The 57671-nt window shown below is 62.9% G+C and carries 49 protein-coding genes, 1 other RNA gene and 5 pseudogenes (1 of these 55 only partly in view); 40 read left to right on the top strand and 15 right to left on the bottom strand.

All coding sequences use genetic code 11. The features are described 5' to 3' along the window. Positions 1–10: 10 nt before the first annotated feature. On the top strand, positions 11–415 hold the full coding sequence (locus AB5975_09060) for a flagellar basal body-associated protein FliL (GenBank protein ID XDR21949.1): 405 nt from the start codon (positions 11–13) through the stop codon (positions 413–415). A 93-nt stretch (positions 416–508) separates the two neighbouring features. Here the strand turns inward: AB5975_09060 and AB5975_09055 are convergent, their stop codons facing one another. The 4 genes and pseudogenes from AB5975_09055 to AB5975_09040 all read right to left on the bottom strand — a co-directional run bounded on the left by AB5975_09055 (position 509) and on the right by AB5975_09040 (position 5843). Further along, positions 509–1621, bottom strand: a complete 1113-nt coding sequence (locus AB5975_09055) for an ABC transporter permease (GenBank protein ID XDR21948.1) — start codon at positions 1619–1621, stop codon at positions 509–511. A 1-nt stretch (position 1622) separates the two neighbouring features. Beyond that, a pseudogene (gene rbbA, locus AB5975_09050) lies at positions 1623–4342 on the bottom strand (ribosome-associated ATPase/putative transporter RbbA). Then, positions 4339–5298, bottom strand: coding sequence for an HlyD family secretion protein (locus AB5975_09045; protein ID XDR21947.1), 960 nt, complete (start codon positions 5296–5298; stop codon positions 4339–4341). Before AB5975_09045 ends, rbbA begins: the two are co-directional and overlap by 4 nt. A gap of 95 nt (positions 5299–5393) precedes the next feature. Then, the gene (locus AB5975_09040; GenBank protein ID XDR21946.1) at positions 5394–5843 is read right to left on the bottom strand and encodes an EVE domain-containing protein; all 450 of its coding nucleotides are present in this window, start codon (positions 5841–5843) and stop codon (positions 5394–5396) included. A 179-nt stretch (positions 5844–6022) separates the two neighbouring features. Here AB5975_09040 and AB5975_09035 point away from each other — a divergent pair, with 179 nt between their 5' ends. Further along, positions 6023–6175, top strand: coding sequence for a hypothetical protein (locus AB5975_09035; protein XDR21945.1), 153 nt, complete (start codon positions 6023–6025; stop codon positions 6173–6175). Between the two features lie 18 nt (positions 6176–6193). On the opposite strand, the gene AB5975_09030 is transcribed toward AB5975_09035, so the two are convergent. The 4 genes from AB5975_09030 to AB5975_09015 form a co-directional block, all read right to left on the bottom strand. Continuing rightward, complete coding sequence (locus AB5975_09030; GenBank protein ID XDR21944.1) at positions 6194–6802, bottom strand: 5-formyltetrahydrofolate cyclo-ligase; 609 nt, start codon at positions 6800–6802, stop codon at positions 6194–6196. A gap of 85 nt (positions 6803–6887) precedes the next feature. Beyond that, positions 6888–7067, bottom strand: a non-coding RNA gene (ssrS, locus tag AB5975_09025) — 6S RNA. 17 nt (positions 7068–7084) lie between these two features. After that, a complete protein-coding gene (locus AB5975_09020) occupies positions 7085–7405 on the bottom strand; it encodes a cell division protein ZapA (GenBank protein XDR21943.1) in 321 nt (106 codons plus the stop codon). Next, positions 7402–7584: a TIGR02449 family protein gene (locus AB5975_09015; protein XDR22948.1), complete on the bottom strand. Its 183-nt coding sequence runs from the start codon at positions 7582–7584 to the stop codon at positions 7402–7404. The genes AB5975_09020 and AB5975_09015 overlap by 4 nt, the downstream gene beginning before the upstream one ends. A gap of 181 nt (positions 7585–7765) precedes the next feature. On the opposite strand from AB5975_09015, the gene AB5975_09010 reads away from it, so the two are divergent. The 10 genes and pseudogenes from AB5975_09010 (at position 7766) to gcvP (ending at position 20229) form a co-directional block, all read left to right on the top strand. Continuing rightward, positions 7766–8320 carry a YecA family protein gene (locus AB5975_09010; GenBank protein ID XDR21942.1) on the top strand — a complete coding sequence of 185 codons (555 nt, stop codon included), beginning with the start codon at positions 7766–7768 and terminating at the stop codon, positions 8318–8320. Positions 8321–8341: 21 nt separating this feature from the next. Then, complete coding sequence (pepP, locus tag AB5975_09005) at positions 8342–9676, top strand: Xaa-Pro aminopeptidase (GenBank protein XDR21941.1); 1335 nt, start codon at positions 8342–8344, stop codon at positions 9674–9676. Continuing rightward, positions 9673–10872 (top strand): 2-octaprenyl-6-methoxyphenyl hydroxylase, encoded by a 1200-nt coding sequence (ubiH, locus tag AB5975_09000; protein ID XDR21940.1) that lies wholly within the window; start codon positions 9673–9675, stop codon positions 10870–10872. Before pepP ends, ubiH begins: the two co-directional genes overlap by 4 nt. After that, positions 10869–11351 (top strand): DUF4442 domain-containing protein, encoded by a 483-nt coding sequence (locus AB5975_08995; protein ID XDR21939.1) that lies wholly within the window; start codon positions 10869–10871, stop codon positions 11349–11351. Before ubiH ends, AB5975_08995 begins: the two co-directional genes overlap by 4 nt. Before the next feature lie 9 nt (positions 11352–11360). Next, positions 11361–12578 carry a 2-octaprenyl-3-methyl-6-methoxy-1,4-benzoquinol hydroxylase gene (locus tag AB5975_08990; GenBank protein XDR22947.1) on the top strand — a complete coding sequence of 406 codons (1218 nt, stop codon included), beginning with the start codon at positions 11361–11363 and terminating at the stop codon, positions 12576–12578. A gap of 218 nt (positions 12579–12796) precedes the next feature. Next, positions 12797–13798 carry an extracellular solute-binding protein gene (locus AB5975_08985; protein XDR21938.1) on the top strand — a complete coding sequence of 334 codons (1002 nt, stop codon included), beginning with the start codon at positions 12797–12799 and terminating at the stop codon, positions 13796–13798. A gap of 162 nt (positions 13799–13960) precedes the next feature. Further along, positions 13961–15583 carry an ABC transporter permease gene (locus AB5975_08980; GenBank protein XDR21937.1) on the top strand — a complete coding sequence of 541 codons (1623 nt, stop codon included), beginning with the start codon at positions 13961–13963 and terminating at the stop codon, positions 15581–15583. A 123-nt stretch (positions 15584–15706) separates the two neighbouring features. Beyond that, on the top strand, positions 15707–16789 hold the full coding sequence (gene gcvT / locus AB5975_08975) for a glycine cleavage system aminomethyltransferase GcvT (protein ID XDR21936.1): 1083 nt from the start codon (positions 15707–15709) through the stop codon (positions 16787–16789). 51 nt (positions 16790–16840) lie between these two features. Further along, a complete protein-coding gene (gene gcvH, locus AB5975_08970) occupies positions 16841–17224 on the top strand; it encodes a glycine cleavage system protein GcvH (GenBank protein XDR21935.1) in 384 nt (127 codons plus the stop codon). A gap of 132 nt (positions 17225–17356) precedes the next feature. After that, positions 17357–20229, top strand: a pseudogene (gene gcvP, locus AB5975_08965) (aminomethyl-transferring glycine dehydrogenase). Positions 20230–20280: 51 nt separating this feature from the next. Here the strand turns inward: gcvP and AB5975_08960 are convergent. From AB5975_08960 to AB5975_08950, 3 genes are all read right to left on the bottom strand, one after another. Next, complete coding sequence (locus AB5975_08960; protein XDR21934.1) at positions 20281–20595, bottom strand: DUF2388 domain-containing protein; 315 nt, start codon at positions 20593–20595, stop codon at positions 20281–20283. Between the two features lie 88 nt (positions 20596–20683). Then, complete coding sequence (locus AB5975_08955) at positions 20684–22357, bottom strand: GspE/PulE family protein (protein ID XDR21933.1); 1674 nt, start codon at positions 22355–22357, stop codon at positions 20684–20686. Between the two features lie 110 nt (positions 22358–22467). Continuing rightward, positions 22468–22773, bottom strand: coding sequence for a hypothetical protein (locus tag AB5975_08950; protein ID XDR21932.1), 306 nt, complete (start codon positions 22771–22773; stop codon positions 22468–22470). Between the two features lie 126 nt (positions 22774–22899). Here AB5975_08950 and AB5975_08945 point away from each other — a divergent pair, with 126 nt between their 5' ends. Further along, a complete protein-coding gene (locus tag AB5975_08945) occupies positions 22900–23370 on the top strand; it encodes an Lrp/AsnC family transcriptional regulator (protein XDR21931.1) in 471 nt (156 codons plus the stop codon). A 173-nt stretch (positions 23371–23543) separates the two neighbouring features. Here AB5975_08945 and AB5975_08940 read toward each other — a convergent pair whose 3' ends face one another. Further along, a complete protein-coding gene (locus tag AB5975_08940; GenBank protein XDR21930.1) occupies positions 23544–24911 on the bottom strand; it encodes a CYTH domain-containing protein in 1368 nt (455 codons plus the stop codon). Positions 24912–25028: 117 nt separating this feature from the next. Here AB5975_08940 and argE point away from each other — a divergent pair, with 117 nt between their 5' ends. Together argE and argA are read left to right on the top strand one after the other, a co-directional pair. Continuing rightward, on the top strand, positions 25029–26171 hold the full coding sequence (gene argE / locus AB5975_08935; protein ID XDR21929.1) for an acetylornithine deacetylase: 1143 nt from the start codon (positions 25029–25031) through the stop codon (positions 26169–26171). Positions 26172–26294: 123 nt separating this feature from the next. Further along, on the top strand, positions 26295–27593 hold the full coding sequence (gene argA, locus AB5975_08930) for an amino-acid N-acetyltransferase (GenBank protein XDR21928.1): 1299 nt from the start codon (positions 26295–26297) through the stop codon (positions 27591–27593). 151 nt (positions 27594–27744) lie between these two features. On the opposite strand, the gene AB5975_08925 is transcribed toward argA, so the two are convergent. After that, positions 27745–29121: a glutamine synthetase family protein gene (locus tag AB5975_08925; GenBank protein XDR21927.1), complete on the bottom strand. Its 1377-nt coding sequence runs from the start codon at positions 29119–29121 to the stop codon at positions 27745–27747. A gap of 573 nt (positions 29122–29694) precedes the next feature. Here AB5975_08925 and AB5975_08920 point away from each other — a divergent pair. The 7 genes and pseudogenes from AB5975_08920 (at position 29695) to AB5975_08890 (ending at position 37995) form a co-directional block, all read left to right on the top strand. Then, positions 29695–31053: a glutamine synthetase family protein gene (locus AB5975_08920; GenBank protein XDR21926.1), complete on the top strand. Its 1359-nt coding sequence runs from the start codon at positions 29695–29697 to the stop codon at positions 31051–31053. Positions 31054–31101: 48 nt separating this feature from the next. Then, positions 31102–32463 carry an aspartate aminotransferase family protein gene (locus AB5975_08915; protein XDR21925.1) on the top strand — a complete coding sequence of 454 codons (1362 nt, stop codon included), beginning with the start codon at positions 31102–31104 and terminating at the stop codon, positions 32461–32463. Positions 32464–32633: 170 nt separating this feature from the next. Beyond that, entirely contained in the window at positions 32634–33731 is a 1098-nt protein-coding gene (locus tag AB5975_08910) for a polyamine ABC transporter substrate-binding protein (GenBank protein ID XDR21924.1), read from the top strand. A gap of 158 nt (positions 33732–33889) precedes the next feature. After that, positions 33890–34984: a polyamine ABC transporter substrate-binding protein gene (locus AB5975_08905; GenBank protein XDR21923.1), complete on the top strand. Its 1095-nt coding sequence runs from the start codon at positions 33890–33892 to the stop codon at positions 34982–34984. Positions 34985–35044: 60 nt separating this feature from the next. Next, a pseudogene (gene potA / locus AB5975_08900) lies at positions 35045–36188 on the top strand (polyamine ABC transporter ATP-binding protein). Then, the gene (locus AB5975_08895; protein XDR21922.1) at positions 36185–37105 is read left to right on the top strand and encodes an ABC transporter permease subunit; all 921 of its coding nucleotides are present in this window, start codon (positions 36185–36187) and stop codon (positions 37103–37105) included. The pseudogene potA and the gene AB5975_08895 overlap by 4 nt, the downstream one beginning before the upstream one ends. Further along, positions 37102–37995: an ABC transporter permease subunit gene (locus AB5975_08890; GenBank protein ID XDR21921.1), complete on the top strand. Its 894-nt coding sequence runs from the start codon at positions 37102–37104 to the stop codon at positions 37993–37995. The genes AB5975_08895 and AB5975_08890 overlap by 4 nt, the downstream gene beginning before the upstream one ends. A 107-nt stretch (positions 37996–38102) precedes the next feature. Here the strand turns inward: AB5975_08890 and AB5975_08885 are convergent, their stop codons facing one another. Next, positions 38103–38558, bottom strand: a complete 456-nt coding sequence (locus AB5975_08885; protein XDR21920.1) for a transposase — start codon at positions 38556–38558, stop codon at positions 38103–38105. 272 nt (positions 38559–38830) lie between these two features. On the opposite strand from AB5975_08885, the gene AB5975_08880 reads away from it, so the two are divergent. The 18 genes and pseudogenes from AB5975_08880 (at position 38831) to AB5975_08795 (ending at position 56613) form a co-directional block, all read left to right on the top strand. Then, on the top strand, positions 38831–39919 hold the full coding sequence (locus AB5975_08880) for an efflux RND transporter periplasmic adaptor subunit (protein ID XDR21919.1): 1089 nt from the start codon (positions 38831–38833) through the stop codon (positions 39917–39919). Further along, entirely contained in the window at positions 39916–40983 is a 1068-nt protein-coding gene (locus AB5975_08875) for an efflux RND transporter periplasmic adaptor subunit (GenBank protein XDR21918.1), read from the top strand. The genes AB5975_08880 and AB5975_08875 overlap by 4 nt, the downstream gene beginning before the upstream one ends. Then, positions 40980–44042 carry an efflux RND transporter permease subunit gene (locus AB5975_08870; protein XDR21917.1) on the top strand — a complete coding sequence of 1021 codons (3063 nt, stop codon included), beginning with the start codon at positions 40980–40982 and terminating at the stop codon, positions 44040–44042. The genes AB5975_08875 and AB5975_08870 overlap by 4 nt, the downstream gene beginning before the upstream one ends. A 194-nt stretch (positions 44043–44236) precedes the next feature. Further along, positions 44237–44419 (top strand): sulfur starvation response protein OscA, encoded by a 183-nt coding sequence (oscA, locus tag AB5975_08865; protein XDR21916.1) that lies wholly within the window; start codon positions 44237–44239, stop codon positions 44417–44419. A 48-nt stretch (positions 44420–44467) separates the two neighbouring features. Beyond that, on the top strand, positions 44468–45475 hold the full coding sequence (locus AB5975_08860) for a sulfate ABC transporter substrate-binding protein (GenBank protein XDR21915.1): 1008 nt from the start codon (positions 44468–44470) through the stop codon (positions 45473–45475). Between the two features lie 185 nt (positions 45476–45660). Beyond that, positions 45661–46479, top strand: a complete 819-nt coding sequence (gene cysT / locus AB5975_08855) for a sulfate ABC transporter permease subunit CysT (protein XDR21914.1) — start codon at positions 45661–45663, stop codon at positions 46477–46479. Between the two features lie 11 nt (positions 46480–46490). Beyond that, positions 46491–47363: a sulfate ABC transporter permease subunit CysW gene (cysW, locus tag AB5975_08850; GenBank protein XDR21913.1), complete on the top strand. Its 873-nt coding sequence runs from the start codon at positions 46491–46493 to the stop codon at positions 47361–47363. Positions 47364–47366: 3 nt separating this feature from the next. Then, entirely contained in the window at positions 47367–48356 is a 990-nt protein-coding gene (locus tag AB5975_08845; protein XDR21912.1) for a sulfate/molybdate ABC transporter ATP-binding protein, read from the top strand. 404 nt (positions 48357–48760) lie between these two features. Further along, entirely contained in the window at positions 48761–49561 is an 801-nt protein-coding gene (locus AB5975_08840; GenBank protein ID XDR21911.1) for an energy transducer TonB, read from the top strand. 30 nt (positions 49562–49591) lie between these two features. After that, complete coding sequence (locus tag AB5975_08835) at positions 49592–50311, top strand: MotA/TolQ/ExbB proton channel family protein (protein ID XDR21910.1); 720 nt, start codon at positions 49592–49594, stop codon at positions 50309–50311. 1 nt (position 50312) lies between these two features. Further along, positions 50313–50714, top strand: coding sequence for an ExbD/TolR family protein (locus AB5975_08830; GenBank protein XDR21909.1), 402 nt, complete (start codon positions 50313–50315; stop codon positions 50712–50714). Positions 50715–50908: 194 nt separating this feature from the next. Next, positions 50909–51490 (top strand): alpha/beta hydrolase, encoded by a 582-nt coding sequence (locus tag AB5975_08825; protein ID XDR21908.1) that lies wholly within the window; start codon positions 50909–50911, stop codon positions 51488–51490. Between the two features lie 64 nt (positions 51491–51554). Further along, positions 51555–52385, top strand: coding sequence for a sigma 54-interacting transcriptional regulator (locus AB5975_08820; protein XDR21907.1), 831 nt, complete (start codon positions 51555–51557; stop codon positions 52383–52385). 175 nt (positions 52386–52560) lie between these two features. Then, entirely contained in the window at positions 52561–53346 is a 786-nt protein-coding gene (locus AB5975_08815) for a MetQ/NlpA family ABC transporter substrate-binding protein (GenBank protein ID XDR21906.1), read from the top strand. Between the two features lie 323 nt (positions 53347–53669). Then, positions 53670–54335, top strand: a complete 666-nt coding sequence (locus AB5975_08810; protein XDR21905.1) for an amino acid ABC transporter permease — start codon at positions 53670–53672, stop codon at positions 54333–54335. Continuing rightward, a complete protein-coding gene (locus AB5975_08805) occupies positions 54316–54975 on the top strand; it encodes an amino acid ABC transporter permease (protein ID XDR21904.1) in 660 nt (219 codons plus the stop codon). Before AB5975_08810 ends, AB5975_08805 begins: the two co-directional genes overlap by 20 nt. Then, positions 54972–55744 (top strand): annotated as a pseudogene (locus AB5975_08800) (amino acid ABC transporter ATP-binding protein). The gene AB5975_08805 and the pseudogene AB5975_08800 overlap by 4 nt, the downstream one beginning before the upstream one ends. Then, positions 55741–56613, top strand: coding sequence for a transporter substrate-binding domain-containing protein (locus AB5975_08795; GenBank protein ID XDR21903.1), 873 nt, complete (start codon positions 55741–55743; stop codon positions 56611–56613). Before AB5975_08800 ends, AB5975_08795 begins: the two are co-directional and overlap by 4 nt. 35 nt (positions 56614–56648) lie before the next feature. Here the strand turns inward: AB5975_08795 and AB5975_08790 are convergent. Further along, positions 56649–57671 (bottom strand): annotated as a pseudogene (locus AB5975_08790) (penicillin acylase family protein) (it continues 1340 nt past the right edge of the window).

Here is a 57671-nt window from a genome sequence, read left to right as displayed (position 1 = left end):
GAGCGAATTCGTGAAAGCGTTGATCTTGATGGTGCTGGCGTTGCTGCTGCCGGCTGCGGCCATGGCCGAAGAAGCCAAGGAAGGGGCGCCCAAGGTCGCCTACATCAGCCTGAGCCCGCCCTTTGTCGGCAACTATGCCCTCGACGGCGGCCCGCGGCTGCGGGTGTACAAGGCCGACGTGGCCCTGCGCGTGACCGGCGACGAAGCAGCCAAGGCGGTGCAGCACCACGAGCCATTGATCCGTAATCAGCTGGTGGCACTGTTCACCCAGCAGACGGTTGACAGCATGAGCAACGTCGAGGCCAAGGAGCACCTTCGCCAAGAAGCGCTGAAACAAGTGCAGCAGGTGCTGGAAGCGGAAGAGGGCAAGCCGATTGTTGAAGACTTGCTGTTCAACAACCTGATCGTGCAGTGATCAACTGTGGGAGCGGGCGAGCCCGCGAACACCGGCGAAGCCGGTGCCATTCACCGCACTGCCTGCTTCGCGGGCTCGCCCGCTCCCACAGGGTCAGGACGCCAGGCTGCGACGGAACCGCGAAAGCGCCACGCTGAAAAATACCAGGCCGATCAGCGCCAGTGCCAGGATATCCGGCCACACCACCGCCCACCCGGCATCGCGGAACAGGATCGCGGCCCCCAGGCTGACGAAATGCGTCGACGGCGACCCCTGCATCACCCACTGCAGCCACTGCGGCATGCTGTCCAGCGGTGTGCTGCCGCCGGACAGCAACAGCATCGGGATGATCACCGGGATCGCCAGCAGGCCGAACTGCGGCGTCGAGCGTGCCAGGGTGGCGAGGAAGATACCCAGCGCCGTACTGGCGAACAGGTACAGCGCGGTCACGGCCAGGAACAACCCCATCGAGCCGGACAACGGCACGCCCAGCGCGCCTTTCACTACCACCACCAACGAAATCCAGGTGCATATCACCACCACCAGGGCGTTGCTGCCGATCTTGGCCAGCATGATCTCCAGCGCGGTCAGTGGCAGCACCAGCAGGTGGTCGAGGGTGCCGTGCTCACGCTCGCGCAGCAGCGCGGTGCCGGTGAGGATGATTGCCAGGATGGTGATGTTGTTGACGATCTGGATCACCGCCAGGAACCAACCGCCCTCCAGGTTGGGGTTGAACAGCGCCTTGGGGTTGATCAGCACCGGGCTTTGCACGTTGCCCCGCTGGCTGTAGTCGAGCAGCTCGCGCTCGAAGATGCGGCCGATGTAGCCGGCGCCCATGAACGCCTGGCTCATGGCCGTGGCATCGACGTTTATCTGCAGCTCCGGCGAGCGCCCGGCCAGCAGGTCACTCTGGAAATTCACCGGTACGTTGATCACGAAGGTGTACTGGCCGCTGTCCATGGCCTGGTCCAGGTGTTGCGCGGTCAGCGGAACGGCAGGTTGAAACTCCGGTGGTTGCAGGGCTTCACTGAGCTTGCGCGAGAGCAGGCTGTGGTCTTCGTCCACCACCGCGACGCTGGCGTTGTGCACACCGATCACCGAGCCGGCGGCCGGCATGTAGATCGCCACGCTGAAGGCATACAGCAGGAACAGCAGCAGTACGCTGTCATGACGCAGGCTGGTCAGTTCTTTCAGGCCTAGGCGCAGGGTGTGGTTCAGGCGCGACATGTCAGGCCTCCTGCTTCTTCAGCATGGCCAGGCTCAGGCCGGTGAATGCGGCAAAGAAGCCCAACAGGATCAGGCACTGCGGCCACAGCTCGCGCAGGCCCAGCGCCTTGGTGAAGGTGCCGACCGCGATGTCGAGGAAGTAGCCCGCCGGGAACAGCTGGCCCATCACCGCCGCCGCGCCGTCCAACGACGAGCGTGGCACGATCAGCCCGGAAAACTGGATGGTTGGCAGGCTGGTAATGATCATGGTGCCGAGAATGGCGGCGATCTGGGTGCGGGTGAATGCTGAAATCAGCAGGCCCAGGCTGGTGGTGGCCAGCAGGTAGGCCACGCCACCACAGGCCAGGGCCAGCACACTGCCCTTGAGCGGCACGGCGAACAGCCAGCGGTTCATCGCCACCAGCAGCGCCAGGTTGACCAGGCTTACCGCCAGGTAGGGCATCTGCTTGCCCAGCAGGAACTCCAGGCGGGTGAGGGGTGTGGCGTAGAAGTTGGTGATGGAGCCCAGCTCCTTCTCGCGAACGATGCCCAGTGCAGTGAGCATGGCCGGTATGAAGGCCAGGATCAGCGCCATCACGCCCGGGCCGATGGCATTCACGCTGACCACGTCCTGGTTGTAGCGAAAACGCGTTTCCAGGCGCACCAGGTCCTGGCGCGGCTGCGGCTGTGGGCTGGCCTTGGCCAGTTGCTCCAGGTTGGCCTGGTGCACGGCTTCCACGTAGTTGCGGCTGGTTTCGGCGCGGAACGGCATGCCGCCGTCGAGCCAGGCGGCCACCACCGGTTGGCGCCCGGCGTACAGGTCGCGGCCAAAACCGGCGGAATCTCCAGTGCCAGTTTGATTTCCGAGCGCTGCAGCCGCTGATGCAGTTCGCGGCTGTCGCGGATCGGCGCCTGTTCGGCGAAATAGCGTGAGCCTCGGAAGGCTTCGAGGTAGGCGCGGCTTTGCGGGCTTTGATCCTGGTCGTGCACGGCGAAGGCAAGGTTTTCTACATCCAGTGAAATGCCGTAGCCGAAAATCACCATCATGAACAGTGCACCCAGCAAGGCGAAGGCCAGGCGTACCTTGTCGCGCAGCAGTTCCTTGCCTTCTCGGCTGGCCACCGCCAGCAGGCGGCGCAGGCTGAAGCCTTGGCGCAGTGGTGGGGCAGGCGAAGCTGCTTGCTCCAGTACGGTGTTATCCGTGGTTTGCGGCGCGAGCTCCTGGGCTTGTTCCAGGCACCGCACGAAAGCGTCCTCCAGGGTTTCGCCCTGGTACTGGCGCTGCAAGGCCTCCGGCGTGTCGCAGGCCAGTACCCGCCCGGCGTGCATCAGCGAAATACGGTCGCAGCGCTGGGCTTCGTTCATGAAGTGGGTGGAGAGGAAAATGGTCACGCCTTGCTCGCGGGACAGCTCTACCAGCAGGCGCCAGAAGTCGTCGCGGGCGGCCGGGTCGACGCCGGAAGTCGGTTCGTCGAGGATCAGCACTTCAGGGCGATGCAACACCGCCACGGCCAGCGACAGGCGCTGGCGCAGGCCAAGGGGCAGTGCGCCAGACGGTTGGTCGGCGATGGCGGCGAGGTCGAAGCGATTTATCAGCTCATCGATGCGCTGGGCGCTCTGGGCTTTGGGCAAGTCGAACAGGCGGGCATGGAGGGCCAGGTTCTGCCGGGTGCTGAGCTCGCCATACAGCGAGAAGCTCTGTGACATGAAGCCGACCCGCTTGCGCGTGGCCAGGTCACTGGCATCCACCGGGCGCCCCAGCAGGCTGGCGCTGCCCTCGCTGGCAGGCATCAGGCCGGTAAGCACTTTCATGGTGGTGGTCTTGCCGCAGCCGTTGGAGCCGAGGAAGCCGAAGATCTCCCCACGGCCAATGGCGAAACTGACCTTGTTCACCGCTGTGAAGTCGCCAAAGCGCAGGGTCAGGTCGTGCGCCTCGATGGCGACCGGGCCATCCGTGGCCTGGCGCGGTGGAATGCTCAGGGGTTGATGCTGCGCCTTGCCCGCGCCCTGGTAGTGGGTGAAGGCGTCGTCCAGTTTGCCACTGGGGGTGACTGCGGCCAGTTCGTGGCTGGCGCCTGCGGCCAGCAGGCGGCCGCCATCGAGCATCAGGCAATGCTCGAACTGTTCGGCTTCTTCCATGTAGGCGGTGGCCACCAGCAGGGTCAGTTGCGGGCGCTGCGCGCGAACCTGTTCGACCAGTTCCCAGAAACGCCGCCGCGACAGCGGGTCGACGCCGGTGGTCGGCTCGTCGAGGATCAGCAGGTCTGGTTCGTGGATCAGCGCGCAGCACAAGCCCAGCTTCTGCTTCATGCCGCCCGACAGCTTGCCGGCCGGGCGCTCGGCAAAGCGCTGCAGGTCGGTGGCCTGCAGCAAGTTGGCCATGCGCTGCTCGCATTCGCGGCGGCCCAGGCCGAACAGCGTGGCGAAAAAGCGGATGTTCTCGTTGATCGACAGCTCTGGGTACAGGTTGTTGCCTAGTCCCTGCGGCATGAATGCCACTTTCGGGTACAGCGCTGCGCGATGGCGCCGTTGGCGGATCGAGCCGCCCAGCACCTGCAGTTCACCCTGCTGCAGGCGTTTGACGCCGGCGATCAACCCCAGCAGAGTGGACTTGCCGGCGCCATCTGGGCCAATCAGCGCGCAGCGGGTGCCCGCAGGCAGGCTGAAACCCAGGGTGTGCAGGGCCGTCAGGTCGCCGTAGCGGTGGCTGATGCCATCGGCCAGCAGTGCCGGGGCGTTCATTGCAGGTTGGCCGGCCAGTCCACCTCGGCCGTGCGCACATAGCCGGCGCCTGGCATGCCAGGTTTAGCCTGTGGCACGACACCTGGGTCGGTCAGGCGGAGTTTGACCCTGAACACCAGCTTTTGCCGCTCGTCGCGGGTCTCCACCTGTTTGGGCGTGAACTGGGCCTTGGCTGCGACAAAAGCCACTTTGGCCGGCAGGGCGCGTTCGGGCAGGGCGTCGAGCACGATGCGCGCCTGGTCGCCCACGGTCAGCTGGCCGCTGGTGGAGGCCGGCAGGTACAGGTTCATGTACTGGTCGCTGGGGTCGATCAGCATCAGCACTCGGCCGCCGGCACCCAGCACCTCACCGGGTTCGGCCAGGCGCAGCTGGATGATGCCGTCGATGGGCGCTCGCAGGCTGCTGTCGTCGATTTCACTGGTGAGCTGGGCCACCTGGGCTTCGGCGGCGCCGATGGCGGCCTTGATCGCTGCAAGCTGGGCGCGGGCGGCGACTACCGCTGCGTTGGCCGTGTCGAAGCGCGCCTGCTGTTGATCGAGCAACTGTTGGCTGGCGTACTTGCGCTGGAAGATCTCGCGCACGCGCTTGAGCTCCTGGCTGGCCAGCAGCAGTTCGCTCTGGCGCAGTTGCACGCTGGCCTGGGCGGCGGCGTAGTTCTCCCGGGCGCGCAGCACTTCGGCTTCGGCCTGGCTGCGTTGGGCTTCCATGGTGCGGGTGTCGATACGCGCCAGCAGTTGGCCGCGGGTGACCTTGTCACCTTCGTCGACCAGCACTTTGGCCAGGCGGCCTGGGATTTTGCTGGCGATTTGTACTTCGGTGGCTTCAAGGCGGCCGTTGCCCATGCTCAGGCCTTCGGGCAACTGGTCGTGGAGCGACTTCCAGTACCCCAGCCCGCCAGCTGCGGCGAGCAGGGCGATTAGCGCGGTGGCGAAAATTCTGGGGGCGTATCGGTTCATCGTTCTGCATCCTTGCGGTCATGCACAGCACATCATGGCCTGCGGCCACGGGTGGCGTGTTGATATCGGTCAAACCCTTGACCTTAGCTACACATTTAGCGCAAGGCGACAATCACCGCCCATTGTTCGGGCGTTACCGGCATTACCGACAGGCGGCTGCCTTTTTGCACCAGTGGCAACTCGGCCAGGCCGGCCTGCTGTTTCAGCCAGCCCAGTTCCAGCACCCGTGGCAGGGTTTGCACATGGGCTACATCCACCGCGCTCCACGGGTTTTTGTCGGCGGTGGCCTTGGCATCGTAATAGTGGCTTTGCGGGTCCAGCGCGGTCGGGTCCGGATAGGCCGCGCGGGTAATTCTGGCAATGCCGGCGATGCCCGGCTGCGGGCAACTGGAGTGATAGAAGAAAAACTCGTCACCCTCGCTCATGGCCCGCAGAAAATTACGCGCCTGATAGTTGCGCACGCCGTCCCAGCGCGCTTCGCCCAGGCGGCCGAGGGCTTCGATGGAAAGCTCGTCGGGCTCGGATTTCATCAGCCAGTAGGCCATGGATGCTGCTCCTGAAAAGGTTTGAAATAACCTGTTGCACGAAACCGACAGCCGGTTGGCGTCAAGGTTTGCGTGTGGACGCAGGTTGTCGGAAAATGCGCCCCGTTTAAAGCGCTATGCGCCGGCGGTGCCCAGAAAACCGCCGAGCACTGAACAGTTTGCCTGGGGGGCAATCTTCGATGAATCAACGTAAAAAGCCGGATCTGCTGTGGATCCTGGTGTTCATTTTTGGCCTGGGTGTGGTCACGACCGGTTATGCGCAAGGGTTCTGGGAGCGCAAGCTGGACAACGCCTATCAGATGCCGGTCGACGCCGGCCAGCCGCAACGTTGATGCCCCCGCTGGTGCCGCTCAACGCGGCGCCAGGTACCAGCCACGGTCCGAGACCGTGCCCTGCAGCGGTACATCCCAACTGGCCTGCGCCAGCCGCTCGACCTTCTGGCATTCATGCGCCAGCCCCAACAGCAACGGTTTTTTCCAGGTCTGCCGACGCGCCTGGTAGGCCAGGCTGCGATCATAAAAGCCACCGCCCATGCCCAGGCGCCCGCCCACTTCATCAAAACCGACCAGCGGCAGCAGGATCAGGTCCAGCGCCCAGATCGGCCGTTGGCGTTTGCGGTCAGTGACCGGCTCGGGAATACGGAAGCGGTTGGGCTTGAGCTTTTCACCCTGCTCGAAGCGCTGGAACACCATGCGCGTGCGCGGCCAGGCGTGCAACACCGGCAGGTAGGTGCGCTTGCCGCGACGCTGGGCTTCGCGCAGCAGTAGGCAGGGGTCGATTTCGCTGTCGTTGGGCAGGTACAAGGCAATGTGGCGTGCGCGGCGGAACAAGGGGTGTTGCGCCAGCTGGCGGTACAGGCCGAGGGTGGCCTGGCGTTGCTGGGCAGGGGTAAGGGCGCGGCGGGCATTGCGAAGCAGACGACGGAGCTGGGGACGGGTGAGCGGCGCAGTGTCGGTCATGGCACGAGCTATCCCAGGTGTGCTGGCCAACCTCTGGGCGGTCGGCCAAAACGAATTGCCCGCCGGGGGGCGGGCAAGAGAATTCAGGCTCCCCGATAAGACCGCTATCGGTGTAGCCCTTGAACCCGAAAGTTCAAGGTGGAGATTGCAGGGGGCGTTAAGGCTTTCCGTCGGGCGGACATGCACACCGGCCCCAGCGTGCAACCCCCGTGGTTGTGCGTATCGGCTCAGGGACATAACCGACTGGCGCATCCCCCAGGGAGTGGCGCCAGTATACCAATCTCAGCCGATTTTGGTATCCGTGTCGTCGGACAAAGCCTTGTCTACCCGATCCAGCAGGTCGCGCACCTGTTCGCGGTTGGTGCCGGTGACCGGCGCGTCGTTGCGATCTTCCTGGCGGTGCAGCATTTCGTGGGTAATGTTCAACGCCGCCATTACCGCGATGCGGTCGGCACCGATCACCTTGCCGCTGCTGCGGATCTCGCGCATCTTGCCGTCCAGGTAGCGCGCGGCGCTGACCAGGTTGTTGCGCTCTTCCGGCGGGCAGATGATCGAGTACTCCTTGTCGAGGATCTGCACGGTGACGCTATTGCTTGAACTCATGAGTCTTGCTCCAGAGCCTTGAGGCGTAAAATCATCGACTCGACTTTGCGCTTGGCGATCTCGTTTTTTTCGATGAGGTGGGCGCGCTCTTCGCGCCAGGATTTTTCCTGCGCTAATAGGAGTGCATTTTGCCGTTTTAGTTGCTCGACGCGTTCGATCAGCAACTCGAATCGGCTCATCAGTGCCTGCAGGTCGTTCTCTTGCGTGGGTTGCACTCGATTCGCTCCGTCGTTGAGTCACCTGGCGATGATGCCTCTCCCTGGGCGGCAACGGCCAGTGCCGATGGTCTTGGCGCGCCTGCCGGTGCTAGGATACAAGGTCTCCATTCTAGTCATTGCGCCGTCTGGCGCCTAGCTGCCCATGCCCAATACTCAATCGCCCTACATCGCCTTCGCCATGCTGCTTTCCAGTAATGGCCACCCTGTCACCCCTGCCGAACTGCACGGCCTGCTGATCGGCCGCAGCTGTGCCGGCGCCGGCTTCGATGCCGATGCCTGGCTGGCCGATGCCGCCCAACTGCTGGAAACCGAGCCGGGTGACACCGTGCGCAACGCCCTGATCGGCCTGCAGGAAATGGTCAAGGGCGAGCTGACCAGCGACGACATGGCCATCGTCCTGCTGCTGCCTTCCGACGACGCTGCCCTGAGCGACCGCGCCACCGCGCTGGGCCAGTGGTGCCAAGGCTTCATTACCGGTTTCGGCCTGAATGCCGGTGGCAAGGACCTGTCCGACGAGGCCAAGGATGTGCTGCAGGACCTGGTGGCCATTTCCCAGGTACAAGAAGCCCTCGAAGAGTCCGAAGACGGCGAGAGCGACTACATGGAAGTCATGGAGTACCTGCGCGTGGCGCCTCTGTTGCTGTTCTCCGAGCTGGCCAAGCCGGCCGCACCCGCGCCCAAGCCATCGCTGCACTGATCAACCGGGGGAAGTCTGCCCATGAGCCACATACCCAAGGCCGAGTATGCCCGTCGGCGCAAGGCGCTGATGGCGCAGATGGTCCCCAACAGCATCGCCATTCTGCCCGCCGCTGCGGTTGCCATCCGCAACCGTGACGTCGAGCACGTGTACCGCCAGGACAGCGACTTCCAGTACCTCAGCGGCTTCCCGGAGCCTGAGGCGGTGATTGCGCTGATACCGGGGCGCGAGCATGGCGAATATGTACTGTTTTGCCGTGAACGCAACCCCGAGCGCGAGCTGTGGGACGGCCTGCGGGCCGGCCAGGAAGGCGCGGTGGGCGATTTCGGCGCCGACGATGCCTTCCCCATTACCGACATCGATGAGATCTTGCCGGGCCTGATCGAAGGCCGTGAGCGGGTCTACAGCGCCATGGGCAGCAACCCCGAATTCGACCGCCGGCTGATGGACTGGATCAACGTGATCCGCTCCAAGGCACGCCTGGGCGCCCAGCCACCGAACGAGTTCGTTGCGCTGGATCATCTGCTGCACGACATGCGCCTGTATAAATCGGCGGCGGAAGTGAAGGTGATGCGCGCGGCCGCAGACATTTCGGCGCGGGCCCATGTGCGGGCCATGCAGGCCTGCCGGGCCGGGCTGCACGAATACAGCCTGGAAGCCGAGCTGGACTACGAATTCCGCAAGGGCGGGGCGAAGATGCCGGCCTACGGCTCGATCGTCGCGGCCGGGCGCAATGGCTGCATCCTGCACTATCAGCAGAACGACGCGCCGCTCAAGGATGGCGACCTGGTGCTGATCGACGCTGGCTGCGAAATCGACTGCTACGCCAGCGACATCACCCGCACCTTCCCGGTCAGCGGGCGCTTTTCGCCCGAGCAGAAGGCCATCTACGAGCTGGTGCTCAAGGCCCAGGCGGCGGCGTTTACCGAAATCGCCCCCGGCAAACACTGGAACCACGCCCATGAGGCGACCGTACGGGTGATCACCGCTGGCCTGGTGGAGCTGGGCTTGCTGGAAGGGGATGTGCAGGCGCTGATCGACAGCGAGGCCTATCGCGCCTTCTACATGCACCGCGCCGGGCACTGGTTGGGCATGGATGTGCACGACGTGGGCGACTACAAGGTGGGCGGCGAATGGCGGGTGCTGGAACCCGGCATGGCGCTGACCGTGGAGCCGGGGATCTACATTGGCGCCGACAATCAGGCCGTGGCCAAGAAGTGGCGCGGCATTGGGGTAAGGATCGAGGACGACGTGGTGGTGACCAGGCAAGGTTGTGAAATCCTGACTTCGGGCGTGCCGCGCACGGTTGCCGAGATCGAGGCGCTGATGCAGGCCGCCCGCAAGGACGCGGCATGAACCGGGTAAACCTGGCGATCATCGGTGGTGGCCTGGTGGGTGCAAGCCTGGCCTTGGCGCTGCAGGCAGGGGCCAAGGCGCGTGGCTGGAAGATCCTGCTGATCGAGCCGTTCGCTCCCGGCGACAGCTTTCAGCCCAGCTACGATGCGCGCTCGTCGGCGTTGTCATTCGGCACCCAGCAGATCTATCAACAACTTGGCCTGTGGCAAGCCATCGGCCGCCGCGCCGAGCCGATCCGGCAGATTCACGTATCCGACCGTGGCCGCTTTGGCGCCACCCGCCTGGATGCCCTGGAAGAGGGAGTCCCGGCGCTGGGTTACGTGGTGGAGAACGCCTGGCTCGGGCAGTGCCTGTGGCAAGGGCTGGACAGCGAGGTGGTGAGCTGGCGCTGCCCGGCGGAAGTGACCGCGATGCAGGCCATCGAAGGCGGTTACCGCCTGCGGCTCAACGATGACACCCAACTGGAATGCGACCTGGCGGTACTGGCCGACGGTGGCCGCTCCGGCCTGCGCGAGCAGCTGGGTATCCATGTGCGCCACACGCCTTACCAGCAGAGTGCGTTGATCGCCAACATCACCCCGGGTGAAGCCCACGGTGGCCAGGCTTTCGAGCGCTTCACCGAAGAGGGCCCCATGGCCCTGCTGCCGCTGCCGGAAAACCGCTGCGCATTGGTGTGGACCCGTCAGGGCATGGATGCACGGCGTCTGGCTGACATCGACGAGCGCAGCTTCCTGCGCGAGCTGCAGGGAGTGTTCGGCTATCGCCTGGGCGCGCTGCGCCAGGTGGGCGCACGGCACCTCTACCCGCTGTCGTTGATCGAGGCCCAGGAGCAGGTACGGCCGCACCTGGTGGTGCTGGGCAATGCAGCGCACAGCCTGCACCCCATCGCCGGCCAAGGCTTCAACCTGTCGCTGCGTGACGTGCAGTCGCTGGCCGAAGCGTTGCTGGCCGGCCCGCAGCAGCCTGGCGACCTGACCACGCTGCAGGCTTATCACCAGCGCCAGCGCCTGGACCAGGCCATGACCATTGGCTTCTCCGACCAGGTCACCCGCCTGTTCGGCAGCAACCAGCCGCTGCTGGCCGCCGGGCGCAACCTTGGCCTGCTCGGGCTCGACCTGTTGCCACCGGCAAAAAGCTGGTTCGCCCGCCAGGCCATGGGCCTGGGCACCCGCCCTGATTCGCGGGGCCAGGCATGAGCAACCCGCGTAAACTGGCACGACGGGCGCGCATGCTGCGCTGGCTGCTGAACCTTTACCCACCGTACCTGGGCGCCGGTATCCGTGTGCAGCACATCAGCCCGGACCTGCGCAGCGTCAAGGTGGCGATGAAACTGACGCGCTGGAACTGCAATTACGTCGGTACCCAGTTCGGTGGCAGCCTGTATGCCATGGTCGACCCGTTCTACATGCTGTTGTTGATCGAGCAGCTGGGGCGCGACTACATCGTCTGGGACAAGGCCGCCAGCATCGATTTCATCTCGCCGGGCAAAGGCCCGGTGTATGCCGAATTCCACGTCGATGATGCGCTGCTGGCCGACATCCGCCAGCAGACCGCCACCGGCAAGAAGTGCCTGCCGCGTTTGCAGGTCGATATCCGCGATGGTGCCGGCGAGCTGGTGGCGCGGGTCGATAAAACCCTATACGTGCGGCTCAAGCCGCAAGCGAGGCAGGCGTAAGGCATGGAAATGCGCGCAGATCTGTTGATTGTCGGTGCCGGTATGGTCGGCAGCGCCCTGGCCCTGGCGTTGCGCCACAGTGGCCTGCAAATCCTGTTGGTCGATGGTGGCCCGCTGACGGTCAAACCCTTCGACGCCCAGGCCCCGTTCGAGCCGCGTGTCAGCGCGCTGTCGGCGGCCAGCCAGCGCATCCTCGAGCGCCTTGGCGCCTGGGAAGGCATTGCCCAGCGGCGTGCCACGCCGTACACCGACATGCAGGTGTGGGATGGCAGTGGAACCGGGCAGATTCACTTCTCGGCGGCCAGCGTGCATGCCCAGGTGCTCGGCCATATCGTCGAGAACCGTGTGGTGCAGGATGGCCTGCTGGAGCGCCTGCATGACAGCGACATCGGCCTGCTGGCCAATGCGCGGCTGGAGCAATTGCGCCGCTCTGGCGATGAGTGGCTGCTGACCCTGGCCGATGGCCGGCAACTGCGTGCTCCGCTGGTGATCGCCGCCGACGGCGCCAATTCGGCGGTGCGGCGCCTGGCTGGCTGCGAAACCCGCGAGTGGGATTATCTACACCATGCCATCGTCACCAGTGTGCGCTGCAGTGCCGGGCACCAGGGTACGGCCTGGCAGCGCTTCACCGATGAGGGGCCGTTGGCTTTCCTGCCGTTGGTCCGCGATGGCCAGCAGGATTGGTGCTCGATTGTGTGGTCGACTACCCCGGAACATGCCGAGCAGTTGATGGCGCTGGATGAAGCGGCCTTCCTGCAGGCCCTGGAACGTGCCTTCGAGGGGCGCCTGGGCCATGTGCTGCAGGCCGACCCTCGGGTGTGCGTGCCGCTGCGCCAGCGTCACGCCAAGCGTTATGTGGATGAGGGCCTGGCGTTGATCGGCGATGCTGCGCACACCATCCACCCGCTCGCGGGGCAGGGTGTGAACCTGGGCTTCCTGGATGCCGCGGTGCTGGCCGAGGTGCTGGTCAATGCCTGCGAGCGTGGCGAGCGGTTGGCGGATGTGAAGGTGTTGAGCCGTTACGAACGGCGGCGCATGCCGCACAACCTGGCGTTGATGGCGGCCATGGAAGGGTTCGAACGGTTGTTCCAGGCTGATCCGCTGCCGTTGCGCTGGTTGCGAAATAGTGGGTTGAAACTGGTGGAGAAGATGCCGGAGGCCAAGGCGGTGTTTGTGCGCCAGGCGCTGGGTTTGAGTGGGGACCTGCCGGATTTGGCCAAGGCTTGAGATTGCTGGGGCCGCTTTGCGGCCCATCGCGACACAAGGCCGCTCCTACAGGGATATCACAAGGCCAGAGGTCACTCGGGCCCTGTAGGAGCGGCCTTGCGTCGCGATGGGCTGCGCAGCAGCCCCCTCTGCAACATCCGGTAACGGCTAGGTAGATGAGCCAGAAAATGGGATTCACTACCATTTGCACCTCTCAAACGATCCGAGGAGTGCTTCACATGTTGCCACGCAAGCCCCTACTGGCCGCTCTGGCCCTGACCCTGTTCGGCGGCACCGCCCAAGCAGCGGACGAAGTGGTGGTGTACTCCTCGCGCATCGACGAGCTGATCAAGCCGGTGTTCGATGCGTATACCGCCAAGACCGGGGTCAAGATCAAGTTCATCACCGACAAGGAAGCCCCGCTGATGCAGCGCATCAAGGCCGAGGGCGACAACGGCGTGGCCGACCTGCTGCTGACCGTCGATGCCGGCAACCTGTGGCAGGCCGAGCAGATGGGCATTCTGCAGCCAATCAAGTCCGACATCATCGACCAGAACATTCCGCCGCAGTACCGCGCCTCGTCCCATGACTGGACCGGCCTGAGCCTGCGCGCTCGCACCATCATCTACTCCACCGAGCGGGTCAAACCCGAGGAGTTGAGCACCTACGAAGCCCTGGCTGACAAGCAGTGGGAAGGCCGCCTGTGCCTGCGCACCGCGAAGAAAGTGTACAACCAGTCGCTGACCGCCACCCTGATCGAAACCCACGGTGAGGCGAAGACCGAGCAAGTCGTCAAAGGCTGGGTCAACAACCTGTCCACCGATGTGTTCTCCGACGACAACGCGGTGATCCAGGCCATCGAGGCCGGCCAGTGTGACGTGGGTGTGGTCAACACCTACTACTACGGCCGCCTGCACAAGCAGAACCCGAACCTGCCGGTGAAGATCTTCTGGCCCAACCAGGGTGATCGTGGGGTGCACGTGAACCTGTCGGGTATTGGCCTGACCAAGCATGCACCGCACCCGGAAGCCGCGAAAAAGCTGGTGGAATGGATGACGGGTGAAGAAGCGCAGAAGCTGTTCGCCGACATCAACCAGGAGTTCCCGGCCAACCCGAAGGTCAAACCATCGGATGAAGTGGCTGCGTGGGGCAGCTTCAAGGCCGACAGCATTCCAGTGGAAATCGCTGGCAAGCGCCAGGCTGAAGCCATTCGCCTGATGGATCGGGCTGGCTACAACTAAGCGCCAGGCTTTATCCTTCCGGGGCCTATCAGGGCCCTTTCGCGGGCACGCCCGCTCCCACAGGAACTGCACAGGATTCAAGCATCCTGCGGCCCCTGTGGGAGCGGGCATGCCCGCGAACGACCGCCGAGCGGTCGCAAATCAGCCACAGAGACAGTCAACTTGCCCCACACCCCCCAACGCCGCTGGTACTTACCGGTCTCCTTGATCGCCGCCCTGGTGCTGCTGCCCCTGAGCGTGCTGCTGCTGTCCTGGCAATCGATTGATCTGCAGATCTGGTCGCACCTGCTCGACACCCAGATGACTCGCCTGCTCGGCAATACCCTGACGCTGGTGGTGGGTGTAGGCATCGGCGTCACCGTGCTGGGCGTCAGCCTCGCCTGGCTCACCAGCCTCTGCGAGTTCCCCGGTCGGCGCTGGCTGGACTGGGCGCTGATGCTGCCGTTCGCCATCCCGGCCTATGTACTGGCGTTCGTCTTCGTCGGCCTGCTGGACTTCGCCGGGCCGGTGCAAAGCGCCCTGCGTGAAGTGTTCGGGCCAATGCGCCTGCCTCGGGTGCGTTCCACCGGCGGGGTGATCATCGTTTTGGTGCTGGTGTTCTACCCCTATGTCTACTTGCTGGCACGCACGGCGTTCCTGGCCCAAGGCAAGGGCCTGATGGAGGCGGCGCGGGTGCTCGGGCTGTCGCCCCTGCAGGCATTCTGGCGTGTGGCACTGCCCATGGCGCGACCGGCGATCGGCGCCGGCATCGCGTTGGCACTGATGGAAACCCTGGCCGATTTCGGTGCGGTGGCGGTGTTCAACTTCGACACCTTCACCACTGCCATCTACAAGACCTGGTACGGCTTCTTCAGCTTGTCCAGTGCAGCCCAACTGGCCAGCCTGCTGCTGTTGGCCGTCATGCTGGTGCTGTACGGCGAGCGCCGCGCGCGCGGTGCTAGCCGCAGTGGCAACGAACGGCCGCGCGCGCAGGCGCTGTATCACCTGCGTGGGGTCAAGGCGTTGCTGGCCAGTGGTTGGTGCCTGCTGGTGTTCGCCTGCGCTTTTGTCATCCCACTGCTGCAACTGTTGGTGTGGTTCTGGCAGCGCGGTCGGCATGACCTGGACGAGCGTTATGTCGGCCTGGTGCTGCACACCCTGTACCTGGGCGGCATGGCGGCGCTGGTCACGGTATGCGTGGCACTGCTGCTGGCCTTTGCCCGGCGCCAGGCGCCGACCGGCGGTATTCGCGCCGGGGTTGGCCTGGCCAACCTGGGGTATGCCTTGCCCGGTTCGGTGTTGGCGGTGTCGATCATGCTGGCCTTCAGTTACCTCGACAACCACCTGGTCATCCCGCTGTCCAGCTGGCTGGGCGGGGCCGGCAAGCCGCTGCTGCTAGGCAGCCTTTCGGCGTTGCTGCTGGCCTACCTGGTGCGCTTCATCGCAGTGGCTTACGGGCCACTGGAGAGCAGCCTGGAACGCATTCGCCCGTCACTGCCCGAAGCCTCCCGAAGCCTCGGTGTCGGTGGCGCAAGATTGTTTTTCAAGGTGTATCTGCCGCTGCTGGTACCCGGTGCCCTTAGCGCGGCATTGTTGGTGTTCGTCGACGTGCTCAAGGAAATGCCGGCCACCTTGCTGATGCGACCGTTCGGCTGGGACACCCTCGCCGTGCGGGTATTCGAGATGACCAGCGAGGGCGAGTGGGCGCGTGCCTCGCTGCCAGCATTGACGCTGGTGCTGGTGGGCCTGTTGCCGGTCATCGGCCTGATCCGCCGCTCGGCACGTCGACCCGGTCACAGTCACTGAGGGTGCCAGCTGGCGACCTTGCGGCTACAATGCGCGGCATTCGCGCGGCGGGTACTTACAACAAGAGCTGACGACCCACGTCATCGACCGCCGCCGCTTCGCCACGCCCGGAAGGAGAAACCCATGGGACAGCGCACGCTTTTGTATGACCTGCATCTGGCGCTAGGCGCCAAGACGGTCGATTTCGGTGGCTGGGACATGCCCCTGCACTATGGCTCGCAGGTCGAGGAGCACCATCAGGTGCGCAGCGACTGCGGCGTCTTCGATGTTTCCCATATGACCGTGATCGATGTCGACGGCACCGATGCCACCGCTTGGCTGCAGCGTTTGCTGGCCAACGACGTGGCCCGCCTCGACGACGTCGGCAAGGCACTGTACAGCCCGCTGCTCCACGAGCAGGGTGGGGTAATCGACGACTTGCTCGTCTACCGCATGGAAAACGGCTACCGCCTGGTCACCAATGCCGCCACCCGAGCCAAAGTGCTCGACTGGTTAGAGCAGCAGCGGGCCGGTTTCGCCGTGAACTTCCAGCCCCGTCCCGACCTGGCCATCCTCGCCATCCAGGGGCCGCATGCCCGCGAAAAGGTCGCCGCTTTGCTCAGCCCTGCACGCGCGGCCCTGATTCGTGAACTGCGCCCGTTCGAAGGCGTCGCCGAAGGTGACTGGTTCATTGCCCGCACCGGGTACACCGGTGAAGACGGCCTGGAGATCATCTTTCCAGGCGATCAAGCAGTGGCCTTCTTCAACGACCTGGTCGGCGCCGGCATTGCCCCGAGCGGCCTTGGCGCCCGCGATACGTTGCGCCTGGAAGCCGGCATGAACCTGTACGGCCAGGACATCGACGAAAACCACACTCCGCTCACTTCCAACCTGGGCTGGAGCATCGCCTGGGAGCCCGCCGAGCGCGACTTCATCGGCCGTGCCGGCCTGTTGGCGGAAATCGAGCGCGGTGTGCAGGAGAAACTGGTCGGTCTGGTGCTGGAAGAGCGCGGCGTGCTGCGTGCCCACCAGGTGGTGCGCGTAGCCGGGATTGGCGAAGGGGAGATCACCAGTGGTAGTTTCTCACCTACGCTGAGCAAGTCCATTGCCCTGGCGCGCGTACCCATGGCGACCGGTGACCGGGCCGAGGTGGAAATTCGCGGCAAATGGTACCCGGTGCGGGTGGTCAAACCGACCTTCGTGCGCCACGGCAAGATCCTGATCTGAACAATTATCAACCGGCGGGCGTACCGCTGAGCCAATCGAGGAATTCAAGACATGAGCAATATCCCCGCCGACCTGCGTTTTGCCGAAAGCCATGAATGGGCTCGCCTGGAAGCCGACGGCAGCGTGACCGTGGGTATCAGCGACCACGCCCAGCAAGCCTTGGGTGACGTGGTGTTCGTCGAGTTGGCCGAAGTCGGCAAGGTATTCGCCGCTGGCGACGCTGCCGGCGTGGTCGAGTCGGTCAAGGCCGCTTCGGACATCTACGCCCCGATCGGTGGCGAAGTGATTGCCGTCAACGAAGAACTGGCCGACAGCCCAGAGCAGCTCAACGAAGAACCGTACGGCGCGTGGATCTTCAAACTGAAGCCAAGCGACAAGGCCGAGCTGGACAAGCTGCTGGACGCTGCTGGTTACGCAGCAGCTATCGGCGAGTAACACCGCGTCGCCTGCTTCGCGGCTTTAGCCGCGAAGAGGCCAGGCCTGTGAGCAAGTTTCCCCGCAGAATCGGCAATCCCTTCCTAGACTTGTAAGTCTCCATGAGACCCGGTCTAGGAAGAGAGCGTCGTCATGTCCCAGTCGCCATCCCTGCATCAACTGCAAGAGCTCAACCCTTTCCTGCGTCGCCACCTGGGCCCCGATGCCGCCGAGCAGCAGGCCATGCTCAAGGTGCTGGGCGTCGCCAGCCGCAACGAGCTGATCGAGCAGACCGTACCGCCTGACATCCGCCTCAATCGCCCCCTCGACCTGCCGGCGGCGCTGGACGAACAGGCCGCCCTGGCCAAGCTCGCCGGTTACGCCGAACAGAACCAGGTGTGGACCAGCCTGATCGGCATGGGCTACCACGGCACCATCACCCCCACGGTCATCCTGCGCAACGTGCTGGAAAACCCCGGCTGGTACACCGCCTACACGCCCTACCAACCGGAAATTGCCCAGGGCCGGCTCGAGGCGCTGCTGAACTTCCAGCAGATGGTCATCGACCTCACCGGCCTGGCCCTGGCCAATGCCTCGCTGCTCGATGAAGCCACCGCCGCCGCCGAGGCCATGGCCCTGGCCAAGCGGGTGGCGCGCAACAAGAGCAACGCGTTCTTCGCCGACGAACACTGCCACCCGCAGACCCTGTCGGTACTCAAGACCCGCGCCGAGGGCTTCGGCTTCGAGCTGATCGTCGATGCTGTGGATAACCTTGCCAATCACGCGGTGTTCGGCGCTTTGCTGCAGTACCCCGACACCCATGGCGAAGTGCGCGACTTGCGCCCGCTGATCGACCAGTTGCACAGCCAACAGGCCCTGGCCTGCGTGGCGGCCGACCTGCTCAGCCTGGTGGTGCTGGCGCCACCGGGGAACTGGGTGCCGATGTGGTGCTGGGCTCGACCCAGCGCTTTGGTGTGCCGATGGGCTACGGCGGGCCCCACGCGGCCTATTTCGCCTGCCGCGACGACTACAAACGGGCCATGCCGGGGCGCATCATCGGCGTATCGCGCGACGCCCGTGGTAACACGGCATTGCGTATGGCCCTGCAAACCCGCGAGCAGCATATCCGCCGCGAGAAGGCCAACTCCAACATCTGCACGGCCCAGGTGCTGCTGGCCAACATTGCCGGCTTCTACGCGGTGTACCACGGCCCGGAAGGCCTGCAACGCATCGCCCAGCGCGTGCACCGGCTGACCTTCATCCTGGCCGCCGGCCTTGAGGCCAAAGGCATCAAGCGGCTCAACCAGCACTTCTTCGACACCCTTACCCTGGATGTTGGAGGGGCGCAGGCGGCCATCATCGAAAGCGCCGAAGCGGCGCACATCAACCTGCGCATTCTAGGGCGCGGGCATTTGGGCGTGAGCCTGGATGAAACGTGCAACGAGCATACGGTGCTGCGCCTGCTCGATATTTTCCTAGGCGTGGATCACGGCCTGGAAATCGCCGCCCTCGACCAGTTGGCCCTGCCTGAAGGCATTCCCGCCAGCCTGGTACGGCGCACCCCCTTGCTTGCCCACCCGGTATTCAACCTGCACCACAGCGAAACCGAGATGTTGCGCTACCTCAAGCAGCTGGAGAACAAGGACCTGGCGCTTAACCAGTCGATGATCCCGCTGGGCTCCTGCACCATGAAACTCAACGCCACCAGCGAGATGATACCCATCACCTGGCCCGGTTTCGCTCACCTGCATCCGTTTGCCCCAGCGTCCCAGGCCAGCGGGTACAAGGCGATGATCGACGAGCTGGAAAGCTGGCTGTGCGCGATCACGGGCTTCGATGCCATCTGCATGCAGCCCAACTCCGGTGCTCAGGGCGAGTACGCCGGCCTGATGGCGATAACCCGCTACCACCGCAGCCGTCACCAGCCGCAGCGCACGTTGTGCCTGATCCCGTCGTCAGCGCACGGTACCAACCCGGCGTCAGCGCAGATGGCTGGCATGGAAGTGGTCATCGTCGATTGCGACAACGATGGCAACGTCGACCTGGCCGACCTCAAGGCCAAAGCCCACGCGGCGGGGGAGCGCCTGTCGTGCCTGATGATCACCTACCCCTCGACCCATGGCGTGTACGAAGAGGGCATACGCGAAATTTGCGAGGTGGTGCACCAGCACGGCGGCCAGGTGTACATGGACGGTGCCAACCTCAATGCCCAGGTGGGCTTGGCGCGCCCGGCGGACATTGGGGCCGATGTTTCGCACATGAACCTGCACAAGACCTTCTGCATCCCCCATGGCGGCGGCGGCCCGGGCATGGGGCCGATTGGTATTCGCGCGCACCTTACGCCGTTCGTCGCCAGCCACCCTGTGGTGCCGGTGCCGGGGTTGGACCCGAACAACAGCGCGGTCAGTGCCGCGCCCTGGGGCAGCGCAAGCATTTTGCCGATCAGCTGGATGTATATCGCCATGATGGGCCCGCAGCTGGCCGATGCCAGCGAGGTAGCGATTCTCTCGGCCAACTACCTGGCCAGCCAGCTGGGAGGTGCTTTCCCGGTGCTCTATCGCGGGCGAAACCAGCGTGTGGCGCATGAGTGCATCCTCGACCTGCGGCCGTTGAAGGCCCTGACCGGCATCAGCGAGGAGGATGTCGCCAAGCGCCTGATGGACTATGGCTTCCATGCGCCGACCATGTCGTTCCCGGTGCCGGGCACGCTGATGGTGGAGCCGACCGAAAGTGAATCGAAGGCCGAGCTGGACCGGTTTGTCGAGGCCATGCTGGCGATTCGGGCGGAAATTGCCGAGGTGCAGGAGGGCAACTGGCCGGCGGAGAACAACCCGCTCAAACATGCGCCGCATACCCTGGCGGATGTACTGGGGGTGTGGGACAGGCCGTATAGCCTGGAGCAGGCAGTGGCACCCAGTGCTCATGCGCGCCAGCATAAGTACTGGCCGGCGGTGAACCGGGTGGACAACGTGTATGGGGACAGGAATTTGTTCTGTGCTTGTGTGCCGGTGGAGGCGTATCGCTGAGTTCGGTGGTGGGTGCGTCGCGGGCGCTTGCCCGCGAAACAGACGACGCGGTTACTCGGCTACCGCATTCTTCGCCAGGATGGCATTGGCCAGCTCCATGTCGGACGCTTGCATCCCCGGGTTCTCTGCCCGTGCCTGGCGCATGGCCGCTTCCAGGAACGGCCCGCGAATCGCGCCTTCGCTGGCGACGAAGCTGCTGGCGTCATCCTGCGCGGCCACGACCAGCTTGTGATCGCGCGAGGTCAGGTAGCTCGATGCCGTAGTGGCACCGGAAGTCATCACGTTACGCCAGAAGGTATCGGCCATGGCCGAGCCGATAGGCAGCGAGAGCAAGGCAGCGGCGGCGATGGCGGTTTTGAGACGCATGTTGAAACACCTCGAAGGGTGAGGGTTGAAGATGCGCGGTTGGATCTTTTCGGACGAGGCAAGTTCCTTGAATACAAAGGACTTTTCGTCAGTTACAGACGCGTAGCACTTCCTCCGCACGGGTCTGTCCGCTAGCCACCTTTGCTTCTCCGCAGCGACGCAGGTCAACCAGGCCGTCGGCCAGTGCCTGGCGCCGTAAATGTGCCAGGTCGGCGTGGGGACCGATCAATGCACGCAGGCTTTCGCTGGGCTGCAACAGCTCGAACAAGCCCGTGCGCCCATGAAAACCGGTGCCTCGGCAGGTTTGGCAAGTGGCTGATGAACGTGCCTGGCAGTCCGTGCACACGGTGCGCACCAGGCGTTGGGCCATGACCCCGATCAGCGTCGCCTTGATCAGGTAGTCGGCTACGCCCAGCTCAAGCAAGCGTGTGATTGCTGCGCAAGCATCGTTGGTATGCAGGGTCGACAGCACCAGGTGCCCGGTCAGTGCAGCTTGCACCGCCACCAGGGCGGTTTCGCGGTCACGGATTTCGCCGATCATGATGATATCCGGGTCCTGGCGCAGCATGGCCCGCACGCCGTTGGCAAAACCCAGGTCCAGCGCGGGCTGCACCTGCAGCTGGTTGAAGGCAGGGTCGAGGCGCTCGATGGGGTCTTCGATGGTGCACAGGTTGACCTGCGGCGTGGCCAGCAGCTTGAGGCTGGCGTACAGGGTGCTGGTCTTGCCGGAACCGGTGGGGCCAGTCACCAGGATAATGCCCTGGCGCTGGTGCAGCAGGCCTTGCCACTGGGCCAATTGCTGGCCTTGCAGGCCGAGGTGGTCGAAGCCCTCCTGCAGCTGCTGCGGGTCGAACAGGCGCAGCACCAGTTTTTCGCCAAACGGGGTGGGCAGGGTGGATAGCCGCAGCTCCACTTCACTGCCGCCTGGCAGGCGGCTTTGCAACCTACCGTCCTGCGGCCGGCGCTTTTCTGCCACATCCATGCGGCCCAGGTGTTTCAGGCGGCTGACCAGCGCCAGGGTGACGCTGGCTGGGAAGGCATAGACAGTGTGCAACAGGCCGTCAATGCGGTAACGCAGCTGGCCCTGTTCGCGGCGGGGCTCCAAGTGGACATCGCTGGCGCGCTGTTCAATGGCGTACTGCAGCAGCCAATCGACGATATGCACGATGTGCGCGTCGTCGGCACCGGCCTCGGCCTGGCGCTTGCCCAGTTCCAGCAATTGCTCGAGTTCGCCCAGGCTTGTCGACTGCTGGTACTGCGCGCCTTTTACCGATTGGGCCAGATGCTGAAACGACTGCCCGGACTGGCGGATCTGTAGCGGGCTGGCCAGCACGCGCCGAACCGATCTGCCGAGGCTACGGGCCAGGTCTGCCTGCCAGTCATCCTGATAGGGCTGGGCGCTGGCGACGGTAACGCTGGACGCATCGGCGGCGACGATGAGAATGCCATGGCGCTGGGCGAAGGCAGGGGAGATCAAGCCGGCGACCTGGGGCAGGTCGAGTTGCATGGGGTCGATGCGCAAGTAGGGCTGGCCAACCTTGTTGGCCAGCCATTGGCAGAGGTGGTCCAGGTCCAGGGGTTGGCCGGTGTGGTGGCGGTCTTCCAGGCTGCAAGCAGCGATCTGCTCCAGCGGGTGGCCTGTGGGGTGGGTGGTGGCGTGTTCGAGTACTTGCAAGGTGTCGTTGGCATGCAAGCGCTGGTCGGCGAGCAGAGCTTCGAGCACGCAGTTGAGGTCGAGTGCCGGGCTGTCGGGGGTATGCATGGTGGGCGTCCGTGCCTGATGAGAGCGTGCTGATCAAGGCTAGCCGGGCGGCGCAGAGGCATCGGAGGTGAAAGGTTTCGGGGTTTTGCTGCACAGCCACAGCAGCGCTGTCAGACCGCGGCCAGTTCCACCCGTTGCAGGTTGGTCAGGCTTACTTCGCCAACACACACCAGGTTACGCAGTTTCTGCGCAATCACCTCGGCCCGGTGCCAGCTCAAACCGCCGATGCCGACTTCAATGTTCAGCCAGTCTTCCTGCTGGTTGACCTGTACGCTGTGCGGGGTCAGGAATTGCAGGGCGAACAGGTTGAGCACCCGGCACAGGCTGTCAGGCTCGGCTTCGGCCTGCAGGCGATAGTGCACGGTGCTGTGGGCGTTGTTGGCGGCCCAGGCGTCGGTACGGGGCTGTGCGTTCATGCTGGTCTCCGCAAATGTGGGAGAAATTCTTGCACGTTGGTCGGGGTATTTTTTCGCTATGATTTGATCTTTTCGCGGGCTTTGCGAATTAATCAATTCATAGGTCGCGTATTTGGAGGCATATCAATGCACAGCCAGCTGGACGCCTACGATCGCCGTATTCTCGAACTACTGCAAGAGGACGCTTCACTGTCCAGTGCACAGATCGCCGAGCGCGTGGGGCTTTCGCAATCGCCGTGCTGGCGGCGTATTCAGCGGTTGAAGGAAGAGGGGGTAATTCGCGGGCAGGTAACCTTGCTGGACCGCAAGAAGGTCGGCCTGAACACGCAGATTTTTGCCGAGGTGAAGCTCAATGCTCACGGGCGTTCCAACTTTACCGAATTCACCGAGGCGATCCGCGGGTTTCCGGAGGTGCTGGAGTGTTATGTGCTAATGGGGTCTGTGGACTTTCTGCTGCGCATCGTCACATCGGACATCGAAGCTTACGAGCGCTTCTTCTTCGAAAAGCTGTCGAACGTGCCGGGCATTCAGGAAGTGAACTCGATTGTGGCGCTGTCGGAGATCAAGTCCACCACCAGCCTGCCACTGTCGCGGTGAGGCAGCTTCAAACCTGCTGGCGCGGTCCCTTGTAGGAGCGGCCTTGTGTCGCGATAGGGCCGCAAAGCGGCCCCAGCAATATCAGCTTAATTGCACAAATCCTGGGGGTGCTTCGCACCCCTTTCGCGACACAAGGCCGCTCCTACAAAGGCTGTGTTAGCCTCCAGAGGGGATCAAGCCTTGAGCAGGTGCTTCCAACCGCGGCTCTGATCCACTGCCCGAGCCTGCTCGATACGCGCTTCCAGCACTTCATCGCTGATCGGCAGTTCGGCCAGCTCATGCAGCTTCTTCAGGTCGCCATACAGGCGGTCCATTTGCGGTGCTTCCAGCACCTGGCGGGCGTGGTGCAGCCAGGCCAGCAGTTGCTCGATACGTGGCAACTGCTCGGCCAGGTCTTCCGGGCGCTGGGTGTACAGTGGCAGCTTCAACGCTCGGCCTTCCTCGCCCAGCAGGTGCCCCAGCCAGCTGGCCAGCTGCGCCTTGCCCTGGCGCTCGCCACGGCCCTTGCGCTCTGTGGTCCAGGCGCGGGCCAGCAGCCAGCGCGAGGTTTCCAGTGAGAACTGGCCCCAGCGTACGTCTTCCAGCTCTTCGGCGAACTGCTCGGGCGCGGCGCGGCGGATATCTTCGTCATCGTTGCCGGCCTGAACCAGCGGGCGCCAGTCTTCGAGCAGCGCGTCAAGGCTGGCGCGCAGGTCGCGGGTGGTCGCGCGCGGTGCCGCCTGGCCCAGGCTGGCGGTGAGGGCACGCAGTTCACTCAGGCACTCGACCCAATCCTGCAGCAGGCGCCAGTGGCCGTTGTGGCGGTACTGCTCGGCAAGGCGCTGGCTGCTGCCCAGCAGCTGCCAGGCCAGGGCGGCATAGGCGTCGTCCAAGGCCATTTCGGCTTCCAGCTCGGTATGCGGCAGGCCCAGTTCGTAGCTGTCCGGCTCCAGCAGTCGGTAGCCGCGCTCGGCCTTGCTGATGTCGCAGGGCATCAGTGGCAGGCTGGCGGCGAGTTCGGCGGCCAGTTCCAGCAATGCTTGCGGGTCACCTTCGCGCAGCTCCAGCTCCAGCTCGCAGATCTCTTCCTTGCGCTTGCCGGCGATCACGAAACCCTGGTCCAGCGCCGCCTCGATCACCACCTTGCTCTTGCCACGGCCCCAGGCGATTTCGGCGTATTCACGGCTGAAGTCGGTGGTGAACAGCGGCTTGATGGTTTTCTTGTCCAGGTTGGCCAACTGCTCGGGCCAGCAAGTGGCGTCCAGCTTTTTCAGGTCGAGCTTGACCTTGTCCAGGTTCCATTCGTACTCGTTGCGCTCGGACAGGCCGGCCACGCTGGTACCGCGGCATTTGAGGGTCTGGATGATGGCGTCGCCATCGCGGCGCAGGCGCAGCGCGACACGGGCGGCGGACAACTCACGCTCGGGGGTGTCGAAGTACTGGTTGAGCAGTTCACGGGTCTGCCAGCCGGACTTGTTGCGCTTTTTCAGCAGAGGGTGCTCGCGCAGGGCGGCAAGGGTCTCGCGGCTGGCGCGGAGCTTCAGTTCGGTTTCTTTGTGCATCACAGACTCGAAAGAGGGGGGCGTGGTTGGCGGAGAGTCTACAGCAGTCCGCCCTCAACGGTTTATTCCAGACAGCGGATAGTCCTATGATGGGCAACGCTTCCGAGGAGTACGCGCATGCCGTTGCCGACGCTGAAAGACCAGTTCGCCGCCTTGATCGCCGCGCCTTCGGTCAGTTGCACCCAGCCCGCGCTGGACCAGTCCAACCGCCAGGTCATCGACCTGCTGGCGGGCTGGCTGGGCGACTTGGGTTTCAGGTGTGACATCCAACAGGTCAGCCCCGGCAAGTTCAACCTGCTGGCCAGTCGCGGCACCGGCCCGGGAGGCCTGGTGCTGGCCGGGCACAGCGATACCGTTCCGTATGACGAACAGCTGTGGGCCAGCGACCCGCTGAAGCTGACCGAGGCCGATGGCCGTTGGGTTGGCTTGGGCAGCTGCGACATGAAGGGCTTCTTCGCCCTGGTCATCGAAGCGGTCATCCCGCTGCTGGAGCACGACTTCAAGCAGCCGCTGTTGATCCTCGCCACCTGTGACGAAGAAAGCTCCATGTCCGGCGCCCGCGCCCTGGCCGAGGCCGGCCAGCCTCTTGGTCGTGCGGCGGTTATCGGTGAGCCTACCGGGCTGCGGCCGATCCGCATGCACAAGGGCATTCTCATGGACCGCATCGACATCCTTGGGCGCAGCGGCCATTCGTCGGACCCAAGCCTGGGCCGCAGCGCCATGGAAGCCATGCACGCGGTGATGGGCGAGCTGATGGGCCTGCGCCAGCAATGGCAGCAAACCTACCGCAACCCGCAGTTCACCGTGCCGACCCCGACCCTGAACTTTGGTTGCATCCACGGGGGTGACAACCCCAACCGTATCTGCGGCCAATGTGCCCTGGAATTCGACCTGCGGCCGCTGCCGGGCATGGACGTGGAGCAACTGCGCGCGGCCATTCGCGAAAAGCTGGTGCCCGTGGCGGAGCGTCATGATGTACGCATCGACTACGCGCCACTGTTCCCGGAGGTGCCGCCGTTCGAACAGGCCGCCGATGCCGAGCTGGTACACGTCGCGGAACGGCTGACCGGCCACCGCGCCGAAGCGGTGGCGTTCGGCACCGAAGCGCCTTATCTTCAGCAGCTGGGTTGCCAGACCATCGTGCTGGGCCCTGGCGACATCGCCTGTGCCCACCAGCCCGGCGAATACCTTGAAATGTCACGAATCGAGCCTACCGTGCGTCTATTGCGTGACTTGATTCGGCACTATTGCCTGCACTAAACGTCAATCGAACTGATTCGTTCCTGCCTAGAGGAGACCGCGCGTGACCGCAAGCCTGTTCCGACGATGATTCTGAACGCCCCCGTATCGCCGTTCTCCGTCCACTTATCCACAGGCCCTGTCATGCCCGATTACGTCAACTGGCTGCGTCATGCCTCCCCGTACATCAATGCCCATCGCGACTGCACCTTCGTGGTCATGCTCCCTGGCGATGGGGTGGAGCACCCTAACTTCGGCAATATCGTCCACGACCTGGTACTGCTGCACAGCCTGGGCGTGCGCCTGGTGCTGGTACATGGTTCGCGCCCACAGATCGAATGCCGCCTGGCCGATCGCGGCCTGACCCCGCACTACCATCGGGGCATGCGCATTACCGATGCCGCCACGCTGGACTGCGTGATCGATGCTGTCGGCGCCCTGCGCCTGGCCATCGAAGCGCGCCTGTCGATGGATATCGCCGCTTCGCCCATGCAGGGCTCGCGCTTGCGCGTGGCATCCGGCAACCTGGTGACCGCACGGCCGATCGGCGTGCTTGAAGGGGTGGATTACCACCACACCGGTGAAGTGCGCCGGGTCGACCGCAAGGGCATCAGCCGTCTGCTCGACGAGCGTTCCATCGTGCTGTTGTCGCCCCTGGGCTACTCGCCTACCGGGGAAATTTTCAACCTGGCCTGCGAAGACGTGGCTACCCGTGCGGCCATCGAGCTGGGCGCCGACAAGTTGCTGTTGTTCGGCGCCGAGCCTGGCCTGCTGGACGCCGACGGTAAACTGGTGCGCGAACTGCGCCCGCAGCAGGTTGCCCCGCATCTGCAGCGCCTGGGCAGCGATTACCAGGGCGAACTGCTGGATGCCGCAGCCGAGGCCTGCAAAGGCGGCGTGGCACGTAGCCATATCGTCAGCTATGCCGAGGATGGTGCGCTGCTGACCGAGCTGTTCACCCGTGGTGGTGGCGGTACGCTGGTGTCGCAGGAGCAGTTCGAAGTGGTGCGTGAGGCGAGCATCGAGGACGTTGGCGGCTTGCTGGAGTTGATCAGCCCGCTGGAAGAACAGGGCATTCTGGTGCGCCGTTCGCGCGAGGTGCTGGAGCGCGAGATCGAACAGTTCAGCGTGGTCGAGCGTGAAGGCATGATCATCGCCTGTGCGGCGCTGTACCCGATTGCCGATTCCGAGGCGGGGGAGCTGGCGTGCCTGGCAGTGAACCCGGAGTACCGCCATGGTGGGCGTGGGGACGAGCTGCTGGAGCGCATCGAGAGCCGGGCGCGGCAGATGGGCTTGAATACCTTGTTTGTGCTCACAACGCGCACTGCGCACTGGTTCCGCGAGCGCGGCTTTGCGCCGAGTGGGGTAGAGCGGCTGCCGGCGGCGCGGGCTTCGCTGTACAACTACCAGCGTAATTCGAAGATTTTCGAGAAGGCCCTGTAAACCTGTGCCGGCCTCTTCGCGGGTGAACCCGCTCCCACAGGATCTTCACCGGACCTGAGGCTGGCGCTATCCCTGTGGGAGCGGGTTTACCCGCGAAGCAGGCGACACGGCCTGGAATGAAAAACGCCGCCCTTGTGGGCGGCGTTTTCGTTTACACAGTATGCAGGTACCAGTTGTACTCGAGGTCGGAGATCGAGTGTTCGAACTCCTCCAGCTCGCTCTCCTTGCACGCGACAAAGATGTCGATGTACTTAGGATCGATGTACTTGTTGAGGATCTCGCTGTCGTCCAACTCGCGCAGGGCATCACGCAGGTTGTTCGGCAGGCTCTGCTCCAGCTGCTCGTACGAGTTGCCTTCGATCGGCGCGCCTGGCTCGATCTTGTTGGTCAGGCCATGGTGCACGCCTGCCAGCACGGCAGCCATCATCAGGTACGGGTTGGCGTCGGCACCGGCCACGCGGTGCTCGAGACGTACAGCGTCCGCCGAGCCGGTTGGCACGCGCAGTGCGACAGTGCGGTTGTCCAGGCCCCAGCTTGGCGCGTTCGGCACGTAGAACTGTGCGCCAAAGCGGCGGTACGAGTTGACGTTCGGGCAAAGGAACGCCATGGACGCGGGCAGGGTCTCGAGCACACCGCCGACAGCATGACGTAGCGCGGCGTTCTGCTCGGGATCCTCGCTGGTGAAGATGTTGTTGCCATCTTTGTCCAGCACGGAAATGTGTACATGCAGGCCGTTGCCTGCCTGGCCCGGGTAGGGCTTGGCCATGAAGGTGGTGTCCATTTCATGGTCGTAGGCGATGTTCTTGATCAACCGCTTGAGCAGTACCGCGTAGTCGCAGGCCTTGAGCGGGTCGGCCACGTGGTGCAGGTTGACTTCGAACTGCGCCGGGGCGCTTTCCTTGACGATGGCGTCGGCTGGGATGCCTTGCTCTTTCGCGCCTTCGAGGATGTCCTGCAGGCAGTCGGCATATTCGTCGAGGTCGTCGATCAGGTACACCTGGGTCGACTGCGGGCGCTTACCCGAAATTGGCGAGCGTGGTGGCTGCGGGCGGCCGTTCACGTTCTCCTGGTCGATCAGGTAGAACTCCAGTTCGAATGCGGCGCAGATAGTCAGGCCCAATTCATCGAACTTGCTCACCACCTGACGCAGCACTTCGCGTGGGTCGGCGAAGAATGGCTCGCCTTCCAGTTCGTGCATGGTCATCAGCAGCTGGGCGGTGGGGCGTTTTTGCCACGGCTCGTTACAGAGCGTGTCGGGGATTGGATAGCAGATGCGGTCAGCATCGCCGATGTCCAGGCCCAGCCCGGTACTTTCGACGGTGGAACCGTTGATGTCCAGGGCGAAGAGGGAGGCCGGCAGGTTGATGCCTTTCTCGTAAACCTTGTGGAGGCTGGTGCGCTCAATGCGCTTGCCACGCACCACACCATTCATATCTGCAATCAGAAGGTCAACGTAGAGAACCTCAGGATGTTCCTTAAGGAACGCGTTCGCTTCGTTAAGCTGAACGGCACGCGGGGGTACCGACATGATGCAACACCTTTGTTGTTAAAAATATCAATCAAGGGGGCTTGCAGGACCAGTCAATCGAAAAGCCATACTGATGTCAAGCCAACCCCATGATGCCCTGAAATGGCACATCTACGGCAGATTTGCTGCATATCGGGGCAAAGCATTATCCGCTATTTACCGCGTAAAGGGCTATCTCCGGTGCACCGTGTTTTATTTTTTACGGAGGTGTTGTGTAAAAAAATGAACAAGGCTAAGCTCGGTCTCAACCCAGAACACAATAATACGAGGGTCACATGGTCCGCTTGCCGCGACCTGAAAGCACTGCCTGCGCGGTGTCATCAGGTACATCCGTCGTTTTTGCAAGCATCGTCAATGGCGTGGTCGCCCTGGCCGCAATAATTGACGTTTGGTGCTCCCAGGCCCGCCCTCGTAGCGGCTTGCCGCCCTTCGTTTCGTCTTCCTGCCTTTCGAACTCATTACGGACACAGCTGATTTCAGTGTATCCACTGTGGCTCTGCGCGTGGGTTTTTGCTTTAGCAATCTACTCCATCCAGAATCAAGACGTGGACCACCTTACCTCCTGAGGTATTTATGAGTAACAACCTCGACCAGCTCACCGATTGGTTGAAAGAGCACAAGATCACCGAAGTCGAATGCATGATCAGTGACCTGACCGGCATCACGCGCGGCAAGATTTCGCCCACCAACAAATTCATCGCCGAAAAAGGCATGCGCCTGCCCGAGAGCGTGTTGCTGCAGACGGTGACCGGCGACTACGTCGACGACGACATCTATTACGAACTGCTCGACCCGGCCGACATCGACATGATCTGCCGCCCCGACGAAAACGCCGTGTTCCTTGTACCGTGGGCCATCGAGCCGACCGCCCAGGTCATCCACGACACCTACGACAAAAAGGGCAACCCGGTCGAACTGTCGCCGCGCAACGTGCTGAAGAAAGTCCTGCAGCTGTACGCCGACAAGGGCTGGCAGCCGATCGTCGCGCCCGAGATGGAGTTCTACCTGACCAAGCGCAGCGAAGACCCGGACTTCCCGCTGCAGCCCCCGGTAGGCCGCTCCGGCCGCCCAGAGACCGGCCGTCAGTCGTTCTCCATCGAAGCCGCCAACGAATTCGACCCGCTGTTCGAAGACGTCTACGACTGGTGCGAACTGCAGCAGCTGGACCTCGACACGCTGATCCACGAAGACGGCACGGCGCAGATGGAAATCAACTTCCGTCACGGCGACGCCCTGCACCTGGCCGACCAGATTCTGGTGTTCAAGCGCACCATGCGCGAGGCGGCGCTCAAGCACAACGTGGCCGCCACCTTCATGGCCAAGCCGATGACCGGCGAGCCGGGCAGTGCCATGCACCTGCACCAGAGCGTGGTCGATGTGGCTACCGGCAAGAACATCTTCAGCAATGAAGACGGCAGCATGAGCGCGCTATTCCTCAACCACATTGGTGGCCTGCAGAAGTTCATCCCCGAGGCGCTGCCGCTGTTCGCGCCCAACGTCAACTCGTTCCGCCGCTTCCTGCCCGACACCTCGGCGCCGGTGAACGTGGAGTGGGGCGAAGAAAACCGCACGGTCGGCTTGCGCGTACCGGATGCCGGCCCGCAAAGCCGCCGGGTCGAGAACCGCCTGCCGGGCGCCGACGCCAACCCTTACCTGGCCATCGCCGCCAGCTTGCTGTGTGGCTACATCGGTATGGTCGAAGGCATCGAGGCCAGCGCGCCGGTACAGGGCCGTGGTTATGAGCGCCGCAACCTGCGCCTGCCACTGACCATCGAAGATGCCTTGGAACGCATGGAAAACAGCCGTGCGCTGGTGCAATACCTGGGCAAAAAATTCATTACCGGATATGTCGCCACCAAGCGCGCCGAGCACGAAAACTTCAAACGCGTCATCAGTTCGTGGGAGCGTGAGTTCCTGCTGTTCGCTGTCTGATCAACCCTGGTGCCGCAGGAGCGCGGCGGTCGAATTACGGAGAAGCACATGAGCGTCAACAACCCGCAAACCCGTGAATGGCAAACCCTCAGTGGGGAGCATCACCTCGCCCCCTTCAGTGACTACAAGCAACTGAAGGAGAAGGGGCCGCGCATCATCACCAAGGCCCAGGGTGTGCATTTGTGGGACAGCGAGGGCCACAAGATTCTCGACGGCATGGCCGGCCTGTGGTGCGTGGCGGTCGGTTATGGCCGCGAGGAACTGGTACAGGCGGCCGAGAAGCAGATGCGCGAGCTGCCGTACTACAACCTGTTCTTCCAGACCGCTCACCCGCCGGCGCTTGAGCTGGCCAAGGCGATCACCGATGTGGCGCCGCAAGGCATGACCCATGTGTTCTTCACCGGCTCCGGCTCCGAAGGCAACGACACCGTGCTGCGCATGGTGCGCCACTACTGGGCGCTGAAGGGCAAGCCGCACAAGCAGACCATCATCAGCCGTATCAATGGCTACCACGGTTCCACCTTCGCCGGTGCCTGCCTGGGTGGCATGAGCGGCATGCACGAGCAGGGTGGCCTGCCGATTCCCGGCATCGTGCACATCCCGCAGCCGTACTGGTTTGGTGAAGGCGGCGACATGACCCCGGATGCGTTCGGTGTGTGGGCAGCCGAGCAGCTGGAAAAGAAAATTCTCGAAGTGGGCGAAGACAACGTCGCCGCCTTCATCGCCGAGCCTATCCAGGGCGCAGGCGGCGTGATCATCCCGCCGGAAACCTACTGGCCGAAGGTGAAGGAGATTCTCGCCAAGTACGACATCCTGTTCGTCGCCGACGAAGTGATTTGCGGTTTTGGCCGTACCGGCGAGTGGTTCGGCTCAGACTACTACGACCTCAAACCCGACCTGATGACCATCGCCAAGGGCCTGACCTCCGGTTACATCCCCATGGGCGGTGTGATCGTGCGTGACACCGTGGCCAAGGTGATCAGCGAAGGCGGCGATTTCAACCACGGCTTCACTTACTCCGGCCACCCGGTGGCGGCCGCGGTGGGCCTGGAAAACCTGCGCATCCTGCGCGACGAGAAAATTGTCGAGAAGGCGCGCACAGAAGCGGCACCGTATTTGCAAAAGCGTTTGCGTGAACTGCAGGACCACCCGCTGGTGGGTGAAGTACGCGGCCTGGGCATGCTCGGTGCGATCGAGCTGGTGAAGGACAAGGCCACCCGCAGCCGTTACGAAGGCAAGGGCGTGGGCATGATCTGCCGCACCTTCTGCTTCGACAACGGCCTGATCATGCGTGCGGTGGGTGACACCATGATCATCGCGCCGCCGCTGGTCATCAGCCACGCGGAGATCGACGAGCTGGTGGAAAAGGCGCGCAAATGCCTCGATTTGACCCTTGAGGCGATCAACTGAGCACCTGCTAGGCTAGCGATGTGACATTAAGTCGTTACAGGGTCCTGCTTTCCTTGATACAGGGCCTTGTAACTTGCCAGACTAGCGACTGTTTCAGTCGCCGCGCGCTCTGCACCGTAGGTCCTGGCTGCTGAACAGATGGCTAAATAAAAAATTCTGGAGCATGACGCATGAATAAAATGGGCAAGACGTTGCTGGCCGCAGCCCTGATGGGTGCCATGGCTACTGCTGCACAGGCTGACGACAAGGTGTTGAACGTCTACAACTGGTCGGACTACATCGCGCCGGACACCATCGCCAAGTTCGAAAAGCAGACCGGTATCAAGGTCAAGTACGACGTCTTCGACAGCAACGAAACCCTGGAAGCCAAGCTGCTGGCAGGTAAGTCGGGCTATGACATCGTCGTGCCCTCGAACAACTTCCTGGCCAAGCAGATCAAGGCGGGTGTGTACGAGGAACTGGACCGTTCGAAACTGCCGAACTGGAAAAACCTCGACCCCGACCTGCTCAAGGCCGTTGGCGATGCCAGCGACAAGGACAACAAGCACGCCTTCCCGTACATGTGGGGCTCCATCGGCATCGGCTACAACCCGGAGAAGGTCAAGGCCGCGCTGGGTGTCGACCACATCGACTCGTGGGACGCCGTGTTCAAGCCTGAGAACATCGCCAAGCTCAAGAGCTGCGGCGTAAGCTTCCTGGATGCCCCGACCGAAATGCTGCCGGCCGCACTGCACTACCTGGGCCTGCCGAGCAACAGCACCAAGAAAGAAGACCTGAAGGCCGCCGAGGACCTGTTCCTCAAGGTCCGTCCTTCGATCACCTACTTCCACTCGTCCAAGTACATTGGCGACCTGGCCAACGGCAACATCTGCGTGGCCGTCGGTTATTCGGGTGACGTCGAGCAGGCCAAGGCCCGTGCCCACGAAGCCGGCGACAAGATCAAAGTGGACTACATCATTCCGAAAGAAGGTGCCGGTACTTTCTACGACATGGTCGCCATCCCGAAAGATGCCGAGCATAAAGACGCTGCCTACCAGTTCATGGACTTCCTGATGCAGCCAGAAGTCATGGCTGAAATCACCAACGCCGTGCGCTTCCCGAACGGCAATGCTGCGGCTACCCAGTTCGTGGACAAGGACATTACCAGCGACCCGAGCATCTACCCGCCTGCCGAAGTGAAGAAGCAGCTGTACGCAATCGCTGCGCCTGAAGCTTCTGCCCAGCGTGTGATCACCCGCAGCTGGACCAAGATCAAGTCGGGCAAGTAAGCCCGATGCGGCACCTCTGGGCCGGGGATTTCCGGCTCAGAGCCAGTGAAAGGCAATTGATGATTGCGGCATCGAAGCTGCGAAGGTAAGTTGCGCGCCGGTTTTGCGTGTGCGGCAGCACTGTCGCTACCCAGGCACTGATTGTGAGGACCACCCACTTGTCTATTTCTGTATTCCGCAAGGCCTTGATGGCCGGCGCGGGCCTGACGCTGGCATGCAGCGTCCAAGCGGCGCCAACGGTGCATCTCTATAACTGGTCCGACTACATCGGCCCGACCACACTCGCGGACTTCGAGAAAGCCACGGGCATCAAGCCCGTGCAGGACGTGTTCGACTCCAACGAAACCCTGGAAGGCAAACTGCTGGCCGGTAACACCGGCTATGACGTAGTGGTGCCGTCCAACCATTTCCTCGGCAAGCAGATCAAGGCGGGCGCGTTCCAGAAGCTCGACAAGAACCTGCTGCCCAATTATGCCAACCTCGACCCGGCGTTGATGAAGCGCCTGGAAAAGAACGATCCAGGCAACCAGTACGCCGTGCCTTACCTGTGGGGCACCAACGGCATCGGTTACAACGTCGACAAGGTGAAGGCCGCGCTGGGCGTGGACACCATCGACTCCTGGGCCGTCTTGTTCGAGCCCGAGAACATGAAGAAGCTCTCCAAGTGCGGTGTGGCCTTCCTCGACTCGGCGGACGAAATGCTCCCGGCGGTGCTCAACTACATGGGCCTCGACCCCAACAGCACCGACCCCAAGGATTACGCCAAGGCCGAGCAGAAGCTGCTGGCGGTGCGCCCGTACGTGACCTACTTCCACTCGTCCAAGTACATCACCGACCTGGCCAACGGCGACATTTGCGTCGCGGCAGGGTTCTCGGGTGATGTGTTCCAGGCCAAGGCCCGCGCTGAAGAAGCGAAGAAGGGCGTGAACCTGGCCTACGCCATTCCCAAGGAAGGCGGCAACCTCTGGTTCGACGTGCTGGCGATCCCCAAGGACGCCAAGAACGTCAAAGAGGCGCATGCCTTCATCAACTATTTGCTGAAACCTGAGGTTATCGCCCAGGTCAGCGATTACGTCGGTTACGCCAACCCGAACCCCAAGGCTGGCGACCTGATGGACCAGGCCGTGAGGACCGACGCTGCGGTTTACCCACCGCAGGATGTGCTGGACAAGATGTTCGTGAATTCAGAGTTGCCGCCCAAGGTGCAACGTTTGATGACCCGTAGCTGGACCAAGGTCAAGTCGGGCAAGTAACAATCCAGGCCCGCCGTCCAAGCAGGGGCGGGCACACAAATCTTGTTGGGAGTTTCACTCATGGCAGTTGCCTCCGGTGCCTATAAGAAAGCCCTCGAGGGTGGCCAGCAACCCAAGCAGGTGCTGGTCAAAAATCGACCGGGTCACGAAGAAGTTCGACGAAACCATCGCCGTAGAGGATGTGTCCCTGGAAATCCGCAAGGGTGAGATCTTCGCCCTGCTGGGTGGCTCCGGATCCGGCAAGTCCACCTTGCTGCGCATGCTGGCCGGCTTCGAGCGCCCAACCGAAGGGCGGATTTTCCTCGATGGCGTCGACATCACCGATATGCCGCCCTACGAGCGGCCGATCAACATGATGTTCCAGTCCTACGCGCTGTTCCCGCATATGACCGTGGCGCAGAACATCGCCTTCGGCCTGCAGCAGGACAAGATGCCCAAGGCCGAGATCGATGCCCGTGTGGCCGAGATGCTCAAGCTGGTGCACATGACCCAGTACGCCAAGCGCAAGCCGCACCAGTTGTCGGGTGGCCAGCGTCAACGTGTGGCGTTGGCCCGCTCGCTGGCCAAGCGCCCCAAGCTGCTGCTGCTCGACGAGCCAATGGGTGCGCTGGACAAGAAACTGCGTTCGCAGATGCAGCTGGAACTGGTGGAGATCATCGAGCGCGTAGGCGTGACCTGCGTGATGGTGACCCACGACCAGGAAGAGGCCATGACCATGGCCCAGCGCATCGCCATCATGCACCTGGGCTGGATCGCCCAGATCGGCTCGCCGGTGGACATCTACGAGACGCCTACCAGCCGCCTGGTGTGCGAATTCATCGGTAACGTCAACCTGTTCGAAGGTGAAGTGGTCGACGACGCCGAAGGCCACGCGATCATTGCCAGCCCGGAGCTGGAGCGCAAGATCTACGTGGGCCACGGCATCACCACCTCGGTGGAAGACAAGCACATCACCTACGCCTTGCGCCCGGAAAAGATGCTGGTCACCACCCAGCAGCCGACCTGCGAGCACAACTGGTCGCGCGGCAAGGTCCACGACATCGCCTACCTGGGCGGCCACTCGGTGTTCTACGTCGAGCTGCCGAGCGGCAAGGTTGTCCAGTCGTTCGTCGCCAACGCCGAACGCCAGGGCACTCGTCCGACCTGGGGCGATGAAGTGTACGTATGGTGGGAAGACGACAGCGGCGTGGTACTGCGGTCATGAAACTGCGCAAGCTCAAGCGAGCCTTCCAGCGCCTGGTCCCGGAGGGGCGGCACCTGGTGATCGGCGTGCCGTTCATCTGGCTGTTCCTGTTCTTCATGCTGCCGTTCTTCATTGTCCTGAAGATCAGTTTTGCCGAAGCCGACGTGGCGATCCCGCCGTATACCGAGATCTACACCTACGTCGAAGACAAGATTCAGTTGGTGCTCAACCTGGCCAACTATGGGCTGTTGACCGAGGATGAGCTGTATATCTCGGCCTACCTGGGGTCGTTGAAGATGGCCTTCTTCAGCACCATTCTGTGCCTGCTGATCGGCTTCCCGATGGCCTACGCCATTGCCAACGCCAAGAAGGAGACCCAGACGGTCCTGCTGCTGCTGATCATGATGCCGACCTGGACCGCGATCCTGATCCGCGTCTATGCCTGGATGGGCATCCTCAGCAACAACGGCTTGCTCAACGGTTTCCTGATGTGGACCGGGCTGATCGACCAGCCACTGCAGATCCTCAACACCAACCTGGCGGTGTACATCGGCGTGGTCTATTCGTACCTGCCGTTCATGATCCTGCCGCTGTTTGCCAACCTGGTTAAGCATGACCCTTCGTTGCTGGAGGCTGCTTCTGACCTGGGGTCGAGCACCTTCAACAGCTTCTGGAAAATCACCGTGCCGCTGTCGAAGAACGGCATCATCGCCGGCTGCATGCTGGTGTTCATCCCGGTGGTGGGCGAGTTCGTGATCCCTGAACTGCTCGGCGGCCCGGAAACCCTGATGATCGGTAAAGTGCTGTGGCAGGAGTTCTTCAACAACCGTGACTGGCCGGTGGCGTCTGCATTGGCGGTGGTGATGCTGGCGATCCTGATCGTGCCGATCCTGCTGTTCAACCGCAGCCAGGCCAAAGAAATGGAGGGCCGCGCATGAAACGCTTCAGTTTCTCCAAGCTGATGCTGGTGCTCGGCTTGCTGTTCATCTACCTGCCGATGCTGATCCTGGTGATCTACTCGTTCAACGCCTCCAAGCTGGTGACGGTGTGGGGCGGCTGGTCGATCAAATGGTACGTCGGCCTGCTCGACAACACCCAGCTGATGGGTTCGGTGATGCGCTCGCTCGAAATCGCCTGCTACACGGCGGTGGCGGCGGTGGCGCTGGGTACCCTGGCAGCTTTCGTGCTGACCCGGGTCACCCGCTTCAAGGGCCGCACGCTGTTCGGTGGCCTGGTTACCGCGCCGCTGGTAATGCCTGAAGTGATCACCGGTCTGTCTCTGTTGCTGCTGTTCGTGGCCATGGCGCAGATGATCGGCTGGCCGCAGGAGCGCGGTATCGTCACCATCTGGATTGCCCACACCACGTTCTGTGCGGCGTATGTGGCGGTAGTGGTGTCGGCACGCCTGCGTGAGCTGGACCTGTCGATCGAGGAAGCGGCGATGGACCTGGGTGCCAAGCCGTGGAAGGTGTTCTTCCTGATCACCATCCCGATGATCGCGCCATCGCTGGCGGCGGGCGGCATGATGTCGTTCGCCCTGTCGCTGGATGACCTGGTGTTGGCCAGCTTCGTATCCGGCCCAGGCTCGACCACCTTGCCGATGGAAGTGTTCTCGGCGGTGCGCTTGGGCGTGAAGCCAGAGATCAACGCCGTGGCCAGTCTGATTCTGCTGTCGGTGTCGCTGGTGACCTTCTTTGTCTGGTACTTCAGCCGCCGGAGCGAAGAGCGTCGTCGCAAGGCGATTCAGCAGGCGATCGAAGAGGGTGCTGCGGCCAACGCCTCGCAGCCACAGGTCAAGCGCCCGGCTCAGGTTGCGGCTTCGGCCTGACCCGGCCCTTTCGCGGGTAAACCCGCTCCCACAGGGGCATGTGCAGTCTTCAAGACCTGCGCAGTACCTGTGGGTGCGGGTTTACCCGCGAAGGCTCTCCCACCGATTCAAAGCCATATCGCATCCCAATGTGGATAGTCTCTGACACTCTTCACCAGCCCGTTACGCAAGGGGTTGGCAACGATGTTTCTGGCGACCTGAACCATGCTTCCCTCCCGTCTCAATGCTCGGTCCTGATACCCAGGCTGCCACACCGGGTCATGCTCAACCCCCGCCTGATGCAAAACCAGACTGGATCTGGATTTGAATCTGCGCATCAACGTACCCAGCGTCGTGCCTTTCAACTCGATTAGCCAATGCAGATGGTCCGGCATCAGTACCCAGGCCATTGAGCGGCAGGCGTGCTCATGCTCGGATTGCCGCAGTTGGTGGATGACCAGCCTTGCATGATGAAAGTCATGGAACAGTGGCTTGCGTTGATGGGTAACAGTAGTAAGCAGGTACAGCCTGCCGAGTTCTGAATAGCGACCACGGCGGAGCAGGTGTGATTGAGCCTGAGGCATTGGTTTCTTCCTGGAAAAGTGACCTCTCCAAGGTAGTGGCTGTGAAACCGCGAAAGTGCTTTGGATAGTTTCTGGATATGGCAGGGGGCTTGTGGGTGGCTGTACCGACCTTTTCGGGGGCAGTCCACCCTGTGGGAGCGGGTTCACCCGCGAAAGGGCCCGCGCAGGGGCTGAAAATGCCTGAGTGATCTCCATCAGTGATGTTTACCGAACCCTGAACTACGCTGACAGTCGCATCTCACAAATCATTTGTGCGCAAGCTAGGAGCCTGCATGAGGGTGACGCGTCCACTGTTGCTGGCAAGCTTGGGCTTGCTGTCCATGCTCACCGGTTGTAGCAAGGAAGAGGTTCCCGAGACGCTGCCTCGGGTGGGTGTGCAACAGGTCCAGCCCACCGATTTCGCTGCCAGGGTCACCCTGACCGGCGATGTGCAGGCGCGGGTGCAGACCGACCTCTCGTTCCGCGTAGGCGGCAAGATCATTTCGCGCAGCGTGGACGTGGGCGACCACGTCAAGGCCAACCAGGTGCTGGCGCGGCTGGACCCAAAAGACTTGCAGAACAACGTCGACTCGGCCAAGGCCGAGGTGTTCGCCGCGCAAGCGCGGGTCACCCAGACCAGTGCCGCCTTCGTGCGCCAGCAGAAACTGCTGCCCAAGGGCTACACCAGCCAGAGTGAATACGACTCCGCCGAAGCCGCGTTGCGCAGCAACCAGAGCGCCCTCAAGGCCGCCCAGGCGCAGCTGGCCAACGCCAACGAACAACTCAGCTATACCGCACTGGTCTCCGAGGCCGCTGGGGTAATCACTCAGCGCCAGGCCGAAGTCGGGCAGGTGGTACAGGCCACCATGCCGATCTTCAGCCTGGCTACCGATGGCGACCGCGATGCGGTGTTCAACGTCTACGAGTCGCTGCTGGTCGCGCCGCCCAGCGATGCCGGGGTGGTCGTCAGCCTGTTGGACGACCCCAAGGTCCAGGCCCATGGCTTCGTGCGCGAAATCACCCCCACGGTGTCGGCGCAAAGCGGCACGGTGCAGGTCAAGGTTGGCCTGAAAGACGTGCCACCGGGCATGCAACTGGGCGCACCGGTCACTGCTACCACCAACGCTCAGGGCCGGCCCAGCGTCGAACTGCCGTGGTCGGCGTTGACCAAGGCCTTGCATGAACCCGCCGTGTGGGTGGTGGGCGAGGGCGACAAGGTGGAGCTGCGCAAAGTTGAAGTCAGCCGTTACCTCACCGGCAAGATCGTGGTCGCCAGCGGCCTCAAAGGCGGCGAGAGCGTGGTGGTCAACGGCGGCCAGTTGCTGCACCCCGGCATGCAGGTGCAGAAGGTCGATGCCAAGGCCCCAGGGGGTGAGTTATGAAGCGCCTGTTGCTGATGCTGTCAGCCGGCGTGCTGCTAGTGGGCTGCAGTAGCGAGGACGAGGCACCCGAGCCGATTCGGCCGGTGCTGTCGGTCAAGGTCGAACCCCAGGTGCAATCGCAGCTGGGCCGCTTCGCCGGCAGTATCCAGGCGCGCTTCGAAAGCACCCTGGGCTTTCGGGTTTCCGGGCGCATTGCCCGGCGCTGGCTGGATGTCGGTGCCCAGGTGAAGCCGGGCGACACCCTGGCCACCCTCGACCCGACCGACCAGCAGAACCAGTTGCGTGCCGCCGAAGGCGACCTGGCCAAGGTGCAGGCACAGTGGATCAACGCCCAGGCCGATGCCCGTCGCCAGCAACAGCTGTATGACCGTGGCGTGGGCGCCCAGGCCCAGCTGGACATCGCCCAGACCAACCTGAAAACCACCAGCGCGGCGTTGGAGCAGGCGCGCTCCGCGCTCAGCCAGGCCCGTGACCAGCTCGACTACAGCACCCTGCGCACCGACCACGCCGCCGTGATCACCGCGTGGCAGGCCGAAGCCGGGCAAACCGTTACCGCCGGGCAATCCGTGGTGACCTTGGCCCGGCCGGACGTGAAGGAAGCGGTGATCGACCTGCCGATCGGCTTGGCCGAGCAGTTGAACAAAGGCCTGACCTTTACCGTTGCCTCACAGCTCGACCCAACCATCAATACCACGGCCAGCCTACGCGAGCTGGAGCCCCAGGCCGACGCCACCACCCGTACCCGGCGCGCCCGCCTGACCCTGGCCAGCACGCCGGCGGCGTTCCACTTGGGCACTGCCATCAGCGTGACCCTGAGTTCGGAAGTGACGCCGCGTAGCGAGCTGCCCGCGAGCGCGTTGCTGGAGCGTGACGGCAAGACTCAGGTGTGGGTGATCGATACACAGCAGAAGACCGTGGCAACCCGTGACGTGGCGCTGATCGACCGCACCGCCGACAGCATTGTCCTGACGTCGGGCGTACAGCCCGGTGAGCGCGTGGTTACCGCAGGTGTGAACAGCCTGAAGCCTGGCCAGAAGGTCACCTTCGACGAGGATGCGCAATGAAAGGAAGCTTCAACCTCTCCGAATGGGCGCTCAAGCACCAGTCATTCGTCTGGTACCTGATGTTCGTTGGCCTGCTGATGGGGATTTTTTCGTACTTCAACCTCGGGCGTGAGGAAGACCCGTCATTCACCATCAAAACCATGGTCATCCAGACCCGCTGGCCGGGTGCGACTCAGGACGAAACCCTATACCAGGTCACCGACCGCATCGAGAAGAAGCTGGAGGAGCTCGATTCCCTCGATTACACCAAAAGCTACACCCGTCCGGGTGAGTCCACCGTCTACGTGTACCTGCGCGACACCACCAAAGCCAAGGACATCCCGGAAATCTGGTACCAGGTGCGCAAGAAAATCCAGGACATCCGCGGCCAGTTCCCGCAGGGTATTCAGGGGCCTGCCTTCAACGACGAATTCGGTGACGTGTTCGGCTCGATCTACGCCTTTACCTCTGACGGCCTGACCCTGCGCCAACTGCGCGACTACGTTGAACAAGCCCGCGCCGAAGTGCGCGAAGTGCCCAACATCGGCAAGATAGAGCTGGTCGGCACCCAGGACGAAGTGCTGTACCTGAACTTCTCGACCCGCAAACTGGCAGCGCTGGGTATCGACCAGCGCCAGGTCATGCAGGCCTTGCAATCACAGAACGCAGTAACGCCAGCCGGGGTGATCGAGGCTGGGCCAGAGCGCATTTCGGTGCGCACCACCGGGCAGTTCGCATCCGAAAAAGACCTGCAAACCGTCAACCTGAGGATCAACGACCGCTTCTTCCGCCTGGCCGATATCGCTGATATCGAGCGTGGCTACGTCGACCCGCCCACGCCCATGTTCCGCTTCAACGGCCAGACCGCGATCGGCCTGGCTATCGGCATGAAGGCCGGCGGCAACATGCAGGTATTCGGTGCGGCGCTGAAGAAGAAAATGGACAGCGTGATCACCGACCTGCCGGTCGGGGTGGGTGTGCACACCGTGTCAGACCAGGCGGTGGTCGTGAAGCAGGCAGTCGGCGGCTTCACTAGCGCACTGTTCGAAGCGGTGGTGATTGTATTGGCGGTGAGCTTTATCAGCCTCGGTGTGCGTGCAGGGTTGGTGGTGGCCTGCTCGATTCCGTTGGTGCTGGCGATGGTGTTCGTGTTCATGGAGTACAGCGGCATCACCATGCAGCGGATTTCGCTGGGGGCGTTGATCATTGCCCTTGGCCTGCTGGTGGATGATGCGATGATCACCGTGGAGGTCATGGTCACGCGGCTGGAGATGGGCGAGAGCAAGGAGCAGGCGGCGACGTTCGCCTATACCTCTACCGCATTCCCCATGCTCACCGGCACCTTGGTGACCGTTGCCGGCTTCGTGCCGATTGGGCTCAATGCCAGCTCGGCGGGCGAATATACCTACACCTTGTTCGCGGTCATCGCCGTGGCGTTGATCGTGTCGTGGGTGGTGGCGGTGTTCTTCGCTCCGGTACTGGGCGTGCATATCCTGAGCAGCAAGGTCAAGGCACACGAGGAGCAGACCGGGCGAGTAGGGCGAGCGTTCGAAGGTGGCCTGCTGTGGTGCATGCGCAACCGCTGGCTGACCATCATCGGTACGGTGCTGTTGTTCGCGTTGGCCATTTTCTGTGAGCGCTTTGTCCAGAACCAGTTCTTCCCGTCCTCGGACCGCCCTGAAATTCTGGTCGACCTCAACCTGCCGCAGAACGCCTCGATCGAGGAGACGCGCAAGGTGGTCGACCGCTTCGAGGCGCGGATCAAGGATGACCCGGACCTGGTGCACTGGAGCACCTACATCGGCCAAGGTGCCATTCGTTTCTACCTGCCCCTCGACCAACAGTTGCAGAACCCCTACTACGCGCAGTTGGTGATCGTCAGTAAAGGCTTCGAAGAGCGTCAGGCCATGATGGATCGCTTGCAGAAGATCCTGCATGAAGAGTTCGTTGGCATCGGTACCAACGTACAGTCGCTGGAAATGGGCCCGCCGGTAGGGCGGCCGATCCAGTATCGGGTCAGTGGCGCAAATATCGACGAGGTGCGCAAACACGCCATCGAACTGGCCACCCTGCTTGACCAGAACGAGCATATCGGCGAGATGATCTACGACTGGAACGAGCCAGGTAAGGTGCTGCGCGTGGAAATCGCCCAGGACAAGGCACGCCAGCTGGGGTTATCGTCGGAAGACGTGGCCAATGTGATGAACAGCATCGTCAGCGGCGTGCAGATCACCCAGGTCAACGACAACATTTACCTGGTCAATGTGGTCGCCCGTGCCGAAGACAGCGAGCGCGGCTCGCCTGATACCCTGCAGAACCTGCAGATCCTCACGCCCAACGGCACTTCGATCCCGTTGCTGTCGTTTGCCACGGTGCGCTACGAGATGGAGCAGCCGCTGGTTTGGCGCCGCGACCGCAAGCCCACCATCACCATCAAGGCCTCGGTCAACGGCGACATCCAGCCCACCGATCTGGTAGCTCAGTTGAAGCCCAAGATCGACGAGTTCGCCAGCAAGCTGCCGGTGGGCTTCGAAGTGGCTACCGGCGGTACGGTGGAGGAGAGCGCCAAGGCGCAAGGGCCGATCCGCAAGGTGATCCCGCTGATGCTGTTCCTGATGGCGACCTTCCTGATGATCCAGCTGCACAGTGTGCAGAAGCTGTTCCTGGTGGTCAGCGTGGCGCCGCTTGGGCTGATTGGCGTGGTGCTGGCGCTGGTGCCCACGGGTACGCCGATGGGCTTTGTGGCGATCCTTGGCATCCTGGCGCTGGCGGGCATCATCATCCGTAACTCGGTGATTCTGGTAACCCAGATCGATGAATTCGTGGCGCAAGGCTTTTCGCAATGGGATGCGGTGGTGGAGGCCACTAACCATCGGCGCCGGCCAATCCTGCTGACCGCGGCGGCGGCGAGCCTGGGTATGATCCCGATTGCCCGCGAGGTGTTCTGGGGGCCGATGGCCTACGCGATGATTGGCGGGATCATCGTGGCGACCTTGCTGACGCTGCTGTTCCTGCCGGCGCTGTATGTGGCCTGGTACAAGATCCGCGAGCCTGAAAACAGTAGCAAAACCCAACACTGAACCCTGTGGGAGCGGGCGTGCCCGCTCCCACAGAGGAATTTTGGCGCCTACAAAATCTCTTCTTGAATTTGGTTATATAAACATTCTTAAACAGTATTTTTAAGAATATCTCCGCCTCACTACTATTGCCCTCAAGCCAGGCGCAAATCCCCTTCAAACCTCTGCCCGGCACCCTCACTCCAAGGAGAACGAGCATGAGTGCATCTCTGCGTAGCATCGACGGTCAGGACGAAGCCACCATTCTGCGTGAAATCCAGAGCGCCTTGCGCGACCTGCGGTTTGGTGCGGTGGAGATCACTGTGCACAACGCTCAGGTCGTACAGATCGAGCGCAAGGAGAAGTTCCGCCTGCAACAGCCGGGCAACAAGCCCAGCTGATCGCGCCTCACATCCAAAATTAGAAAAATGCCAATCGGGAGCTTCACCATGTCCATCCGCCGTTATGCGCTCGCCGCCCTGGCCAGTGCTGTTTTTGCCGGTTCCGCCATCGCCAAGGACTACGAACTGCTGAACGTGTCCTACGACCCGACCCGCGAGCTGTACCAGCAGTACAACGCCGAGTTCATCAAGCACTGGCAGCAGGCCCACCCGGGCGACAAGGTGAAGATCCAGCAATCCCATGGCGGTTCGGGCAAGCAGGCCCGTGCGGTGATCGACGGCCTGCGCGCCGACGTGGTGACCCTGGCCCTGGCCGGCGACATCGACGAAGTAGCCAAGCTCGGCAAGACCCTGCCGGACAACTGGCAGACCCGCCTGCCGGACGCCAGCACCCCGTACACCTCGACCATCGTGTTCCTGGTGCGCAAGGGCAACCCGAAAGGCATCAAGGACTGGGGCGACCTGATCAAGAAGGACGTCTCGGTCATCACCCCCAACCCGAAAACCTCCGGCGGTGCGCGCTGGAACTTCCTGGCGGCCTGGGCCTATGGCCTGAAAGCCGGCGGTAGCGAAGAAAAGGCCAAGGAGTACGTACAGGAGCTGTTCAAGCATGTACCGGTGCTGGATACCGGCGCCCGTGGCTCGACCATCACCTTCGTCAACAACGGCCAGGGCGACGTATTGCTGGCTTGGGAAAACGAAGCCTTCCTGGCGCTGAAGGAAGACGGTGGCGCCGACAAGTTCGACATCGTCGTGCCGTCGCTGTCGATCCTGGCCGAGCCGCCTGTGGCGGTGGTGGACAAGAACGCCGAGAAGAAAGGCAATACCGAGATTGCCACCGAATACCTCAAGCACCTGTACAGCCCGGCTGGGCAGAAGATTGCCGCCGAGAACTTCTACCGCCCGCGTGACGAGAAAGTCGCTGCGGAGTTTGGCAAGCAGTTCCCGAAACTGGACCTGGTAACCATCGACAAGGACTTCGGTGGCTGGAAAACTGCACAGCCCAAATTCTTCAATGATGGCGGTGTGTTCGACCAGATCTATCAGGCACAGTAAACGCCAGGGAAAAGCGGGGCCGTGTTGCGGCCCAATCGCGACACAAGGCCGCTCCCACAAGGAACCGCAATCTCCTGTGGGGGCGGTCTTGCGTCGCGATTGGGCTGCAACGCAGCCCCGGGATTCAGAGTCTTGCACCGGCCCGGGATTGATTCCGGGCTTCGTGCGTTCAACCAGGGATACTTATGTCACGTCGTATTTCCCCCGTCATACCCGGCTTCGGGCTGACGCTGGGCTACACCTTGGTGTACCTCAGCCTGATCGTGCTGATACCGCTGGCGGCCATGTTCATTCATGCCTCGCAGCTGACCTGGGAGCAGTTCTGGAACATCATCAGCGCACCGCGGGTAATCGCCGCGCTCAAGCTGAGTTTCGGCACCGCCCTGTTCGCCGCCATCATCAATGGTGTGATCGGTACCCTGCTGGCCTGGGTACTGGTGCGCTACACCTTCCCCGGGCGCAAGATCATCGACGCGATGATCGACCTGCCGTTCGCCCTGCCTACCGCCGTTGCCGGTATTGCCCTGACCGCCCTGTACGCGCCTGCGGGCTGGGTCGGCCAGTTCGCCACCGACCTGGGCTTCAAGATCGCCTACACCCCGCTGGGCATCACCCTGGCGCTGACCTTCGTCACCCTGCCGTTCGTGGTGCGCACGGTGCAGCCGGTACTGGCCGACATCCCGCGTGAAGTGGAAGAGGCCGCTGCCTGCCTGGGGGCCAAGCCGCTGCAGGTGTTCCGTCATATTCTGGCGCCGGCCCTGCTACCGGCCTGGCTCACCGGCTTTGCCCTGGCCTTCGCCCGTGGCGTGGGCGAATATGGCTCGGTGATCTTCATTGCCGGCAACATGCCGATGAAGACCGAAATACTGCCGCTGCTGATCATGGTCAAGCTCGACCAGTACGACTACACCGGCGCGACCGCCATCGGCGTGCTGATGCTGGTGGTTTCCTTCATCCTGCTGCTGCTGATCAACTTGCTGCAGCGCCGCATCGAAACCCCTTGAAGGAGGCCGGCATGTCCAGTTCATCCCTGAGTACAAGCGCCGCCGCCAACGCCGCCCGCCGAGGCAGCGCTACTTCGCGACGCATTCTGATCGGCCTTGGCTGGTTGGTGTTCGCGCTGTTCCTGTTGCTGCCGCTGGTGATCGTGGTGTCGCAGGCGCTGAAGAACGGTTTTGGCACCTTCTTCGAGGCGATCTTCGAGCCTGATGCCTTGTCGGCGCTGAAGCTGACCCTGCTCGCCGTGGTGATTTCGGTGCCGCTGAACCTGGTGTTCGGTGTCAGCGCCGCGTGGTGCGTGAGCAAGTACACCTTCCGTGGCAAGAGTATCCTGGTCACCCTGATCGACCTGCCGTTCTCGGTGTCGCCGGTAATCGCCGGCCTGGTCTACGTGCTGATGTTCGGCGCGCAAGGCCTGTTCGGGCCGTGGCTGCAGGACCACGACATCCAGATCGTGTTCGCCCTGCCGGGCATCGTCCTGGCGACCATTTTCGTCACCGTGCCGTTCGTGGCCCGTGAGCTGATCCCGCTGATGCAGGAGCAGGGCACGCAAGAAGAGGAGGCCGCGCGCCTGCTCGGCGCCAATGGCTGGCAGATGTTCTGGCACGTGACTTTGCCGAATATCAAATGGGGCTTGATCTACGGCGTGGTGCTTTGTACTGCACGGGCCATGGGCGAGTTCGGCGCGGTGTCGGTGGTGTCCGGCCACATTCGCGGCGTGACCAATACCTTGCCGCTGCACGTAGAGATCCTCTACAACGAGTACAACCACGTGGCGGCCTTCAGCGTGGCCAGCCTGTTGCTGATCCTGGCGCTCTTCATCCTGCTGCTCAAGCAGTGGAGCGAGAACCGTATTAACCGCCTGCGCCACAGCGCCGCGGAGGAATGATTCATGTCGATCGAAGTTCGTAATGTCAGCAAGCGCTTCAACAGCTTCCAGGCCCTGAACAACATCAACCTGGACATCAACAGCGGCGAGCTGGTGGCCTTGCTCGGCCCGTCCGGCTGCGGCAAGACCACGCTGCTGCGCATCATCGCCGGCCTGGAAACCCCGGACCAGGGCAACATCGTGTTCCATGGCGAGGACGTGTCTGGCCATGACGTGCGTGACCGTAACGTTGGGTTCGTGTTCCAGCACTATGCGCTGTTCCGCCATATGAGCGTGTTCGACAACGTCGCCTTCGGCCTGCGCATGAAGCCCAAGGGCGAGCGCCCGAGCGAGAGCAAGATCGCCGAGAAGGTGCACGAGCTGCTGAACATGGTGCAGTTGGACTGGTTGTCCGATCGCTACCCCGAGCAGCTGTCTGGCGGCCAGCGTCAGCGTATCGCCCTGGCCCGCGCCCTGGCGGTGGAGCCCAAGGTGCTGCTGCTGGACGAGCCGTTCGGTGCGCTGGATGCCAAGGTGCGCAAGGAGCTGCGCCGCTGGCTGGCGCGGTTGCACGAGGATATCAACCTGACCTCGGTGTTCGTGACTCACGACCAGGAAGAAGCCATGGAAGTGGCTGACCGCATCGTGGTGATGAACAAGGGCGTGATCGAGCAGATCGGTTCGCCGGGCGAGGTGTACGAGAAGCCAGCCAACGATTTCGTCTACCACTTCCTCGGCGATTCCAACCGCCTGGCACTGAGCGAAGGCCACCACGTGCTGTTCCGTCCGCACGAGGTGTCGCTGTCGCGGCATGAGACCGAAGGGCACCACGCGGCCGAGGTGCGGGACATCCGGCCGTTGGGCGCGACCACGCGGGTGACTTTGAAGGTGGAAGGGCAGAGCGAGCTGATCGAGGCCGAAGTGGTCAAGGACCATGACAGCCTGACCGGGTTGGCGCGTGGGGAGACGTTGTTCTTCCGGCCGAAGGTTTGGCAGAAGGTGGCGGATATCTGATCTGCCCTTGATGATTAAGAGCCCGGGCTTGGTCCCGGGTTTTTTTTATGCCTGTCGGATTGCCGGGGCTGCTTTGCAGCCCATCGCGACACAAGGCCGCTCCTACAAGGGATTCGCGTAAGGTCCGAGGGGCGCGAGTCCTTTGTAGGAGCGGCCTTGCGTCGCGATCGAGGGCGCAGCCCTCGCGGCAATCTCATGCCTTACGCGAATATTTTGCATGCCCCCAATGCATAGCCTTTAGCCATGAATGCCACAGCCCGCGCAATCCGTGGCTTTCACGCGATCCTCCAGAAACAATATTCAATTAAGTTCTAACCATAATTTTAAACATTACTTTAAGAGATAAGCCTCTGGCCCCGATGATTCAGCCACACACCTGAATCGAGACCCCAGGAGTTTGATCAATGGGTAATGTCCAATCGGCCGTCAGGGCCTACGACCAGCCATGGCGCCCGGCCCCAGGCGACCTGGTCGAGCTTGGACGCACGCTTCGCCTGCCGCTTGGCCAGCTGCGCCTGCAACGCACGCCTGTGAGCGGGCTCAAGCGCCGCGACAAGCTGGTGTTGGGCCTGCTGGTGCTGGCCCTGCATGGCGCCGCCGCGTACTGGGTCAGCCAGGCGCCCACGCCCGAACTGCCGGTTGTGCCGCCACAGGTGCCGCCCATGACCATCGAGTTCGCGGCACCCGCACCGCCTGTGGTCGAGCCTCCGCCGCCTGCGCCCGCGCCTCCCGTGGTCGAGCCACCGCCGCCGCCACCGGTCGTCGACGAACTGGCCGCCAAGCCCAAACCCAAACCGAAGCCCGTGCCAAAGCCTGTGGTCAAGCAAGCGCCCAAGCCACAGCCCAAGCCGGTTGAAGCACCACCACCCGCGCCAGTGGCGGCCCCGGCACCGCCTGCGCCCGCACCACCCGCGCCGGCCCCGATAACCCCGGCATCGGCCAACGCCGCGTACCTGAAGAACCCGGCGCCGGAGTACCCGCAGATGGCTCAGCGCCGTGGCTGGGAGGGCACCGTGCTGTTGCGTGTCGAAGTGCTGCCCAGCGGCAAGCCTGGGCAGATCCAGGTTCAGAAGAGCAGCGGCCGTGACGCCCTCGACGCCGCCGCGCTGGCCGCGGTGAAGCGCTGGAGCTTCGTGCCCGCCAAGCAGGGTGATGTGGCCCAGACCGGCTGGGTCAGCGTGCCGATCGATTTCAAGCTTCGCTAACTTTTTCGCAGAACACAGGAAGACATCATCATGAGCCTGCTGGCATCCCCCCTCGAATCCGTTGAAAGCGCAGTCATCTGGCTGCTGGTCGGTTTTTCTGTCGTCACCTGGGGCCTGGCCCTGGTCAAGGTCGCGCAGTTCGTGCGGTTGAAGAACCAGGACAAGCGCTTCCACCAGCAGTTCTGGGCTGCCTCCAGCCTGGACTCGGCCGCCGAGCTCAGCCATGAGCTGCCCGGCCCGGCTGGCCGTGTGGCCCAGTCTGGCTACGCTGCCATCGCCGTTGGCGACACTCAGGCCAACGACCTGAGCCATGCGATCAACCACCAGGACCGCCTGGAGCGCGCCCTGCGCCAGCAGATCGTGCGTGAGCGCCGCTCGCTGGAAACCGGCCTGGCGGTGGTCGCCAGTATCGGCAGCACCTCGCCCTTCATCGGCCTGTTCGGCACCGTGTGGGGCATCATGGAAGCGCTCAAGGGCATCAGCGCGGCCGGCTCCGCCAGCCTGGAAACCGTCGCCGGACCAATCGGTGCGGCACTGGTGGCGACCGGTGTGGGTATCGCCGTCGCGGTACCGGCCGTGCTGGTTTACAACTACTTCCTGCGGCGCCTCAAGCTGACCGCCGCCGACCTCGATGACTTCGCCCACGACTTCTACAGCCTGGCGCAGAAGAGTGCCTTCCGCGTGCTGGTGCACCCTGCTGTGCAAAAAGCCCAGGCCGGTTTCACCCAGCCAGTGAAGGAGGCGTCCTGATATGGCCTTTTCGACCCAGGACAGCGACGAAGTCCTCAGTGAAATCAACGTCACGCCCCTGGTGGACGTCATGCTGGTGCTGCTGGTGGTGTTCATCGTCACCGCGCCGCTGCTGACCAACGCCATTCCCATCAACCTGCCCAAGACCGAGGCCGTGGCCCCGGTGGAGCAGAAGGACCCGCTGGTGGTCAGCATCGATGGCGAGGGCAAGCTGTTCATCAACAAGGACCAGATCCAGCCCGATCTGCTGGAAACCAATCTCAAGGCCGCCAAGGACAAGGACGCGGACGTGCGCGTGCAGCTGCAGGCCGATGACGGCGTGAACTACGGCGAAGTGGCACGGGCCATGGCGGCCATCGAACGCGCGGGGATCAGCAAGCTGGCGGTGATTACCGCACGTTGATACCCGGCACACCTCTTCAGGCAAGTGCTTATGGGCCACATCTCTTGGCAGGGGTTGGCCCTTTTTTTTGCCTGTGAGGGCCCTGTCGCAGGAATTGGTTTTTGGTTATTAATAAATAGCTTCTTATTCCTTTACGAATATAACTCCCTCCCTATACTTGTCTCCAAGCACGCAAACTTACTGGAGGCGTCCCCATGCGCAATGAGTCGATTCGTTACCTGATTGTGCCGGGCTGGCAAGGATCGCCAGACAACCATTGGCAAAGTCACTGGCAGCGCACCCTGCCTAACAGTGCCCGGGTGGAGCAACACGACTGGCTCACCCCGCAGCGGCAGGATTGGGTGCAGGCGCTGGAGCAGGCAATTGCCGCCGAGCGCTCACCGGTGATCCTGATCGCCCACAGCCTGGGCTGCATCACTGTCGCCCATTGGGCTGCGCAAGCCAGGCCGGCCTTGCTGCGGCGGGTGCGTGGTGCACTGTTGGTGGCGCCGGCAGACGTCGAGCGGCCCACCTGCGCGCCAGCCCTGCGCAACTTTGCGCCGATCCCGACCGATGCATTGCCGTTCCCCAGCCAGGTCGTCAGCTCGGACAACGACCCGGCCGTGAACGTACCGCGGGCGCTGTACCTGGCCCAGGCATGGGGCGCCGAAGCGGGGTTGCTGAGCAATGCCGGGCACATCAACGTCAAGTCCGGCCATGAGCGCTGGGAACAAGGCTTCGCCTACTTGTATCGCTTGCAGAGCCGGGTAGAGCAGCGCGCACTGCGCCGCGCCTGATCACCCTTACTGTTTACCGTTTGCCTGACGCCCGGCCATTGCAGGCCAGGGGCGGGAGTTCGTCATGACTTTTCAAAACCCGTTTGGCCAGCCGCTGCTGACCTTCCCCGAGCTGGACAAGAGCCCGCTGAGCATTCGTGCCAAGGCGCTGGTGTTCATCGACCCGCGCTCGCAGCAGCTGCGCGAGGACCTTGAGCGCCTGGCGCCACAACCTGTGCCGGTGCTGATCCGTGGCGAAACCGGCACCGGCAAGGAGCTGCTGGCCCGGCAGATCCACCGTGCCAGCGACCGTGGCGGGCTGTTCGTGTCGGTCAACTGCGCGGCCATCAGCCCCACCTACGCCGATGCCGAATTGTTCGGCTATAGCGCCGGCAGTCATGGCGGCACGGCCAGCAGCCGCGCCGGCTGGTTTGGCTCGGCCAATGGCGGCACGCTGTACCTGGACGAGATTGCCGACTTGCCGCTGGCCATCCAGGGCAAGTTGCTGGCGGCCCTGGAAAACCGTGAGGTCACCCGGGTTGGCGCGCAGCAGCCACAGCCAGTGGATGTACGCCTGGTCGCCGCTACCAGCATCGACCTGGCGCGCGTGGTGCGTGCGGGGCGCTTCAACGAGCGCCTGTACCAGTACCTGCGCGAGGGGGCGCTGGAACTGCCGCCGCTGCGTGAACGGCCGGGCGACATCCTGCCGCTGGCCGAGTACTTCGTGGGCATTTACAGCGTGCGCCTGCAGCGGCCCGTGCCGTTGGTGAGCGAGGCGGCGCAGCAGGTGCTGGAAGCGCATTTCTGGCCCGGCAACACCCGCGAGCTGGAGAACGTGATCCACTTTGCCTTGCTGGTGAATGACGGCGCAGAGATCCTGCCGGAGGACCTCGACCTGGCCAATCCCGCGCGCTAGACATCGCTCATAAGCAAAGTGGCTGGTGGCAGTTTGTTTTTGGAATAAGCAGCTAAGTAAAAGATATTGTTACGGAATAAAAAATCTAGGTATTGTCCGCCTCACGCCCACTGGTGAACCGGTTGGGCACCCGATTCGCCATCGTCGATGGCCCAGATTCAGAACAAGGACCACCATGAAGAAGACCCTGCTGACCACTGCCCTGGCTGCTGCCCTGTCGTTCTCCGGCCTGGCCGCCGCTGCCGAGAAACTGGTGGTTGCCGCTACCCCGGTTCCGCACGCCGAAATCCTTGAGCTGATCAAGCCGACCCTGGCAAAAGAAGGTGTGGACCTGCAGATCAAGGTCTTCACCGATTACGTGCAGCCAAACGTACAAGTGGACCAGAAGCGCCTGGACGCCAACTACTTCCAGACCCTGCCGTACCTGAAAAGCTTCAACGAAGGTAAAGGCACCCACCTGGAAACCGTGGTCGGCGTGCACGTCGAACCCTTCGGTGGCTACTCCAAGAAGATCAAGAACCTGTCCGAGCTGAAGGAAGGCGCCACTGTTGCCATCCCTAACGAAGGCAGCAACAGCGGCCGCGCCCTGATCCTGCTGCAGAAGGCTGGCCTGATCACCCTGAAAGACCCGAAAAATGCCCTGGCCACCCCCAAGGACATTGCCGAGAACCCGAAGAAGCTGAAGTTCCGCGAGCTTGAGTCGGCCATGCTGCCGCGCGTGCTGGACCAGGTTGACCTGGACATGATCAACACCAACTACGCCCTGGAAGCCGGCCTGAACCCGGCCAAGGATGCGCTGGTGATCGAAGGTGCCGATTCGCCATACGTGAACTTCCTGGTTGCCCGCCCGGACAACAAGGACAGCGAAGCCATCCAGAAACTGGCCAAGGCCCTGACCAGCCCGGAAGTGAAGGCATTCATCGCCAAGAAGTACCAGGGTGCGGTGCTGCCAGCGTTCTGATGCAGTTGCATTCCCTTGCATGACCTGACGCCGACTCATATGAGTCGGCGTTTTTATTTCTTTGACATGCATTTTGGGGAGAAGCGATCCCCTGTAGGAGCGGCCTTGTGTCGCGAAAGGGGGGCGGAGCGCCCCCAGGATTTTTGCAATTCACCTGCTATTGCCGGGGCCGCTTTGCGGCGCTTTCGCGACACAAGGCCGCTCCTACAAAGGGCGTCTATGCCTGTACTATGCATATGCAATAAAGGTATTTATTAAAAAATTTTTAGATCATTAGAGTCTATTCATTGTGCCCCCGCGCACCCTGCAGACTTGCTCTACCCATGACCCTCGACATCGCATTCATCCTCAGCACGCTACCCGCTTTTCTCAAGGCCGTGGGCGTGACTTTGCAGGTCGGCATGATCGCCATCGCCACCTCGCTCTTGGTCGCCCTGGTCAACGCCACGCTCCTTGTCCTGCGCACGCCCTACCTGTGGCGCCTGGTCAAAGCCTACGTGGAGCTGGCGCGCAACACGCCGCTGCTGATCCAACTGTTCTTCGTCTACTTCGCCTTGCCAAGCCTGGGCCTGAAGATTTCCGGTTTTTCCGCGGCGATCATCACCATGACCTTCATGGGCGGTGCCTACCTCACCGAGGTGTTACGGGCCGGCATCGAAGCGGTGCCGCGTGCGCAGCTGGAGTCTGGGCGCTCCATCGGCTTGTCCGAGGGCCAACTGCTGCGCCATGTGGTGCTGCCCCAGGCCGGTATCCTCAGCCTGCCGGCACTGTTCGCCAACTTCATCTTCCTGCTCAAGGAAACCACCGTGGTGTCGGCGGTGGCCGTGCCGGAAATCCTCTACACCACCAAAAACTACATCGCGCTGTACTACAAGACCTACGAAATGCTCACCGTGCTGACCCTGCTCTGTGTATTGCTGTTCCTGCCGCTGTCGTTGCTGCTGCGCTACGTGGAAAGGAGGCTGCAACATGGCCAGTTCGGCGTTTGACCTGTTGCTGCAGGCGCTGCCGCAGCTGGCCGGCGGCGCCGCGCAGACCCTGGCCATCTCGGCACTGGGCATCCTCTTCGCAACGCTGGGTGGCGTGCTGTACGGCGTGCTGGCAACCCTGGGCAACCGTGCCCTGAACATCGCCTTGCAGGTGTACCTTGAGTTGTTTCGCGCCATCCCGGTGCTGGTCTGGTTGTACCTGGTGTTCTTCGGCCTGCCGATCTTCTTTGCCCTGAGCATCCCCAGCTTCTGGTGCGCGGTGCTGGTACTGGCCCTGTGGGGCGCGAGCGAGGTGGGCGAGGTGGTACGCGGTGCGCTGCGTTCGGTGCCGCGCGGCCAGCGCGAAGCCGGGCTGTCGATCGGCCTGGCGGGGTGGCAGCTGTATGGCTACGTGCTGCTGCCGCAGGCGCTCAAGCGCATGACCCCGCCCACCATCAACATCTACACGCGGATCATCAAGACCAGCTCGCTGGCGGTGCTGATCGGCGTGGTCGAGGTGATCAAGGCCGGTCAGCAGATCATCGAACGCACCTACGAATCGGTGCTGATCTATGGCGCCTTGTTCCTGTTCTTCTTCATCGTTTGTTATCCGCTGTCCGCCGCTTCGCGCGTGCTGGAACGCCGCTGGGCACACTCATGAGCGCACTGATCGAATTCCAGGGTTTCAACAAGTTTTTGGCGAGCACCAGGTGCTCAAGGACGTCGACCTGCAGGTGGCGGCCGGTGAAGTGGTGGTCATCCTCGGCCCCAGTGGCTGTGGCAAAAGCACGCTGCTGCGCTGCCTCAACGGCCTTGAGCAGGCCCACAGCGGGCACCTGCGCCTGGCCGGGCAAGAATTGCTCGCCCCGCACACCGACTGGCGCGCCATCCGCCAGCGGGTCGGCATGGTGTTCCAGAGCTACCACCTGTTCGGCCATATGAGCGTGATCGACAACCTGCTGCTGGGCCCGCTGAAAGTGCAAAAGCGCGAGCGGGCCGAAGCCCAGGCCCAGGCCGAGGCGCTGCTGGCGCGGGTCGGCCTGCTGGACAAGCGCGACGCGTTCCCCCGGCAATTGTCCGGGGGCCAGCAACAGCGCATCGCCATCGTGCGCGCGTTGTGCATGAACCCCGAGGTGATGCTGTTCGACGAAGTTACCGCTGCCCTCGACCCAGAAATGGTCAAGGAGGTGCTGCAGGTAATTCAGGGCCTGGCCCGCGACGGCATGACCTTGCTCATCGTTACCCACGAAATGGCCTTCGCTCGCGCGGTGGCCGACCGCATCGTGTTCATGGAGGCCGGCAGGGTCCTTGAACAGGGTGACCCCGAGAGCTTCTTCACCCGACCGCGGACCGCACGCGCGCAGCAGTTCCTGGAGAAATTCTCCTTCGTAGAAAGCCTGCCAAAGACATTGCACAAGGAACTGTCATGAAAACTGCCAACCTCACCAAACTGCTGGCACCGTTGTTCGGCCTGGCCTTGCTGGCCGGCTGCAACAAGGCCGACGAACCGCCCAAGCCGGCGGCGGCATCGCCAGCCACCAGCTACCTGGAAACCATCAAGGCCCGCGACAAGCTGATTGTCGGCGTGTTCACCGACAAGCCGCCGTTCGGCTTCGTCGATGAGAAAGGCCGCTATGTGGGCTTTGACACCGACATTGGCCGGCGCCTGGCCAAGGACCTGCTGGGCGATGAAAACAAGGTCGAGTTCGTTGCCGTGGAACCGGCCAGCCGTATTCCGTTCCTGCAGAGCGACAAGGTCGACCTGATCCTCGCCAACATGACCGTGACCCCGGAGCGCAAGGAAGCGGTGGACTTCACCAACCCCAACCTGCGCGTTGCCGTGCAGGCCATCGTGGCGGATGGCAGCCCGGTGCAGAAGCTCGACGACCTGGCCGACAAGACCATCATCGTGACCACCGGCACCACGGCCGATATCTGGCTGACCAAAAATCATCCCGACTGGAAGCTGCTCAAGTTCGAGAAGAACAGCGAATCGCTGCAAGCCCTGGCCACCGGCCGTGGCGATGCCTATGCCCAGGACAACCTGATCCTGTTCAGCTGGGCCAAGCAGAACCCGGGTTACCGCGTGCTGCCTGAGCTGCTGGGTGACGAAGCGCCGATTGCGCCGGCGGTGAAGAAGGGCAACACCGAGCTGCGAGACTGGGTGAATGCCGAGTTGGCCAAACTGGGGGAAGAGAAGTTCTTGCTGAAGCTGTATGACCAGTATGTGCGCAAGGAACTGAGCGATGACACCAAGCCGGAAAGCGTGATCGTCGAAGGGGGCAAGTGGCAGGGTTGACGGTGTGATTGGGGCTGCTGTGCAGCCCTTCTCGGTCATTCGCCTGGTACTAATCGCAAGGTACTTTGCGCCGGAATCACCCCCATCTGTGCACGCTGATACTGCCCCTGCACATACCCCTCGGCCTGGTCCGCATAATGCCGGTCGAACGGCACGCCGCTCTGCCCTACCGGGTTGCTGGTCAGCGCCTGTCCGGCATCGGCAAAGTCGACCAGCCGCCGTGTCGATGGCCCATAGTTAACCGGCCATGGCGCCGGGCCGATCTTCGCCGAGAGGTTGTTCGGCACTTCATGGGTGCCGGGTGCAGCGAAGGGGCCGACGTTGAACAACAGGTTCAGCGGCTTTTTCACCCCAAGCGGATGGTTGTGGGTCAGGGTATGGGCCTTGCCCCACTGCCAGCTGGCCGGGTCGCTGCCCAGGGTGTCACGCAGGTGTTTCAAGCTGTTCTGCCAAGCCGTGCGCACAACGGCTGTACGGTCGGTACGCAGGTTGCCACCACGGGTGTTCCACCAGGGTGAGTCTGCATCCACTGCCAGGCGTGGCAGGGCGGCGTCAATGGCGCGGGTGCTTATCAGCACCGGGAACCAGGTGTCGCCCAGCTCGTCATGCAGGGCTGCGAAGGCCAGTTCGTAGAGGAACTGGTTGAACAGCGTGGCGCTGGTCGAGTCCAGCGGGTAGTCGCCCGCCCAGGCCGCCAGTTGCTCAACCAGCTCCTTCTGTTCGTCACCTTCGGCCACTGCGCGCAGGGTTGCCAGCAACGGGGCAAGGGTGCGCGGGCCGTAGTCGCTGGCAGTGTCCAACTGCAGTGCCTGGCTGTTCTGGGTGTCCCATTTCACCTCGGGGTTGGCCAGGTGCCGATCGAGCTGGCGGCCACGGTCGGGCAAGTTGTAGTAACCCGGTATCGGCACCGCCGCTGGCGGCTGGTAGTTGGCCGAAACGATGTAGCCGCGCGCTGGGTTCTCCTGTTGCGGGTTGACGCTGAAGGGGTAGAAACCAAGCTTGTCCGCCTGCACGCTGGCGCCGTCGAGGATGAACGCGGGGTCGACGCCGTCGGGACG

The sequence above is a fragment of the Pseudomonas putida genome (genome assembly GCA_041071465.1).
Taxonomy (GTDB): Bacteria; Pseudomonadota; Gammaproteobacteria; order Pseudomonadales; family Pseudomonadaceae; genus Aquipseudomonas; species Aquipseudomonas putida_P.
Note: the sequence above shows the minus strand (reverse complement) of the source record. Positions and strands in the feature narration are given on the sequence as shown.

Coding starts and splice junctions, on each gene's coding strand:
- AB5975_08955 (XDR21933.1), bottom strand. CDS start 22,357: ATGCATACCCCCGACAGCCCGGCACTCGACCTCAACTGCGTGCTCGAA.
- AB5975_09010 (XDR21942.1), top strand. CDS start 7,766: ATGCCCAATACTCAATCGCCCTACATCGCCTTCGCCATGCTGCTTTCC.
- gcvH (XDR21935.1), top strand. CDS start 16,841: ATGAGCAATATCCCCGCCGACCTGCGTTTTGCCGAAAGCCATGAATGG.
- oscA (XDR21916.1), top strand. CDS start 44,237: ATGAGTGCATCTCTGCGTAGCATCGACGGTCAGGACGAAGCCACCATT.
- AB5975_09030 (XDR21944.1), bottom strand. CDS start 6,802: ATGACCGACACTGCGCCGCTCACCCGTCCCCAGCTCCGTCGTCTGCTT.
- AB5975_09020 (XDR21943.1), bottom strand. CDS start 7,405: ATGAGTTCAAGCAATAGCGTCACCGTGCAGATCCTCGACAAGGAGTAC.
- AB5975_08840 (XDR21911.1), top strand. CDS start 48,761: ATGGGTAATGTCCAATCGGCCGTCAGGGCCTACGACCAGCCATGGCGC.
- AB5975_08845 (XDR21912.1), top strand. CDS start 47,367: ATGTCGATCGAAGTTCGTAATGTCAGCAAGCGCTTCAACAGCTTCCAG.
- AB5975_08815 (XDR21906.1), top strand. CDS start 52,561: ATGAAGAAGACCCTGCTGACCACTGCCCTGGCTGCTGCCCTGTCGTTC.
- AB5975_09055 (XDR21948.1), bottom strand. CDS start 1,621: ATGTCGCGCCTGAACCACACCCTGCGCCTAGGCCTGAAAGAACTGACC.
- AB5975_08945 (XDR21931.1), top strand. CDS start 22,900: ATGCACAGCCAGCTGGACGCCTACGATCGCCGTATTCTCGAACTACTG.
- AB5975_08915 (XDR21925.1), top strand. CDS start 31,102: ATGAGCGTCAACAACCCGCAAACCCGTGAATGGCAAACCCTCAGTGGG.
- argE (XDR21929.1), top strand. CDS start 25,029: ATGCCGTTGCCGACGCTGAAAGACCAGTTCGCCGCCTTGATCGCCGCG.
- AB5975_08890 (XDR21921.1), top strand. CDS start 37,102: ATGAAACGCTTCAGTTTCTCCAAGCTGATGCTGGTGCTCGGCTTGCTG.
- pepP (XDR21941.1), top strand. CDS start 8,342: ATGAGCCACATACCCAAGGCCGAGTATGCCCGTCGGCGCAAGGCGCTG.
- AB5975_08885 (XDR21920.1), bottom strand. CDS start 38,558: ATGCCTCAGGCTCAATCACACCTGCTCCGCCGTGGTCGCTATTCAGAA.
- AB5975_08870 (XDR21917.1), top strand. CDS start 40,980: ATGAAAGGAAGCTTCAACCTCTCCGAATGGGCGCTCAAGCACCAGTCA.
- AB5975_08805 (XDR21904.1), top strand. CDS start 54,316: ATGGCCAGTTCGGCGTTTGACCTGTTGCTGCAGGCGCTGCCGCAGCTG.
- AB5975_08810 (XDR21905.1), top strand. CDS start 53,670: ATGACCCTCGACATCGCATTCATCCTCAGCACGCTACCCGCTTTTCTC.
- AB5975_08940 (XDR21930.1), bottom strand. CDS start 24,911: ATGCACAAAGAAACCGAACTGAAGCTCCGCGCCAGCCGCGAGACCCTT.
- AB5975_08950 (XDR21932.1), bottom strand. CDS start 22,773: ATGAACGCACAGCCCCGTACCGACGCCTGGGCCGCCAACAACGCCCAC.
- AB5975_09040 (XDR21946.1), bottom strand. CDS start 5,843: ATGGCCTACTGGCTGATGAAATCCGAGCCCGACGAGCTTTCCATCGAA.
- argA (XDR21928.1), top strand. CDS start 26,295: ATGCCCGATTACGTCAACTGGCTGCGTCATGCCTCCCCGTACATCAAT.
- AB5975_09045 (XDR21947.1), bottom strand. CDS start 5,298: ATGAACCGATACGCCCCCAGAATTTTCGCCACCGCGCTAATCGCCCTG.
- AB5975_08995 (XDR21939.1), top strand. CDS start 10,869: ATGAGCAACCCGCGTAAACTGGCACGACGGGCGCGCATGCTGCGCTGG.
- AB5975_08985 (XDR21938.1), top strand. CDS start 12,797: ATGTTGCCACGCAAGCCCCTACTGGCCGCTCTGGCCCTGACCCTGTTC.
- AB5975_08880 (XDR21919.1), top strand. CDS start 38,831: ATGAGGGTGACGCGTCCACTGTTGCTGGCAAGCTTGGGCTTGCTGTCC.
- AB5975_08795 (XDR21903.1), top strand. CDS start 55,741: ATGAAAACTGCCAACCTCACCAAACTGCTGGCACCGTTGTTCGGCCTG.
- AB5975_08875 (XDR21918.1), top strand. CDS start 39,916: ATGAAGCGCCTGTTGCTGATGCTGTCAGCCGGCGTGCTGCTAGTGGGC.
- AB5975_09015 (XDR22948.1), bottom strand. CDS start 7,584: ATGAGCCGATTCGAGTTGCTGATCGAACGCGTCGAGCAACTAAAACGG.
- AB5975_08835 (XDR21910.1), top strand. CDS start 49,592: ATGAGCCTGCTGGCATCCCCCCTCGAATCCGTTGAAAGCGCAGTCATC.
- AB5975_08820 (XDR21907.1), top strand. CDS start 51,555: ATGACTTTTCAAAACCCGTTTGGCCAGCCGCTGCTGACCTTCCCCGAG.
- cysT (XDR21914.1), top strand. CDS start 45,661: ATGTCACGTCGTATTTCCCCCGTCATACCCGGCTTCGGGCTGACGCTG.
- AB5975_08990 (XDR22947.1), top strand. CDS start 11,361: ATGCGCGCAGATCTGTTGATTGTCGGTGCCGGTATGGTCGGCAGCGCC.
- ubiH (XDR21940.1), top strand. CDS start 9,673: ATGAACCGGGTAAACCTGGCGATCATCGGTGGTGGCCTGGTGGGTGCA.
- AB5975_08925 (XDR21927.1), bottom strand. CDS start 29,121: ATGTCGGTACCCCCGCGTGCCGTTCAGCTTAACGAAGCGAACGCGTTC.
- AB5975_08825 (XDR21908.1), top strand. CDS start 50,909: ATGCGCAATGAGTCGATTCGTTACCTGATTGTGCCGGGCTGGCAAGGA.
- AB5975_09035 (XDR21945.1), top strand. CDS start 6,023: ATGAATCAACGTAAAAAGCCGGATCTGCTGTGGATCCTGGTGTTCATT.
- AB5975_08920 (XDR21926.1), top strand. CDS start 29,695: ATGAGTAACAACCTCGACCAGCTCACCGATTGGTTGAAAGAGCACAAG.
- AB5975_08895 (XDR21922.1), top strand. CDS start 36,185: ATGAAACTGCGCAAGCTCAAGCGAGCCTTCCAGCGCCTGGTCCCGGAG.
- AB5975_08860 (XDR21915.1), top strand. CDS start 44,468: ATGTCCATCCGCCGTTATGCGCTCGCCGCCCTGGCCAGTGCTGTTTTT.
- cysW (XDR21913.1), top strand. CDS start 46,491: ATGTCCAGTTCATCCCTGAGTACAAGCGCCGCCGCCAACGCCGCCCGC.
- AB5975_08830 (XDR21909.1), top strand. CDS start 50,313: ATGGCCTTTTCGACCCAGGACAGCGACGAAGTCCTCAGTGAAATCAAC.
- AB5975_08910 (XDR21924.1), top strand. CDS start 32,634: ATGAATAAAATGGGCAAGACGTTGCTGGCCGCAGCCCTGATGGGTGCC.
- gcvT (XDR21936.1), top strand. CDS start 15,707: ATGGGACAGCGCACGCTTTTGTATGACCTGCATCTGGCGCTAGGCGCC.
- AB5975_08960 (XDR21934.1), bottom strand. CDS start 20,595: ATGCGTCTCAAAACCGCCATCGCCGCCGCTGCCTTGCTCTCGCTGCCT.